Genomic DNA, 57,671 nt, shown 5'->3' on the forward strand with positions numbered 1-57,671 from the left:
GAATGATCAGAGTTCTTTTTTTTATTATTTATAATAAAAAAATCCTCTGCTGTATTTTCAATGTGGCAGAGGATTTTTTGCGTTATGTGTAGCGGCTTACCTTATTCAGTTGCTTCCCCCTGATCGATCAGAGTATAGAAAGTCAGAAGATAAAGCCCACATAAACCTACAAGCCCGTAGACGATTCGGGAGAGCCAGCTCATGCTTCCGAACAGGAACGCTATCAGATTGAAATTAAAGAAGCCGATCAGACCCCAGTTTATGGCGCCGACCACAGCAATGGTCAGAGCAAAATACTGCAGACATTTATTTGCCATAAGTCACCATCCTTTCGTTATACAGGAGATAGTTTTTCACGGAAACAGGGAAAATATACGTATGTGAAAAAAGAAAAAAACGGAAATTTCTTCCAGTCATGAAAAGATCATGAAGGAGAAATTTCCGTTTTTATTTTGGCAGGTATCTTACTGCAGTTTCAGAACCTGGGAAGTCGTCTGTCCGCCGCTTACATTCAGAGTTTCTTTTCCCTGAAGGGTTACATCACTGGTGGTATCTTTCAGAAGAAATACCTGGCATACTGTGACGGTCTTTCCGGGATCGATGGTGTTCATATAATTGTCTACAGCATCATCGTTGGCTTCCGGATAAGTTCCTTCCAGGGATTCTCCGTTCTGGGAAGCCTGGAGAGTGAAGTCCACAAATGCGCTGGACTGGGAATCACCGGAGTTTGTGTAATCGTAGTAGATCATCAGACATGGATTTCCGCCGTAATCGTTGGAGATTGCGAACTGTTTGAAACGGACAGAGAATTTGTCTGTTGTGATATCAATGGATGCACCTGTAGCCTGTGTAGAATCAGAACCTGTGGATTCGGCATCTGTGCTGGAACTGTCTGTGGTGGTATCGTCTGTAAGCTGAGATGAGATCTCATCTTTTACACTCTTGAAGTTCGCACACATAACTTTGACAGTAGTATCATCCAGAGAAACAATCTTCCAATCATTTCCGATTTTGATCAGCGGATAGGTGATATCGATTTCGCTGTATTTCTCATCCGCTGTGGAGGCGTTTTCCGCAAGAAGGGTAGCAAGCATCTCCTGAATATCATCCTGGGTCATTTCTTTTCCGGCATAGGCGGCAACCGCAACTTTACGGGTATATTCCTGAATGGTAGCTGCATAGATGTTGGTTCCGTCGATGTATTTCATGTGGACAGTTACTTTTGCGGTGCCATTCTGAATGTCGAATTTGTTTTTGGTGATCTTGTAAGTCATTTTTTTGTTGACAGTAGTGAAGAAATCTGTGTAGGCGGAATCACGGATATCCGCATCATCCAGAGCACTGAGATCATGACTCTGGAGAAGGTTTTCCATGGTGGTAAAATCCATATTCTGCATGCCTGTGAGAAATTCTTCTGTGGCTTCTACCGGTTTATGGCGCTGAACCATATACCAGGCAATTCCGCCGGCCACCGCAGCGATCAGAAGAATGATCAGACAGATCACAAGTGGTTTTTTGCTTTTTTTCTTTTTGCGAGGAGTATCCTCTTCGAAATCATTGGAGATCAATGACCTGGAGAGCTCGTCGTCGTAAAAATCGTTATTGTCTTCTGTATTCATTATTCCTCCTTACAATAAGTCATCTAGGTTTTCGGGTAAGATAAACCAGATACAGAGTTACCGGATATGGAGTGAATCGTAACACATCTGGTTTACCGTAACGATTATAACATAGGTTTACTGTTTGAGAAACCCCCTGTGTTATGATATACTGTGAGAAACAAAAAAGCAGCAGAAAAGACGAGGTGAAAATATGATACGAACAATTCAGTACTCATTCCCTTCAAAAGCAGACGGACTGGAAATTTCCTGTCTGGCAGTGGTGCCGGAACTGGGACGTGACGAGAAGTACCGTGGGATCATCCAGATTGTTCACGGAATGAGTGAATATAAGGAACGTTATCTTCCTTTTATGGAATATATGGCAGAACGGAAATATGTAAGTGTGATCCATGATCACCGTGGCCACGGAAAGAGTGTGAGGAGCAAAGAAGACCTGGGATATATGTACGGCGGTGGAGCAGATGCCATGCTGCAGGATATCCATACAGTCAACTGCCTGATCAAGGATCATTTTCCGGAACTTTCGCTGATTCTTTTTGGACACAGTATGGGATCCCTGGCTGTTCGTGCTTATGCAGCCCATCATGATGACTGTATGGATATGCTGATCGTCTGCGGATCACCTAGTTACAATGCGCTTCGTCCGGTTGGAGTAGCCCTGGCAAAGGCGGAAAAAGCTGTTTTCGGGCCAAGACACAGCGCAGGTCTGATCGAGATGATGTCTTTTGGAAGTTACGCCATGCGGTTTAAAAAAGAGAAAAACCGTTTTTCCTGGATCTGTTCCGACCCGCAGGTTGTTAAAGATTATTCCGATTCCGAGTATTGCGGATTTACCTTTACGGATGATGCGTATTTGGCACTTTTTGACCTGATGAAAAGAGCGTACGATGTGAAACACTGGAAGTGTACGAAACCGGAGATGCCGGTGCTGTTTATCAGTGGGGCGGAAGACCCCTGTATGGGAAATGTCCGCCAGTTTGCCAAGGCTGTCCGTGCCATGCGGCAGGCAGGATACCGGGATGTCCGGGGAAAATTATATCCGGGAATGCGCCATGAGATCCTCAATGAGAAAGACAGGGAGAAGGTTTATCATGATATATTGATATATATCCACAAAAAATGCCTTTGAACGCTCTGGGATGGGGTGATATAATAAAAACCAGAGTGCTCCTGCAGACATCTGTGAGCGGGCGCAACTACTGAGAAAACAGGGGGATTCATAAATGATGAGAGCAAGTGGAATTTTGCTTCCGGTATCCAGCCTTCCATCGAAATATGGAATAGGATGTTTTTCCGCAGAGGCGTATGAGTTTGTAGACCAGCTGGTAAGGGCTGGGCAGAAATATTGGCAGATCCTTCCTCTTGGACCTACCGGATATGGAGATTCACCGTATCAGTCTTTTTCCACTTTTGCGGGAAATCCGTATTTTATTGATCTGGAAGCCTTTGTAAAAGCTGGTTATCTGGAAGAAAGTGACTGTGAGAACTGCGACTGGGGTGGAAGTGAGAGTTACGTGGATTATGAGAAGATTTATAATTCCAGATTCCGTCTCTTAAGAAAAGCCTTTGAAAATTATGACTGTGAGGGAGATCCAGAGTATCAGAAGTTTGTAGAAGAAAATGCCGCCTGGCTGGAAGATTACAGCCTGTATATGGCCATTAAGGACAGTCTGAACGGGATCAGCTGGATCGAATGGCCAAAAGAGCTTAAAAACAGAGAAAAAGACGCACTGGCTGAGGCAGGAGAAAAACTTGCGAAAGAAGTGGGATTTTACTGTTTCCAGCAGTACTGTTTTTTCAAACAGTGGACAGAGCTGAAAACTTATGCAAATGAGAAAGGCGTGGAGATCATCGGAGATGTACCGATCTACGTTGCGTTTGACAGTGCGGACGCATGGGCACAGCCGGAACTGTTCCAGTTTGATGAGAATAATCTTCCGGTTGGTGTTGCCGGATGCCCGCCAGATGCCTTTTCCGCTACCGGGCAGCTCTGGGGAAATCCTCTTTATGACTGGGAATATCATAAAAAGACAGGCTATGCATGGTGGACACGCCGGATGGCCAACTGTATGAAACTTTATGATGTGGTAAGAATTGATCATTTCAGAGGGTTTGACGAGTATTATTCCATTCCATACGGAGATAAGACTGCGGAATTCGGCCACTGGGAAAAGGGACCGGGAATGGATCTGTTCCGTACTCTCGAAAAAAATCTTGGAAAACTGGATGTGATCGCGGAGGACCTTGGTCTTCTTACAGACAGTGTTATTGAGATGGTGGAAGAATCCGGATTTCCGGGAATGAAGGTTCTTCAGTTTGCGTTTGATGAGAATGAAGACAGTCCGTATCTGACACACAGATATGAAAGAAACTGTATCGTGTATACAGGCACTCATGATAATGAAACCACAAGAGGCTGGTTCCGCAATTTAAGCCAGCATGACCGGAATTTTGCAAAGGCTTATATCGGCTGTGAGGGCAAGCATGAGACTGCAGCCGTATGGAGTCTGATCCGCGCAGCCATGTCCAGTGTGGCGGATCGCTGTGTGATCCCGGTACAGGATTATCTTTGCCTTGGAAATGAGGCAAGGATTAATGAACCGTCAACCCTTGGTGATAACTGGAAGTGGCGTATGAAAAAAGGTCAGCTCAATGAAAAAATCATTGAGAAGATTTATAAAATGACAAAACTTTATGGAAGACTTGTAAAAGAAGAGCAAGAAAAAACAGAGGCTGACGTGGAAATGATATCTGACAAATAAAAAAATGTCAGGATATCAGAAAGGATAAAAGATACATCATGGAAGAACAGAAAACAGAAAATAAGGAAGAGCTGCAGCAGGAGACCACGGAAGAAAAGAATTCCAGCCAGGGAAATTCTTCCACAAGAAGCAGTCTTCTGTGGATTTTTGCAGGTGGTTATCTTGTGTATACAGGATATCGTCTCTGTGCCAATGTGATAAGCGGGGCAGAAGATTCCAGTGTGGGATTTTTGGTAGCGGGAGGTATTTTTGTTGTGATTGGAGCGGTGCTTCTGATCATGGCAGTCCGTAACCTTGCAAAAGCAGGTGCACAGAAACACGATATGGAAGAAGCAGCAGCGAAAAAAGCAGCGGAGGAAGCTGCCAAAGATCAGGAGAATGCGGCAGCTGGAAAGAAACGGATGTCTATTGCGGAACGGGCACATCTGGCAGAGAATCTGGATGATGCACCGGAGGAAGAAGCAAAATAAAATATCAGATGCAGGATAACGCCTGCCAGAATATGATACATATAAACATAAAAAACGGAACATCAGGAGGAAAAAAAATATTTCTTCCGGGGATGTTCCGTTTTTGATTGAGTAAGTTGTGTGGCATATATCGGGTGCAGGACTGCCAAAGGAAAGTAGATATTTTGCCTCACTTGACTTATCTGTGTCTTTGATTTTTTCGACGTTTTTTTCGTGATTTTTTCCTGCCTGGGGTATGTAAGGTAGACCAGCAGAATGCCTGTACCAGTAAAATTCCGATCAGCGCTCCACAGCTGTCAATTCCCACATCCCTTACAGAAGGCCCGCGGGCGTCCACAAAAGACTGATGATATTCGTCCAGGCCGGCAAAACCCACACATACAAATCCTGCAAGAAGCATCAGCCAGATTCCCCGGACTCCGTAAACATAAAGCGGGAAGGAAATGGAGATGGACAACAGACAGTATTCGGTCATATGGGCAGCCTTCCGTACATAAAACTCGATATGGGATGCCTCCTGGGAAAGCTGATCCGGGCTTTTTCCTGTGGCAAGTATTTCATTTTTTGTTTCTACGATCTGATAGCTGACTTTATAACTCAGGGCACCGGAAACTTCTCCGGTCTGTGCGGAAAAAGAGTAGATCACGCACATCATCAGGATCGCAGGTGCAAAAGAAAATGGTTTTAATAATGTAATCAGTATTTTCATGGCTTCAATATAGCACTGTTGTCTGGAAAAGTCCAGAAAAATATAGAAAAAGAACAGAGGGAGAAGAAAAAGGGACGGAGGAGATGAAAGGGGGAAGTGGACAGTAAAGACTAAAATGTGTTAGAATATAAAATAAATTTCAGGGGTATTTTTAAGAAAAAAGAATATTTCCGGGAGCGAACAGAAGAAAATCACAGGGAGGAATCAGATAATGAGTCTTGCAGACAATATATTCATTGACATGTGCAAAGATGTCATAGAAAACGGAACCAGCACAGAGGGAGAGAAGGTACGTCCGGTGTGGGAGGATGGAACTCCGGCTTATACCATCAAGAGATTTGGTGTTGTGAACCGTTATGATCTCCGCAGGGAATTTCCGGCGCTGACTTTGAGAAGAACTGCATTAAAGAGTGCCATGGATGAGATTTTGTGGATCTGGCAGCAGAAATCCAACAATATCCATGATCTTCACAGCCATATCTGGGACAGCTGGGCAGATGAGAACGGCTCCATCGGAAAAGCCTACGGCTATCAGTTGGGTGTGAAACATCAGTATAAAGAGGGAATGATGGATCAGGTGGACAGGGTTCTTTTTGATCTTAAGAACAATCCTTACAGCAGAAGGATCATGACCAATATTTATGTACATCAGGATCTTCATGAGATGAATCTTTACCCATGTGCCTATTCTATGACATTTAATGTGACCAAAGAGCCGGGAAAAGATAAACTGGTCCTCAATGCTGTTCTGAATCAGAGATCTCAGGATATCCTGGCAGCAAATAACTGGAATGTGTGTCAGTATTCCCTTCTTCTGATGATGATCGCACAGTCCTGCGATATGGAAGCAGGAGAGCTGGTTCATGTAATTGCGGACTGTCATATTTATGACCGCCATATTCCGGTGATCAAAGAGCTGATCTCCAGAAAACCGTATCCTGCACCAACGGTAAAACTGAATCCGGAGATCAAAGATTTTTATAAATTTACAACCGATGATCTGATCGTGGAGAATTATGAGACATGGCCGCAGATCAAAAATATCCCGATTGCGGTATAATTGCATATAAAGAAAGGAAATCAGGATGAATATTATTGTTGCAGCAGATAAAAACTGGGGAATTGGAAGAAACAATGAACTTCTGGTAAGCATTCCGGCAGATATGAAGATGTTCCGTCAGGAAACTACAGGAAAAGTGGTTGTTATGGGAAGAAAAACGCTGGAGTCTTTTCCAAACGGACTTCCTCTTAAGAACAGAACCAACATTGTGATCACCGGAAATAAGGATTATCAGGTAAAAGGTGCGGTGGTCGTTCACAGCATCGAAGAGGCGTTAAAAGAAGTGGAAAAATATCCGGCACAGGATGTGTACTGCATCGGCGGAGACAGTATTTACAGACAGATGCTTCCTTACTGCGATGTGGCCCATGTGACCAAGATCGATTTTGCATATGAAGCAGATGCACATTTCCCGAACCTGGATGAGGATTCGGACTGGGAAGTTACAGCGGAGAGTGAAGAGCAGACGTATTTTGATCTGGAGTATACGTTTATGAAATATGAGAGAAAAAATAAATAATGCTTGCTTTGTAATTACACAGAAAAACAATATAAAACAGGCCACCGGTAAAAATCCGGCGGCCTGTTTTTGGCTCTTAATATTATGTATAAATCCCAAAATCCGGTAATTGATTACTCGATTACATGGATCCATCCTTCCGGAGCTTCGATGCGTCCCATCTGGATACCTGTCAGTGTGTCGTACAGTTTCTGGATAACCGGGCCCATCTTCTCCATTCCGCTTGGGAAGCAGATTTCTTTGCCATGGTCGTTGATCTTTCCAACTGGAGAGATAACAGCAGCAGTACCGCAAAGACCACACTCTGCGAAATCTTTCACTTCGTCGAAGTAGATCTCACGCTCCTCAGCTTCCAGTCCCAGGTACTCTTTTGCAACGTAGATCAGGGAACGACGTGTGATGGATGGAAGGATACTGTCAGACTTCGGTGTTACAACCTTGCCGTCTTTTGTAACGAAGATGAAGTTAGCTCCGCCTGTCTCCTCAACTTTTGTACGAGTCTTAGGATCAAGGTACATGTTCTCATCAAATCCCTGTTTGTGAGCATCTACGATAGCGTGAAGGCTCATTGCGTAGTTCAGTCCGGCTTTGATGTTACCTGTTCCACAAGGTGCGGCACGGTCGAAGTCACTGACACGGATTGTGATCGGTTTAGCGCCGCCTTTGAAGTACGGTCCAACCGGTGTTGTAAGGATACGGAACTGATACTCGTCAGCTGGTTTAACACCGATTACGGCATTGGAACCGAACATGTACGGACGAAGATAGAGAGTTGCGCCTGAGCCGTATGGTGGAACCCATGCGGCATTTGCCTTAACAACCTGATTGACAGCGTCGATAAATCTCTCTTTCGGGAATACCGGCATTTCAAGTCTTGCAGCAGAAGCAGCGATACGCTCTGCGTTCAGGTCAGGACGGAAAGTAACGATATGTCCGTCTTCTGTTGTGTAAGCTTTCAGGCCTTCAAATACACTCTGAGAATACTGAAGTACACCGGCGCACTCATTAAGTACGATATTCGGGTCTGTGCTTAAAGTACCCTCATCCCATTTTCCATCTTTAAAATTAGACACGTATCTGTAGTCGGTTGGCATGTAGCCAAATCCGATGCTGGACCAGTCAATGTTCTTTTTTTCCATAACGATTCCTCCGTTTACGAATTTTTACTTTTTACCATTGTAAAACTTTTACGTGCTGACTTCAATAGTTTTTTGCGCCTTTTTTGTATTTGCTTGTAATTTTAACGGGATTTCGCTATAATAAAAGTTATCTATGGACTGGAGGAAAAAATGGACAATCACGAATTTGAAGACCTTGGAAAAAAGATTCAGGATATTGTAGATAATGCCGTGAATTCAAACAGCTACCATGAGCTGAGCCATACTATCAACCAGACGGTAAATAAGGCAATTGATTCCGGAAGTGAGGCTCTGAAAAATGCCATGAATTCCGTATTTGAACCGGGAAATGATCCCCAGTTTCGAAAGAGAAGCTATACCTATCAGAGCCCCTATTATGGAAAAAGTAAAAAAGCGAAAGAGCAGGCCGCGAAGAAACAGACGGAGCTTCTTTATGGAAAAACAACCGGCGAAAATCTGAAAGGCATGATGATGGCAGTTTCCGGCGGAATCCTTTTAAGCGGTATGGGCCTTGGAGCCATGGTGCTTCTGATCTGGATGGGCCTTGGTCATTGTGGTGCACTAGCGGCAGGGGTTCTTGGTGTGATGTGTGCAGGCGCGGCAGGTGGCGGTGCTCTTCTGGGGGCAGGAACCAGCCGTCTTGGTAGACTGGGGCGTTTTCAGAAATATATCCGTGCACTGGGAGACCATACTTACTGTAATTTCCAGAAACTTGCCCAGGCAGCAGGAAAGACAGAGAAATTTGTAAAAAAAGATATCAGCAGGATGATCGAGAAAGGCTGGTTCCTGGAAGGCCATGTAGATGCTGAAGGCACCTGTCTGATCACCAGCAATGAGACGTATCAGCAGTATCTGGAAACGCAGAAACAGCTGGAACTCCGCAAACAGGAGGCAGATCCGAAAGTTCAGCTTGAAGAGAATATGAGCCCGGAGGCCCAGGAAGTTCTGAGAAAAGGAAATGAATTTCTGGTAAAGATTCGAAAGAGCAATGATGCCATTCCCGGAGAGGAGATTTCCGCGAAGATTTCCAGAATGGAACTGATCGTTCAGAAGATTTTTGAGCGTGCCGGAGAACATCCGGAGGTAATCCCGGATCTTAAGAAGCTGATGGATTATTATCTTCCTATGACGGTGAAACTTCTGGATGCCTACGAAGATATGGACGGACAGCCTGTACAGGGCGAGAATATCACAGCTTCCAAGAAAGAGATTGAGGAAACCATTGATACACTGAATGTTGCTTTTGAAAAACTTCTGGATTCCATATTCCGGGATACCGCCTGGGATGTATCTACGGATATTTCTGTGTTACATACGGTTCTGGCACAGGAAGGTCTGACAGAAGATGATTTCGAAAAAATGAAACAGAATGCGGAAATGAAATAAGTACAACGAGCAGATGAGAAAACAAATCGCAGATGACTGCCGGAAGGTACAGCTGATTAAGGAGAAGATTATGGGAGAAGAATTTAAGGACTTTGAGGTGGAAGCCCCGGTGCTGACTCTGGAACCGGATCTTACAGAAGAAAAAGAAGAAATTGCGGCAAAAGAACCGGAGAAACCGCAGGAACCTGCAGTGGAGGAACCGGTGTTATCTCCTCAGGAACAGAAAATCGTAGAAGATTTTGCGGCAAAGATCGATATTGAAAATACGAACCAGATCCTCCAGTATGGAGCTGGTACGCAGAAAAAAATGGCAGATTTTTCTGATGCGGCACTGGTAAATGTGAAGACCCAGGATCTTGGAGAGGTGGGAGAGCTGCTTGCAAATGTGGTAGGAGAACTGAAAGATTTTGATGCCACAGAAGAAAAGGGACTCTTCGGTTTCTTCAAAAAACAGACAGCGAAGGTGGAAACCCTGAAAAACCGTTACACAAAAGCCGAGGGAAATGTGACGAAAATTACAGAAGCCCTGGAACAGCACCAGATGCGCCTGATGAAGGACTCCGCTGTGCTAGATAAGATGTATGAGCAGAATCTGGCATATTTTAAAGAACTTTCCATGTACATCCTTGCAGGCAAAAAGAAACTTCAGGAAGTCCGGGAAGGAAAACTTAGGGAACTTCATCAGAAAGCAGCGGCAAGCGGACTTCCGGAAGATGCACAGGCAGCCAATGATCTGGAAAACAAATGTGACCGTTTTGAGAAGAAGCTTCATGATCTGGAGCTGACCAGAACCATTTCCATGCAGACAGCACCACAGATCCGTATGATCCAGAACAATGACACCACCATGATCGAGAAGATCCAGACCACCATTGTAAATACCATTCCCCTCTGGAAAAGCCAGATGGTTCTGGCTCTCGGAATTGCACATTCCACAGAAGCCGCACAGGCACAGCGGCAGGTTACAGATCTTACCAATGAGCTTTTGAAGAAAAACGCGGAAACTCTCCACCTGGCATCTGTGGAAACCGCAAAGGAGTCCGAGAGAGGCATTGTAGATATTGAAACTCTGAAAAAGACCAATCAGGAGCTGATCCAGACACTGGATGATGTGATGAAGATTCAGCAGGAGGGCCGTGAGAAACGTCAGGCAGCAGAAGCAGATATGAGACGTATGGAAAATGAGCTGAAAACAAAACTGCTGGAGATCCGGCGTTAAGCGTAAGAGCGAAAAGATAGTTCAGAAAGGAAAGGCAGGGCGTTTGAAGACACCTGCCTTTCAGGATTCATAAAGGAGATTTTTATGTACAGAGATCATACAAAAGTAATAAAAATTGGAAACCGTGTTATCGGAGGAGGAAATCCGATCCTCATCCAGTCTATGACCAACACGAAAACTGAAGATGTGGAAGCAACTGTTGCACAGATCCTTTCCCTGGAAAAAGCAGGCTGCGATATTATCCGCTGTGCAGTTCCCACTATGGAAGCTGCGAAAGCTTTATCCCAGATCAAAAAACAGATCCACATTCCTCTGGTTGCGGACATTCATTTTGATTATCGTCTTGCTATTGCAGCCATGGAAAACGGCGCAGACAAGATCCGTATCAACCCGGGAAATATCGGTTCAAAAGAACGGATCCAGGCAGTTGTAGATACTGCAAAGGAACGGAATATCCCTATCCGCGTAGGGGTAAACAGCGGTTCCCTTGAAAAAGAACTGGTGGAAAAATATCACGGTGTCACAGCAGAGGGCCTTGTGGAGAGCGCCCTTGATAAAGTACGCATCATTGAAGAGATGGGTTACGATAATCTGGTGATCAGTATCAAATCTTCCGATGTCCTTATGTGTGCAAAAGCCCATGAGCTGATCGCAAAACAGACACAGTATCCGCTTCATGTGGGAATTACAGAAGCAGGAACTTTGTACTCCGGAAATATCAAATCAGCCATCGGACTTGGAATCATTCTGTATCAGGGAATCGGTGATACCATCCGTGTTTCCCTGACCGGTGCACCGCTGGAAGAAGTAAAATCAGCGAAGAGGATCCTGAAAACACTGGGACTTCGAAAAGGAGGAGTGGAAGTTGTTTCCTGCCCTACCTGTGGAAGAACCAAAATTGATCTGATCGGCCTTGCAAACCAGGTAGAAACCATGGTTCAGGATATTCCTCTTGATATCAAAGTTGCAGTTATGGGCTGCGTGGTAAATGGCCCGGGAGAGGCAAAGGAAGCAGATATCGGAATCGCGGGAGGCGATGGCGTTGGCCTTCTGATCAAACATGGAGAGGTTGTAAAGAAAGTACCGGAGACAGAACTTCTGGATACACTTCGCCAGGAACTTCTTACCTGGAATGAACAGGAGTCATAATGGAGAAAGATTTTTTTGACGTATTTCCTCATCTGAAAGTAAAAAAAGAGCTGGAAGAACTTCTGGACATGGTATTTGTGACAAAAGTTTCCATGAATCCGGGAAGAACGCATCTGAGGGTATATATCGAAAGCAGCCGCTGGATCCACAAGAAAAATATCTTTGCCCTGGAGGATGAGATTGAACGGCAGTGTTTTCCGGGAATTCCCATGACTGTTACCGTTGTGGAAAAATTTCATCTTTCCGAGCAGTACACACCGGAGAATTTCCTGGAAAGCTACCGTTCCAGTATGGAGTTGGAGCTGCGCAGCTACAATATGCTGGAGTACAATCTGTTCCGCAGAGCAAAGCTTACGTTTACCGGAAAGGATGCCATGCGTATGGAACTTCCGGATACGGTGATCTCCAGGCAGAAGAGCGAAATCCTCATCGAATACTTTCATAAAGTTTTCTGTGAACGATGTGGGATGGATCTGAAAGTAGACCTGGATTTTGTGGAGGCGAAAGAGAGTAAATACCGGAAAAATGCCGCACTTCAGATCAAACAGGAAGTGGAGAATGTTCTGAAACATGCCAAACTCGGCGGAGATCAGGAGAGTGAACCGAAGCAGGAGGAGGCATCCAAAGAGGAGACAAAGAAAGCTTCCGGAGAGAAAAAGGGCGAAAAGACAAACGAAAAGAAATCTTTTGACAAAAAGCAGCAGAAAGGCCAGAAAGGTGATTTCCGCAGCGGGTTCGGATTCCGTAGAGACAGCAATCCGGATGTGGTTTACGGCAGGGATTTTGACGGAGAGCCGATTCCACTGGAGGGTATCACCGGAGAGATGGGAGAAGTTATCATCCGCTGCCAGGTTATGGATGTGGAAGCCCGTGAGATCCGAAATGAAAAAACGATCCTGATCTTTCCGGTGACCGATTTTACGGACAGTATTGTTGTGAAGATGTTCCTGCGTAACGAGCAGGTTCCGGAAGTGACGGAAAGTGTAAAAAAAGGTGCGTTCCTGAAACTGAAAGGTGTTACCACCATTGACCGTTTTGACAGCGAGCTGACCATCGGAAATATTACAGGTATCAAGAAAATTGCCAATTTTACCAGTTCGAGAATGGATACCAGTCCTCAGAAACGTGTGGAACTTCACTGCCATACCAAGATGAGCGACATGGATGGTGTCACCGATGCCAAGGCGCTGGTAAAACGTGCCTATGAGTGGGGCCATAAGGCTATCGCTATCACCGATCATGGTGTGGTGCAGTCTTTCCCTGAGGCAAACCATTGCTTTGATGCCTGGGGAGGCTGTGTTCCCAAAGAGTCTGATTTCAAGGTGCTCTATGGCATGGAGGCTTATCTTGTGGATGACCTGAAAGGTATGGTCACCAATTCCAAAGGACAGCGGCTGGACGGTGATTTTGTTGTTTTTGATATTGAGACAACGGGATTCTCGGCACTGACCTGCAAGATTATTGAGATCGGTGCGGTAAAAGTGGAGAAGGGACAGATCACGGACCGTTTTTCCACCTTTGTAAATCCGGAAGTGCCCATTCCGTTCCGTATTGAACAGCTGACAAGCATCAATGATTCCATGGTTCTGGATGCGCCTACCATAGAGGAAGTGCTGCCGAAATTCCTGGAATTCTGTGAGGGCTGCGTGATGGTGGCCCATAATGCGGACTTTGATATGAGCTTTATCATTGAAAACTGCAAACGACAGGGAATCCCGGATGATTTTACCTATGTGGATACAGTAGGTATGGCCAGATTCCTTCTTCCTGCCCTGAACCGTTTTAAGCTGGATACCGTAGCCAAGGCAGTAGGTGTTTCCCTGGATCATCACCACAGAGCGGTGGATGATGCGGCATGTACCGCGGAGATTTTTGTGCGGTTTGTAAAGATGCTGGAAGAAAGAGATATTTTTGACGTGGATGAGATGAACAGCCAGGGTGCGGTTTCACCGGATACCATCCGGAAACTGCCTACCTATCATGCCATTGTTTTTGCAAGGAACGAAACAGGAAGGATCAATTTGTACAAACTGGTAAGCCAGTCCCATTTAAAGTACTATCACAGACGACCCAGAGTCCCAAAAAGCGTACTGAAAAAATACAGAGATGGCCTTCTGGTGGGAAGTGCCTGCGAGGCAGGAGAACTTTATCAGGCACTTCTTCGCAATGTACCGGATCAGGAGATCGCCAGACTTGTGAACTTCTATGATTATCTGGAGATCCAGCCACTGGGAAACAATGCGTTCATGCTTGCAGATGAGAAGCACGATATGATCAATTCCGAGGAAGATTTAAAAGAGATAAACCGGAAGATCGTAAAACTTGGCGAACAGTTCAAAAAGCCGGTAGTTGCCACCTGCGATGTGCATTTCATGGATCCTCAGGATGAGGTTTACCGCCGGATTATCATGGCAGGAAACGGATTTTCCGATGCAGATAACCAGGCACCGCTTTACCTTCGTACAACGGAGGAAATGCTGGAGGAATTTTCCTATCTGGGAAGTGAAAAAGCAGAAGAAGTGGTCATTACCAATACCAACAAGATCGCGGATATGATCGAGAAGATCTCGCCGATCCATCCGGATAAATTTCCGCCGGTCATTGAAAACTCCGAGCAGGATCTTAAGAATATCTGTTTCACAAAAGCCCACGAAATGTACGGAGATCCGCTTCCGAAGATCGTGGAGGACCGTCTGGACCGGGAGCTGAACTCCATTATCTCCAATGGTTATGCGGTGATGTATATCATTGCACAGAAACTGGTATGGAAATCCAATGAGGATGGTTATCTGGTAGGTTCCCGAGGTTCGGTAGGTTCTTCCCTGGCAGCGACTATGTCCGGTATCACGGAGGTAAATCCTCTGCCGCCGCATTATCTCTGTCCGAATCCGGACTGTAAATACAGCGATTTTGATTCTCCGGAGGTAAAAAAATACGCAGGTATGGCAGGGTGTGACATGCCGGATAAGATCTGCCCGAAATGTGGCACCAAGATGAACAAAGAAGGATTTGATATCCCGTTTGAGACATTCCTTGGTTTCAAAGGAGATAAGGAGCCGGATATCGACCTGAACTTTTCCGGAGAATACCAGGCCAATGCTCACCGGTATACGGAGGTTATCTTCGGAAAAGGCCAGACATTCAAGGCAGGAACCATTGGTACCCTTGCGGAAAAGACCGCATTTGGTTATGTGAAGAATTATTATGAAGAGCGGGGACAGCACAAGCGTTACTGTGAGATCAACCGTATTGTGCAGGGTTGCACCGGCGTCCGTCGTACTACGGGCCAGCATCCGGGAGGAATCATCGTACTGCCCATGGGTGAGGAGATCGAGAAATTTACGCCTGTGCAGCATCCGGCCAATGATGTAAACAGCGATATCATTACCACACATTTTGATTACCATTCTATTGACGGAAACCTTCTGAAGCTTGATATACTGGGACACGATGATCCGACCATGATTCGTATGCTGGAGGATCTTACTGGCATCAGTGCGAGAACGGTTCCACTGGATCAGAGAGATGTCATGTCCCTGTTTGCAGGAACTCAGGCCCTGGGGATCAGCCCGGAAGATATTGGCGGCTGTAAGCTTGGATGCCTGGGGATCCCGGAGTTTGGTACGGATTTTGCCATGCAGATGTTAATTGATACCAAGCCGAAATATTTTTCCGACCTGGTACGTATTGCGGGACTTTCTCATGGTACGGACGTATGGCTTGGAAATGCCCAGGTACTGATTCAGAACGGAACGGCGACCATTTCCACCGCGATCTGTACGCGAGATGATATTATGATCTACCTTATTGGAAAAGGGGTGGAAAGCGGTCTGGCATTTACCATCATGGAGAGTGTCCGTAAAGGAAAAGGTCTCCGTGACGAATGGATCCAGACTATGAAAGATCATGATGTTCCGGACTGGTATATCTGGTCCTGCAAGCTGATCAAGTATATGTTCCCGAAGGCCCATGCGGCGGCCTACGTTATGATGGCCTACCGTATCGCCTGGTATAAAGTGTTTCATCCGCTGGCATATTATGCGGCATTTTTCAGTATCCGTGCCACATCTTTTTCCTATGAACTGATGTGTATGGGAAAAGAACGCCTGGAATATTATATGGCAGAGATCCGCAAAAAAGGCGATGAGGCATCCAAGAAGGAGCAGGATACACTGAAGGATATGAGAATCGTACAGGAGATGTACGCCAGAGGTTTTGATTTTGTGCCCATTGACCTTTATAAAGCAAAGGCCCACCGGTTCCAGATCATTGGAAATAAACTGATGCCTGCGCTGGATACCATAGAGGGTCTTGGAGATAAGGCGGCAGAGGCTGTGGTAGATGCAGCCGCGAAGGGAAAATTTCTTTCCAAGGATGATTTCCGCGACCGCACCAAAGTCAGCAAGACCGTTATCGATCTGATGGATGATCTGGATCTGTTCGGAGACATTCCACAGTCCAATCAGATGTCACTGTTTGATTTTACGGGTTGATATATGACACCGGAAGGGCTTACAATAAATAAAAATGTTGCCATTTCTCTTAACGGGAGATATGGCAGCGAGAACTCCCAGGAGGATATCAAAATAATATGAAAAAAGAAGAATTAAGATACCTGCAGCGACTTGCGGAGCTGTATCCTACCATAGCAAAAGCTTCAACAGAGATCATCAATCTGCAGTCTATATTAAACCTCCCGAAAGGTACCGAACATTTCATGTCGGACATCCACGGAGAGTATGATGCATTTTCCCATGTTCTTCGAAATGGTTCCGGCGCTGTGCGGAAAAAGATTGATGATGTGTTCGGACATACCTTAAGTAACAGCGACAAACGTTCTCTTGCCACACTGATCTATTATCCCAAGGAAAAGATGGAAGTTGTGAAAAAGCATGAAGAAGATATGGAGAACTGGTACAAGATCACCCTTTATCGTCTGATCGAAGTGTGCAAGACAACGGCATCCAAATATACCCGATCCAAGGTGCGTAAAGCACTCCCGGCGGATTATGCCTATGTGATCGAGGAGCTGATCACAGAAAAAGCGGAAGTCCTGGACAAAGAGGCATATTACGATGCTATCGTCAACACCATCATTGAGATCGGCAGGGCAGAGAATTTTATCATTGCCCTGGCAGAACTGATCCAGCGTCTGGTTGTGGATCATCTTCATGTTTTGGGAGATATTTATGATCGAGGTCCGGGCCCGCATTTTATCATGGACCGTCTGATGAAATACCACTCTCTGGATATCCAGTGGGGAAATCACGATGTAGTCTGGATGGGTGCTGCCACAGGCCAGAAAGCCTGCATTGCAACCGTGATCCGAAACAGTATCCGCTACCGGAACATGGATATCTTGGAGGACGGATATGGAATCAATCTCATGCCGCTGGCAACCTTTGCAATGGAAGCTTATAAAGATGATCCCTGCACTGTTTTTGAGATGAAGGGAGATGCCAATAATTACAGCATTCTGGAAGAAGAGCTTGGTAGGAAGATGCACAAAGCTATCGCTATTATCCAGTTTAAACTGGAAGGCCAGCTGATCCGCCGGCACAAAGAGTTCCATATGGAAAACCGGTGCCTGCTTCAGAGGATCGATCCGAAAAAGGGAACGATCACACTTCCGGACGGAAAAGAATATCCGTTGACCGATACATATTTTCCTACGATCGACTGGAAAAAGCCATATGAACTTACCCCAGAGGAAAAAGATGTGATGGAACGCCTGGATTCCGCGTTCCGTAACTGCGAGAAACTGCAGAACCATGTGCGTCTTCTTCTGGATAAGGGAGGCCTTTACAAGACTTACAACGGAAATCTTCTGTTTCACGGAAGCATTCCTCTCAATGAAGACGGAAGCCTGAAGGAAGTCCAGATCTATGGAAAAACCTACAAGGGAAAAGAGCTCTACGATGTGCTGGAGACCTATGTGCGCCGGGCATTTTTCTCTGTCAATGAAGACGAAAAGCGTAAAGGCAGGGATATCATGTGGTATATCTGGGCCGCCCCAAATTCTCCTTTATTTGGGAAAGACAAGATGACCACTTTTGAGCGTTATTTTATTAAAGATAAGGAAACGCATAAAGAAACAAAAAATGCTTACTATCATCTTCTGGAAAACGAGGAAGTTGTAGACAATCTGCTCCGTGAATTCGGACTGGATCCGGAAAAAGGCCATATCATCAACGGCCATGTGCCGGTTCACCAGAGCGAAGGAGAGAGCCCTGTAAAATGCAATGGAAAAGTTCTTGTCATTGACGGCGGTTTTTCCAGACCATATCAGAAAGTTACGGGAATTGCCGGTTATACACTGGTCTATAACTCCTATGGACTGATCCTGTCTGCTCATGAGCCTTTTACTTCCGCAGAAGAGGCAGTAGCCAAGGAACAGGATATTGTTTCCAACCGGGTGGCAGTTCATTACAATAACAAACGTACACTGGTAGGAGATACGGATACAGGAGCTGCTCTGAAGGAGAGGATCGGGGAGTTGATCCAGCTTTTGGAAGCTTACAGAAAAGGTATCATCAAAGAGAAAAAATAAGTGAAAATGCGAAGTACACAGACAGTTTATCCTATGCTATAGTAAACAGAGGTGATGCAGATGAGAAGAAACAAAAGAAGAAAACAGCGGCTGAAGTCAGCGCTAGTCCTGCTGATCGTTCTGTTTATCCTGGCGGGACTTGGTGGTATGCTGTTTATCTCACACAAGAATAAAGTAGAAAAACAACAGAGGAAAGAGGCGGCACTGGCAGCTCTGGAGAGTATTCCGGAAGTGACAGCCACCCCTGTAGCGACGGCGACACCGGTTCCAACAGCGACACCGACACCATCAGTAACTCCGATTCCTACCATACTGCCGGCTTTTGAACCGGAAAATTATCAGGGAATCTGGTACAGCGAAGATGGACTGACAACGATTAATATTTACGATATCAGTCTGAAGTCCGTTTCGTTTACCTATAAGCGTATAAATGGAAGAAATCATTCCCTGAGTGCGGAGGCAGATGTAACTGCGGAAGTGGCAGGAAATGCCACACAGTTTCGGTTTAAGGATTCGGAAGGGAACAAGGCAAAAGGAGAGTTTGTTTTTGATAAAAGCGGAGAGCTTTATGTAAAAGTCAAAACTTATAAAAGGGCAGACGGATCAAAGACCTATCCAAAAACAGAATCTATTATGAGAAGAGAAGCTCCGGTAGAGGAGGACTCATCACAGGAACAGACGGCTGATAATAATGCAGCAGAAGGATCTTCGGAAACATCGGAGGAAGGAACAGTGTCCTATGATGAAAATACTTACAGTGAAGATACCTATTATAATGGAAGTAATGATACGTCATCTCAGGAAGATGCCGATATTTATCAGATTCCATATGGTGAGGAAGAAACTTATTACACGGAGTAGGAAGCGGGATAGCACAGCTGCCGGTCTGACATAAAAAATAAAGAATCCCCGGATTTGTGGCATTTGGAAATTTTCTGTACAGAAAGTTTCCTAGCTGCTTCAAATTCCGGGGATTTCTTTATTTGATCATTTTTTTTCGGTCTGTACGGCCGACGAGATAGTCAATGCTGGTGTCGTAATAATTTGCCAGCCGGATAAGCATTTCGATAGGAATATTACGGGATCCCGTCTCATAATGGGAATAAGAACGCTGACTGATATGAAGAATCTCACTTAATTCTTTCTGGGACAGATCTGCGTCTGTACGTAAATCCTGAATACGCTGAAATTTCATTGTGCTCACCTCTTCTTTCTATAGGAAGTATAAAACAGAACGAATTGCACTCTTGCAAAAGAGAGCAAAATGGACTATACTAAATTCATTATCTTCTTTTATTCAGAAAATGTCTATCTGAAATTTCCCATTTATAAATGAAAAAGACGAAAAAACTGAAGATCGGGTTCGGATTTTATCGCAGAAAGGAAAAGATTTGTTTGCAAGTGTTTTATCGGCGGCGATTTTTGGCATGGAAGTGCGGGAAATCCAGGTTGAAGCAGATGTCAGTGACGGACTTCCTTCTTTTACTATGGTTGGTTTTCCATCTGCACAGGTGAGAGAAGCACAGGAGCGAGTGCGGACAGCATTCAAAAATAACCGGCTCAGTCTGCCACCCAAAAGAGTGACCGTGAATTTTGCGCCGGCAGATATGAAGAAGGAAGGTGCAGGCTTTGACCTGCCGGTAGCTGCGGCAGTGATGGCAGCAGCCGGAATACTGGAACCGGAGCTTCTAAAAGAGGTTCTGGTTGTAGGCGAAATCAGTCTGAATGGAGAAATTCATGGAGTTTCCGGGGTTCTGCCGCGGGTGATCCGGGCAAGAGAACTTGGACTTCGATTTTGTATTATTCCTCAGGAAAACCTGAGAGAGGGAAGGCTGGTACGGGATATGCAGGTGGTTGGTGTGAAGACACTGACAGATATGATTTGCTGCCTGAAGGAACCACAGATGTATACATATCCGGAACCGGAAGTAGAAAAAAGAGAAAGCCAGGAAGAAAAAGGTGTCGATTTTGCGGATATCTGTGGTCAGGAAGCGGCAAGACGAGCAGCGGAAATCGCAGTCAGCGGGTTTCACAATATCCTTTTTATTGGCCCACCGGGTTCCGGGAAAACCATGCTTGCAAGGCGTCTGCCGACAGTTATGCCGAAACTTACTTTTGAGGAGAGTCTGGAGATAACAAAAGTATACAGTGTGGCAGGACTTCTCACAGAAAAAGATCCACTGATCAGGGAAAGGCCATTTCGCAGTCCCCATCATACCAGTTCTCCACAGGCATTGGCAGGAGGAGGCAGGATTCCAGGCCCGGGGGAAATTACTCTGGCACACAGGGGCGTACTTTTTCTGGATGAAATGCCGGAATTTTCCAGGAAAAGTCTGGAGATTCTTCGACAGCCTCTGGAAGATAAAGAAATTCATCTGTCCAGGGCAGCAGGAACTTATACATTTCCTGCGAGTTTTATGCTGGCAGCGGCGATGAACCCCTGCCCGTGTGGATTTTATCCGGATATGAACCGCTGTCGTTGCACACCTGGAGAAATTACACATTATCTGGGCAAAATCAGCCAGCCTCTTCTGGAGCGGATTGATATCTGCACAGAAGTTCCGGCCGTGAGTTTTTCAAAAATGAAAAAAAGAATACAGGGGGAATCTTCGGCGAAAATCAGAGAAAGAGTAGAGGCGGTACAGGAGATTCAGAGAAAGCGTTATCAGAAAGAAGAAATCTGTTTTAACGGAGAGCTTGACGGAAGAATGCTGGAGAAGTACTGTGTGTTGACGAGGGCAGCAGAAGAAATACTGGAACAGGCATACGGGCAGTTCCAGTTCAGCACCAGGGCATATCACAAGATACTGAAAGTAGCCAGAACCATTGCGGATATGGAAAAATCAGAAAAGATTCAATCGGAACATATCTGTGAGGCACTGACATACCGGGCATATGATAAAAAATATTGGTCATAAAACAGCAGAAAGGAAGGTACTTTATAATGGAAGAAATACAGAAAAAGATTCGCTGTGCGGAAAAAAACAGTCGTATTTATCCGGCAAAACTCCGGGAAATTTCCGGTATGCCGGAGAGACTGTATTATATTGGAAGGTTTCCTGAAAATGACCGTCCTTCCGCTGCGATTGTGGGAGCCAGACTGTGCAGTACCTACGGTCGGATACAGGCTTTTCGTTATGGGAAGTTTTTGAGTGAGCATGGTGTACAGGTGATCAGCGGTATGGCAGCCGGGATTGATGCAGAAAGCCATAAAGGAGCACTGGAAGGAGGAACGCCGACGTTTGCAGTGCTTGGAAACGGCGTCGATATCTGTTATCCGTCATCCAGCAGAAGTATTTACCGGAGGATTCCTCAGGAAAATGGTGGAATTATCAGCGAATATGAACCAGGAACCAGAGGCAGGGCCTATCATTTTCCGGCCAGGAACCGGATCATCAGCGGACTTGCGGATCTGGTACTTGTGGTGGAAGCAAAAGAAAAGAGTGGATCGCTGATTACTGCAGCCTGTGCACTGGAGCAGGGAAAAATGGTATATGCCATTCCAGGAGCGGTAAATGATGCGTTAAGCCGTGGATGCCACAAACTGATTTACGATGGAGCGGGGATTGCCTATTCCCCGGAAATTCTTCTGGATGAGTGGGGTTTGTCTGTGAAAAAAAAGACAAATTTGTCGGGAAAAACCAAGATAGGACTTGCAACGGATTTGGATTTGGTGTATAGTTGTCTCGATTTACGACCAAAAAATCTGGATCAGATTATCAGAAAAACCGGTTTTTCACCGGGAAAAACAGCCGGTATACTGGGACAGCTCATGCTGATGGGACTGGTGAAGGAAACCGGAAGACAGAATTATATCAGACTTGAATAACCGCCTTTTTGCCGGCAGCAGTGAGATTTTTTACACCGGACAGAAGGCAGAATAAGATTAGGAGAGGTAAAATGGCCAAAAATCTGGTGATAGTAGAGTCACCTGCTAAAATGAAAACAGTAAAAAAGTTTCTGGGGGCAAATTATACAGTAGAGGCATCCAATGGCCACGTAAGGGATTTTCCAAAGAGCCAGTTTGGTATTGATGTAGACAATGATTTTGAACCCAAGTATATTACGATAAGAGGAAAGGGAGAGCTTCTTGCAAAACTCCGTAAAGAAGCAAAAAAAGCAGATAAGATCTATCTCGCAACGGACCCTGACCGTGAAGGAGAGGCAATCTCCTGGCATCTGATGCAGGCACTGAAAACAGATACTTCAAAGATGCACAGAATTACATTTAATGAAGTAACAAAAACAGCAGTCAAGGCGTCCATCAAACAGGCCAGAGAGCTGGATATGAATCTTGTGGATGCACAGCAGGCCAGACGTATGCTGGACCGTATGGTAGGTTATACCATCAGCCCACTTCTCTGGGCCAAAGTAAAAAGAGGATTAAGTGCAGGCCGTGTGCAGTCTGTAGCACTGCGTATCATCTGTGACCGAGAAGATGAGATCAACGCATTCATTCCGGAAGAGTACTGGAGCCTGGAAGGTGAATTTCAGGTAAAAGGTGAAAAGAAGCCGTTAACGGCCAAGTTCTATGGAACTGATAAAAAACTTCCGATCAAAAACCGCCAGGAAATGGATGAAATCCTGAAAAATCTGGAAAACTGTAAATATGAGATCACAGAAGTAAAAAAAGGCGAGAGGATCAAAAATGCTCCGCTCCCGTTTACAACCAGTACACTGCAGCAGGAAGCGGCCAAGACTCTGAATTTTTCCACACAGAAAACCATGCGTCTGGCACAGCAGTTATATGAGGGTGTTGATGTCAAGGGAAGCGGCACAGTAGGTCTGATCTCTTATCTGCGTACAGATTCCACCCGAATTTCCGAGGAAGCAGATGCAGCAGCAAGAACCTACATTTCTGAACAGTACGGACAGAATTATGTTTCTCAGACAGAAAAGACAGTCAAAAACGGACAGAAGATCCAGGATGCCCATGAGGCAATCCGCCCTACAGACATTACAAGGACACCGGTTCTTGTGAAAGAATCTCTCACCAGAGATCAGTTTCGTCTGTATCAGCTGATCTGGAGACGCTTTGCGGCCAGCAGAATGGCACCGGCACGTTATGAGACTACATCTGTCAAGATCGGAGCCGGCGAGTATGTATTTACGGTTGCGGCATCCAAGGTTGCGTTTGATGGTTTTATGTCTGTGTATACAGAAGAGGGCGATGACAAAAAAGGCAATATTTTAAGTCAGAGCCTGGAAAAAGGCATGGAGCTGAAACTGAAAGAACTGAAACCGGAACAGCATTTTACACAGCCACCGGCACATTATACAGAGGCATCACTTGTAAAAACCATGGAAGAACTGGGAATTGGACGCCCGAGTACCTATGCGCCGACGATCACAACGATCATCAGCCGACGCTACGTATCAAAGGAACAGAAAAATCTTTACGTTACAGAGCTTGGTGAAGTTGTTAACAATATTATGAAACAGGCATTCCCGAGTATTGTGGATGTAAACTTTACAGCTACCATGGAGGGACTTCTGGACTGCGTGGAGGCAGGCACTGTGCAGTGGAAGACTGTTGTACGTAATTTCTATCCGGATCTGAAACATGATGTGGATGAGGCGGAGAAAGAACTGGAGAAAGTTGATATCCAGGATGAGGTTACAGATGTAGTCTGCGACAACTGTGGCCGTAACATGGTAATTAAGTATGGTCCACACGGAAGATTTCTTGCATGCCCGGGATTCCCGGACTGCCGTAATACGAAACCATATTATGAAAAGATTGGTGTTGCATGTCCGAAATGTGGCGGTGAAATTGTCATGAAAAAAACGAAAAAGGGCAGAAAATATTACGGATGTGAGAATAATCCGGAATGTGATTTTATGTCCTGGCAGAAACCATCCGCAAAGAAATGTCCGAAATGTGGCAATTATATGCTCGAAAAGGGAAATAAGCTGGTTTGCAGCCAGGAAACCTGCGGATATGTGGAACAGAAACCAAAAGATGAAGATTGATGGAATAAATGCTTTTCTACCAATTTTCAGAAAATCCCGTTAAAAATAAAAAAAATATAAAAATGTCTTGTAAATTTCCAGAATAACGTGTAATATTAGACTAGAAAAACGATTTCTTTCAAGGTACGAAAGTGAAAGGAGGAAAAAATGAGCGTTCAGTTGCTAGATAAAACTAGAAAAATCAATAAGCTTCTGCATAACAGCAGCTCAAGCAAGGTAGTGTTTAACGACATTTGCCAGGTGCTCATGGAAACCTTAAGTTCCAACATCCTGGTACTCAGTAAGAAAGGTAAGGTTCTGGGAGTCAGTATCTGTCCGGGCGTAGATGAGATCACAGAGCTGATCGATGATAAGATCGGCGGACATATTGATCCGTTATTGAACGAGAGATTTCTTGGCGTTCTTTCTACCAAGGAGAATGTCAATCTCCAGACACTTGGCTTTGAGCATGTACCAGGGAATTATCAGGGAATCGTAAACCCTATCGATATTGCAGGTGAGAGACTGGGAACATTATTTATGTATCGTAACGATCATCCGTATGATATTGAAGATATTATTGTCAGTGAGTACGGTACAACTGTTGTAGGTCTGGAAATGATGCGTGCGGTTCATGATGAGAATGCGGAGGAAGACAGAAAGCAGCAGATCGTGAAATCTGCGTTCAGTACCCTGTCCTTCTCAGAGCTTGAGGCGATCATCCATATCTTTGATGAACTGGATGGAGACGAAGGCATCCTTGTTGCCAGCAAGATTGCTGACCGCGTAGGTATCACCAGATCTGTGATCGTAAATGCACTGCGTAAATTTGAGAGTGCAGGTGTGATCGAGTCCCGTTCTTCCGGTATGAAGGGAACTTACATTAAGGTTCTTAATGAAGTAATCTTCGACGAGCTTGAGGAGATCAAGGCACAGAGAAACAAAAAGGCATAATGCGATCTGCATTATCTGCCGACTGATAATATAAGATAAAGAACGTGACGAAAGAGACTACCCGTTATTGTGGGCAGTCTCTTTTTTACTGAAATTCTTTTGCAGGATCGCATAAAAGGAAAGTGTATCTTTTTAGAAAAAATCAAAATAAATAATGAAATTAAGAAAATAAGAGAAAACAAGAGTATAAAAGAGATATAAAGAGAATAAACTAGAAATAGTATATCTTAAAAGAGTTGCGAAAAAACGTGAAATTCACTAATATAGCCATAGTGATTAGCACTCGTAGAAAGCGAGTGCTAGCAAACGAAAATGGAACTGATAAGGAGGAACATAGATCATGAAGTTAGTACCTTTAGGCGACAGAGTAGTATTAAAACAGGTTGAGGCAGAAGAGACAACAGCATCCGGAATCGTACTTCCGGGACAGGCACAGGAGAAACCACAGCAGGCAGAAGTTATCGCAGTTGGTCCTGGCGGAGTTGTAAATGGCAAAGAAGTAAAGATGGAAGTAGAAGTCGGAAACACTGTTATTTACTCCAAATATGCAGGAACAGAAGTTAAGATGGATGGTACGGATTACATCATTGTAAAACAGGAAGATATCCTGGCAGTTATTAAATAATATAAACATCTTATCGTATATCAATATAAATAGGAGGTCATTTTATCATGGCAAAAGAAATTAAATATGGCGCAGAAGCAAGAGCAGCACTTGAAGCTGGTGTAAATAAACTTGCAGATACAGTAAGAGTAACACTTGGACCGAAAGGAAGAAACGTAGTACTTGACAAATCTTTCGGTGCTCCGCTTATCACAAACGATGGTGTTTCCATCGCAAAAGAGATCGAGCTTGAGGACGGATTCGAGAACATGGGTGCTCAGATCATCAAGGAAGTTGCATCCAAGACAAACGATGTAGCAGGTGATGGTACTACAACAGCGACTGTACTTGCTCAGGCAATGGTTCATGAGGGAATGAAGAACCTGGCAGCAGGTGCCAACCCGATCATCCTCAGAAAAGGTATGAAAAAAGCAACAGATGTTGCAGTAGAAGCGATCAAGAACATGAGCCAGGCAATCAACGGCAAAGAGCAGATCGCTAACGTAGCAGCAATCTCTGCAAGTGATGAGCAGGTTGGACAGCTTGTTGCTGATGCTATGGAGAAAGTTTCCAAAGACGGTGTTATCACTGTTGAGGAGTCCAAGACCATGCATACAGAGCTTGACCTTGTAGAAGGTATGCAGTTTGACCGTGGATATATTTCCGCATACATGTCCACAGATATGGAGAAAATGGAGGCAACTCTTGATGATCCGTACATCCTGATCACAGACAAGAAGATCAGCAATATCCAGGAGATCCTTCCACTTCTTGAGCAGGTTGTTCAGGCCGGTGCGAAACTTCTCATCATCGCTGAGGATGTTGAGGGTGAGGCCCTTACAACTCTGATCGTCAACAAACTGAGAGGAACCTTCCAGGTAGTAGCTGTAAAAGCTCCTGGCTATGGTGACAGAAGAAAAGAGATGCTTCAGGATATCGCGATCCTGACAGGCGGACAGGTGATCTCCGATGAGCTTGGTCTTGACCTGAAAGAAGCTAAGATGGAGCAGCTTGGACGTGCAAAATCTGTTAAAGTTGCAAAAGAGAACACAGTTATCGTTGATGGTCTCGGTGACAAAGATGCCATTGCAAAACGTGTTGCACAGATCCGTGCTCAGATCGAGGAGACAAAATCCGAGTTCGATAAAGAGAAACTTCAGGAGAGACTTGCAAAACTGGCTGGCGGCGTAGCTGTTATCCGTGTAGGTGCTGCTACTGAGACAGAGATGAAAGAAGCAAAACTTCGTCTTGAGGATGCTCTTGCAGCAACAAGAGCAGCTGTTGAGGAAGGTATTATTGCAGGTGGCGGATCTGCTTACATCCACGCTTCAAAAGAAGTTGCAAAACTTGCAACAACACTTGAGGGAGATGAGAAGACAGGAGCTTATGTAATCCTGAAAGCTCTTGAGGCACCACTGTTCCACATCGCTGCAAACGCAGGACTGGAAGGCGCTGTTATCATCAACAAAGTAAGAGAGTCTGAGGTTGGTACAGGATTCGATGCTCTCAATGAGAAATATGTAAACATGGTTGAGAACGGAATTCTTGACCCGGCCAAGGTTACAAGAAGTGCTCTTCAGAATGCTACAAGCGTTGCATCTACACTCCTTACAACAGAGGCTGTAGTTTCCACAATCAAAGAAGATACTCCTGCTCCGGCAGCAAACCCGGGAATGGGAATGATGTAATAATCAGCTAAGCAGGTGAAATTGTTCACAAAATAAGAGGGCCTGCGTCATGGACGCGGCCCTCTTTTTGTGTTATAATCAAAAAAATCAGTAAATTACGAAAGGAAGAAGCAAATGAGTGACTTATATTCAGAACTTCTGGTAAAGAAGAAACAGACAGCAAAGGATATGGTTGTGAAATACGGTCTTATTGTACTGACAGTGATCATGGCTATAGGAGGCCTTTTAGTGAACGGTCTTTTACTGGTGCCGGCTGTTGCGCTCGGTGTTGCCTGTTATTTTGTAATACCGAAAACAGATCTGGAATACGAGTATCTGTTTGTAAATGGTGAGCTGGATATTGATATGATTATGTCCAAGTCCAAGAGAAAAAGAGTAAAATCCATCCAGCTTGCGGAAGCAGATCTTGTAGCACCTCTGAAATCCCACAGAATGGACTATTACAACGGAAATCAGAAAATGAAAGTGATGGATTTTTCCTCCGGTATTGAGGATCATAAACGTTATGCCATGATCACAAGAGACGGTGGTGAAACATGCAAAGTGATTCTCGAATTAGATGACGCCCTGGCAAACACCATGAAAAATTCTGCACCAAGTAAAGTTTTTTTGGATTGACATGAAACTTGTTTTTTGTTACACTAGTTCACAAATTTAAAATATCTTACACAAGGGAGGAAATGCAATGGGTACTATTATTGGTGAAGGCATTACGTTTGATGACGTTCTTCTGGTTCCAGCTTATTCTAAAGTAATTCCGAATCAGGTAGATGTTTCAACGTATTTAACCAAGAAAGTAAAGCTGAATATCCCCATGATGAGTGCGGGAATGGACACAGTTACAGAGCACAGAATGGCAATTGCCATGGCCAGACAGGGTGGTATCGGTATCATCCACAAGAATATGTCCATTGAAGCACAGGCAGAAGAGGTTGATAAGGTTAAACGTTCTGAGAACGGTGTTATTACAGATCCATTTTATCTTTCACCGGAGCATACACTGAAAGATGCCAATGATCTGATGGCGAAATACCGTATTTCCGGTGTTCCGATTACAGAAGGCAGAAAACTTGTAGGTATTATCACAAACCGTGATCTTAAATTTGAGACAGATTTCAGCAGAAAGATCAAGGAGTGCATGACTTCTGAAGGACTGATCACAGCCAAGGAAGGAATCACACTTGAGGATGCCAAGAAGATCCTTGCGAAATCCCGTAAGGAGAAATTACCCATTGTAGATGACGACTTTAATTTAAAAGGACTCATTACCATCAAGGATATCGAGAAACAGATTAAATATCCGCTTGCAGCCAAGGATGCACAGGGACGTCTTCTCTGCGGTGCGGCAGTTGGTATCACAGCTAATGTACTTGCTCGTGTGGATGCACTTGTTAAGGCTAACGTAGATGTTATCGTTATCGATTCCGCACATGGTCATTCCGAGAATATCTTAAAAGCAGTTCGTGAGATCAAGGCTGCATATCCGGAACTTCAGGTTATCGCAGGTAACGTTGCAACAGGTGCTGCTACCAAGGCTCTGATCGAGGCTGGTGTAGATGCAGTTAAGGTTGGTATCGGACCTGGATCTATCTGTACCACACGTGTTGTTGCAGGTATCGGTGTTCCGCAGGTTACAGCAGTTATGGATTGCTATGAAGTAGCCAACAGCTATGGAATCCCGATCATTGCAGATGGTGGAATCAAGTATTCCGGAGACATCACCAAGGCTATCGCAGCCGGAGCCAATGTCTGCATGATGGGAAGCATGTTCGCAGGATGTGATGAGAGCCCGGGAACATTCGAGCTTTATCAGGGAAGAAAATATAAAGTATACCGTGGAATGGGATCTATTGCAGCTATGGAGAATGGCAGCAAGGATCGTTATTTCCAGGAGAATGCGAAGAAGCTTGTACCGGAAGGTGTTGAAGGACGTGTTGCATATAAGGGACATGTTGAAGATACCGTATTCCAGTTAATTGGTGGTTTAAGATCCGGGATGGGTTACTGTGGAGCAGAGAACATTGAGAAGCTGAAAACAACAGGCAGATTTATTAAAATCTCCGCTGCATCTCTTAAGGAGTCACATCCGCATGATATCCATATCACAAAAGAGGCTCCAAACTACAGTGTAGATGAGTAATACAGGAAAAAAAGGTAAGACAGGTAAGAAGTCACCCAGGCCGTCCCATAGCGGGCGGCCTGTTTCCGTAAAAAAAACTTCTTCAGAACCTGCCGCAAATTCCGTAAAAAAGAAGAAAAGGAAAACCTCCCGCAAAAATAAACCGCTGAAATTTCTTCGAAAAACAGTGATGATTCTGATTTTTGTAATTGTTATATCTGCGGTATGTGCATTAGGATATGGATTTTTTGAGATGCGTATGGAAGAGGACAGAATTTATTCTGATGAGACAGGTTCCGTTCAGGAAAACGATGGCAACAGTGGGCCAGAACAGTGGCAGGAAGAGGGTGCCCCCTATATTGACGTGGAACTTCTGACGCCGAATTCGTATTCTAGGCCTCAGATTCCCATTGAACAGGTGAATTATATTGCCATTCACTATACTGCCAATCCAGGATCTACAGCAATGTCCAACCGGAATTATTTCGAAAATCTTGCAACAACACAGGAAAACAAAGTCAGCAGTCATTTTGTAATAGGTCTGGATGGCGAAGTGGTACAGTGCATTCCTACCTCAGAAATGTCCTATGCTACGAATTCCAGAAATGTGGACACCTTATCTATTGAATGTTGTCACTTGGATGATACAGGACAGTTTAATGAGGCAACATATAGTTCGGCAGTGAAGCTGACAGCCTGGCTCTGTACACGGTTTGGACTGACGGCGGATCAGGTGATCCGGCATTATGATGTTACAGGAAAAGACTGTCCGAAATATTATGTGGAAAATCCGGATGCATGGATTCAGATGAAATCAGATATTGCCGCACAGATTCAGGCAGATTATGAACTGCAGGGAAAATAGACAGTATGAAAAAATAATTTCTGAAAATTGGGACTTGAAAATTCAGAAGAAGTATTGTAGTATAACAACAGAAGCTGCATGACTGGCGGAAAGTAGGATTACCTACAGGGAGTGCAGTGAAATGAGAAGCCGACCGCCTGGGCAGCCTGATAAAGGGGTGTCCAGGCGGTTTTTTGTTACCTGCTGATACCTGGAATGATCCCCGGGCCTTACATTAGACAAGGAGGACTGTGAAAAATGACTACATTTTCACTTGAAAAAGAACTGAAAGAGAATTCCTACCCAGGAAGAGGAATTGTGATTGGACGTTCCGCTGACGGAAAGCACGCTGTTACCGCATATTTTATCATGGGAAGAAGTGAGAACAGCAGAAACCGTATTTTTGTTGAGGATGGTGAGGGAATCCGCACACAGGCATTTGACCCGTCCAAACTTACAGACCCGAGCCTGATTATTTATGCACCGGTACGTGTCCTTGGAAACAAGACGATCGTAACAAATGGGGATCAGACAGATACCATCTATGAAGGCATGGACAGACAGCTTACTTTTGAGCAGTCACTCCGCAGCAGAGAATTTGAGCCAGATGCACCGAATTACACACCTCGTATTTCCGGTGTTCTTCATGTGGAAAACGGAAAATTCAGCTATGCAATGTCTATCTTAAAGAGCAATAATGGAAATCCAGATTCCTGCCTCCGTTATACATTTGCTTATGAGAATGCGGCAGCAGGACAGGGACGCTTCATTCATACTTATAAATGCGACGGAAACCCGCTTCCAAGTTTTGAGGGAGAGCCGAAGCCGGTAGAGATTCCGGATGATATTGATGATTTTACCAACCTTCTCTGGGAGAGCCTGAACAAGGACAATAAAGTTTCTCTGTTTGTCCGTTTCATTGACATTGAAACAGGTAAATATGAATCCAGAATTGTAAACAAGAATAAATAATCGATATCGTAGAGAACGGAGGATTTTTCCATGAAAGAATTACAGTTAAAATACGGATGCAACCCAAACCAGAAACCATCCAAGATTTATATGGCAGACGGAAGTGAACTTCCGATCCAGGTACTTTCCGGAAGACCGGGATATATCAACTTCCTGGATGCATTTAACGGCTGGCAGCTGGTACGTGACCTTAAGAAAGCAACCGGACTTCCGGCAGCAACTTCTTTTAAACATGTATCTCCGGCAGGTGCTTCCATCGGACTTCCACTGAATGAGACCCTGGCCAAGATCTACTGGGTAGATGATATGGACTGGAAGAATTTTTCCCCGCTTGCATGTGCGTATGCAAGAGCAAGAGGTGCAGACCGTATGTCATCTTTCGGTGATTTCATTTCTCTTTCTGATGTCTGCGACAAAGATACCGCAATGCTGATCAAAAGAGAGGTTTCGGATGGTGTGATCGCACCGGGATATACAGAGGAAGCGCTGGAAATCCTGAAACAGAAGAAAAAAGGCAACTACAATGTAATCCAGATCGATGAAAATTATGTTCCGGAGCCGCTGGAACACAAGCAGGTATTTGGTGTTACTTTTGAGCAGGGACGTCAGGAACTTGCAATTGATGATGAACTGATCTCTAATATTGTAACAGAAAATAAAGAGCTTACAGAGGAAGCAAAGAGGGATCTGAAGGTTTCTCTGATCGTTTTGAAATATACGCAGTCCAATTCCGTATGCTTCGTAAAAGACGGACAGGCGATCGGTGTTGGTGCTGGTCAGCAGTCACGTGTTCACTGTACACGTCTTGCAGGCCAGAAGGCAGATAACTGGTATCTCCGTCAGTGCCCGAAGGTGCTGAATCTTCCATTTAAAGATACCATTACACGTGCAGAGAGAGACAATGCCATTGATGTTTATATTGGTGAGGAGTATATGGATGTTCTTGCAGATGGCGCATGGGAGAAAACATTTACCGAGAAGCCGGAAGTGTTCACAAGAGAAGAGAAGCGTGCATGGCTGGATGGTCTTACAGATGTGACTCTTGGTTCAGATGCATTCTTCCCGTTCAGTGATAATATTGAGCGCGCACATAAGAGTGGCGTGAAATATATTGCAGAGCCGGGCGGATCTGTCCGCGATGACGCAGTTATCGATACCTGCAATAAGTATGGAATGGTAATGGCATTTACAGGAATCAGACTTTTCCATCACTAAAATATCATGAACATATAATGGGGCAGAATATGAATGTCTGTCTTACATAAAAGATCCCGGATCTGGATTTCTATCAGGAAATTCCGGATCCGGGATTTTTTGCGCCATTTTGTGCTTGTTTTTTGTGAAATAAAAAAAGAACTCTGAATCATTCAGAGTTCCGAAGAGCGATAGACGGGGCTCGAACCCGCGGTCTCGACCTTGGCAAGGTCGCGCGTTACCAACTACGCCACTATCGCATTTGTCTTATCTTATGAGGTGTTTCCCTCATCGACAAGACATATATTAGCACAGATTTTAAAGCATGTCAAATCTTTTTTTGCATTTTTTTGAAAAATTGAAAAAAAGAAGACATTTCCGGATCAAGACGTTTCAGATTCACTGCTTATGTGATAATAGCGAAGTACATGGTCCGGGTAATACTGGTCACCGTAATCCCATGGACCTGCCGGATCGTGAAGGGGATCGTCTTCATCACGCTGCTTGCCACCACTTGCCATCTGGGCAAATGCCTGGGCGCTTTCGGTTGTCCAGGAGGTTTCTCCGTTTTTGGCAAGATAAGAGAAATAAGAGTCTGTACCAAAATTATAGGCCTGCAGGGCAAGACGGATATGGGGCAGATCAGCGGGTCCTGTGCATCCGGATTTATCCAGGGCATATTTCAGCTCCTGGATTCCACAGGAGATAGAATAGGAAGGATCTGTGATTCCGTTAGGCTGCTGGGGATACTGCGTATTATAAGCGCCTTCGGATGACTGCATGGGATCGGTTCCCTGGCCGGAGCTTTCCTGCATCATAACCGCCAGGATCAGATCTACATAGTCAGACATGCCATATTGGGCGGCTTCCGTGGTAACTTCATCTCGGTAGGCTTCACAGGATGCATTGATCTGATACGTATTTGTCTGCTTTCCGGAAAATCTGGATAAACGCAGAAAAATGCATCCGAGGACCAGTAAAAAGATCAAGCCCAGAAAGAACTTCTGTCTGCGAACCTGGCGTACGCGGAGACGCTGGCGTTGTTTTTTTGTAAGTTTAGGGGTTTTTCGTTTTGTATTCATAAGCTTATTTTACCCGTCGGATGGTGATTTGACCAGTTAAGAAATGTGATCTTTTTGTTAAAATTTTCTGAAGACTGACCTACAAAATTGCAAAATACGATCTGATATGCTATGATAGTCGGGACAAACCGCAGAATGCCGGAAAAAAGGAGGCAAGATTTCATGCGTAAAAGGCTTCTTGCAGTTATTTTGTGTGCTTCCATGATATTCCCTGTATCAGCATCTGCAGAGGTACTTGGATATGAAGCAACACTGAATACATATACACAGGAGAAAAAATCCCCTCAGCAGTTTCAGATTGATGATGGGGAAGGAAATACAGTAAATGCACTGGCGAAGACGGACACCCTTTATGTCACTGCGAAGAATACCGCAATTCGGTCCAATCCCGGAGAGAGTGGATCAGAACTTCGATCCGTTCTTCTGGGAACGAAACTTGAGAGAGTTGCCGTATGTGACAACGGATGGAGTAAAGTTACGTTTCAGAAAGACGGAGAGGACAAGATTATCGGTTATGTTCAGGATAGCGTGCTCAGTGATACGGAAACCGTGAATAAATTTACGGATACAGTCACGGCAGCCAAAGACAGCGATATTCTTGATTATCCGGGAAAAAAAGACGGAGAAGTAGTAGGAGAAGTTCTTCAGGATGATGAGCTGAAGAGAACTGGTACTGTAGATGATATCTGGAGCCGGATCGTTTACACCGATGACAGCGGTGCACAGCAGACTGGATATATTCCTACCAGCTGTCTGGAAGGATATCAGGAGAACGAAGTAGCCAAAGCAGAGCAGGAAAAGAAAACAAAAGCAGGTTCCCTTACCAAGAGTTCCGGAGAAGGTATTTTTGCAGACGCTGTGGACGGCGTAACGTCTACGGGTGGTTCCGGAACATCTGCCAATGGTGTAAAAGTCGGAACTCCGGTATCAGTTTCTTCCGATGCCACACTGAAATCTTTGGGAACTTTCCGTATTACCCATTACTGCCCATGCAGTATCTGCTGTGGTCCATGGTCAAATGGAATCACATCTACAGGTGTAACGGCAACAACCAATCACACCATAGCAGTAGACCCCAGCCAGATTCCATATGGTTCCAAGGTGGTGATCAATGGACAGGTTTACGTGGCGGAGGATTGCGGAGGTGCGATCCGTACCAACTGTATTGATGTTTATGTTGCCACACATTCAGAGGCAGAGGAGAAAGGTGTATTTTATACAGAAGTTTATCTGCTTCAGTAAAAACGCCGTATAACAAAAAATACTGCATCAGACTTAATGTATAAATCGGAATATAAATATCCGCTTTATCAGAAAATGTCGAATGCAGTATTTTTTATTTATAAAAAGAAAAACTCTGTTCAACAGGAAACAGGAACTGTGAACAGAGCAAAAAAATAATGCCCAGAGCCGGAATCGAACCAGCGACACGAGGATTTTCAGTCCTCTGCTCTACCAACTGAGCTATCTGGGCATGTCTCTTTCGAGCACTTTGTTACTTTAACACATTTATGTAGAGAATGCAAGGGGAAAATGAAAAAAAGCAGATGTTTTTCTGAAAAATCCGATTTTCAAAAAAACATCTGCAATATTATATGCGGCAAATTCAGCGGGCAGCCAGATAAATTTTTTCCATATCTTTCATATTTAACTGTTTGAAGACACCGATGGTACGGGTATCTTCATAACTGCACTTAAATGCCAGATCGTGGATATCTTTTTCTGTAAGATCAAGACCAAGCTCATGAAGGCTGGTAGGCATCTGAATGGAACGGAAATAATCTTCCATGGCTTCAATACCGGCAAGTGCGGTTTTGTTGAAATCGATGCTGCATGGGATTTCAAATACGTTGGTAGCAAACTGGGCAAAACGTTCTGGATTTGCGTCATAGACATAACGGGCCCAGCTTCCCCACAGTGCGGCCAGACCGGCACCGTGAGCTACATCGTAAGTTCCGCCAAGTTCATGTTCCAGCTGGTGACATGCCCAGTCACCGCCGCCGGTTCCACAGCCGGTGAGGCCGTTGTGGGAGAGACTTCCTGCCCACATGATTTCTGCCCTGGCAGTGTAATTATCCGGCTCTTTCAGCAAGATACGGGAATTGTAGATTACCGTCTGCATCAGAGATTCGCTGATGCTGTCTGTAATTTCCATAGTTTCGATATTTACAAAATACCGTTCCATGGTATGCATCAGGATATCCACACAGCCGCTTTCTGTCTGATACTGAGGTAAGGTGTATGTAAGCCGTGGATTTAAAATGGCAAAACGTGGCCTGCACAGGTCATTTCGGGCAGTACTGCGCTTCAGCCAGCCCTCTTCATTTGTGATGACACAGGAATTGCTCATTTCACTTCCGGAAGCTGCGATGGTAAGGATTACACCAACTGGAAGACATGCTTTTGGAGTTTCTGTGCGGAGGAAAAAGTTCCATACGTCTGTTTCCGGATTTGCAAGACCGTAACCGATGGCCTTACAGGAATCAATAACACTTCCGCCTCCTACGGCAAGAAGAAAATCCACATTTTCTCTGCGACAGAGTTCGATTCCTTCCCGGACTTTGGAAAGATGCGGATTGGGAACGACGCCGCCAAGAGTTACATAGGCAATCCCTGCCTCGTCAAGTACGGATCTGATCTCATTAATAAGACCGGATTTGACGGCACTGTGTCCACCATAGTGGATCAGAACTTTTTTACAGTTCTGTTCTTTCAGAAGTGTGGCAATTTTAAGATGTGTATCTTTTCCAAAAACCACCCGTGTGGGGGTAAAATATTCAAAACTTCTCATAATAAACAACTCTCCCTTATTTCATAATTGATCTATTCGAAATCACGAAAATTAATTAAAAGCAAAAATGGATGATTTGCATTAGCAAACCGTTATAATAATAGCATAGAAGAGGGCCGGGTGCAAGATTTCGGAAAACGTTTGCGACAGGAAAAACAGGGAAGATAAAGGTGATAAAGGGGATGTAATTCCAAAAGGATGTGGTATAATAGTTTTTGTGAGAAAGTAAAAGTGACTTAATCACAGAAACAGACCGATGCAGAGCGTATATTATAAAACAGATTTCAAAGAAGCAGAAGAAAGCAGGTGTCTGAAATGGAAAATATCATTATCGTAGGAGCAGGCCCGGCAGGAATTTCCGCAGCTCTTTATGCAGCGAGAGGAAATATGGACCCGCTGATCATCAATACAGGAATTGGTTCACTGGAAAAAGCAGAGAAGATCGAGAATTATTACGGACTTGAGAGACCTCTTTCCGGAAAAGAACTTTTTGAAAGAGGACTTGAGCAGGCCAGGGCACTTGGCGTCAGGATTCTGGATGCACAGGTTGTGGGAATGGGAGGCTTTGATACCTTTGAGGTAAAAACAACCGAAGGCGATTTTGAAGCCCGCAGTGTGATCCTGGCAACCGGAAGCAAAAGAGCCTCCGCGAAAATTCCGGGAGTGAAGGAATTTGAAGGAAAAGGAGTCAGCTACTGTGCAGTATGCGATGCATTTTTCTACCGTGGAAAAGATGTAGCAGTTCTTGGAAACAGTGATTTTGCTCTTCATGAAGCTGAGGAACTTTCTCATACAGCTTCCCATGTGACGATTTTTACAGATGGAAAGAAACCGGAATTTTCAAAAGAGAATGCAATTGACGTGAATACCATGAAAATTCAGGCAATTGAGGGAGATGAGCGTGTTCAGGGACTTCGCCTGAAAGGAGATGTATCCTTACAGGAAGCAGGCGAACCGCAAACGTCATTTGCACCTGCAGAAGGTGTTTTTGTGGCATTGGGTACAGCCGGAAGTTCAGAGATGGCCCGTCAGATTGGTGCGGAACTGAATGAAAAAGGAAATATCAGGGTGAATGAAGAGATGGAGACAACGGTTCCCGGACTGTACGCGGCAGGGGATTGTACCGGAGGTCTTCTTCAGGTGGCAAAGGCCGTACATGATGGAGCACAGGCAGGACTTTCTGCCTGTCAGTATGTGCGGAAACTTCTGAAAGGGCAGGCATAGAGTGAAGACAGCATAAATTCAGAAGAACGGCAGACACTGATAACGATCAGGATTATGATCGGATTTTCATAACATATAAATTTAAGGAGGAATTTTATCATGGCAAAAGTTTTTACAACAGACAATTTTGAAACTGAGGTATTAAATGCAGAGAAACCGGTACTGGTAGATTTCTGGGCAACCTGGTGCGGACCGTGCAGACGTCAGGCTCCGGTTGTGGAAGAGCTGGCAGAAGCAGAATACGAAGTAGGGAAAGTAGACGTAGATAAAGAACCGTCTCTTGCACAGCAGTATAAGATTATGAGTATTCCTACACTGCTTGTGTTTAAGGGTGGAAAAGAGACAGCACGTTTTGTGGGACTGACATCAAAAGCGGAGCTTGAGGCAGCACTTCAGTAAGATCAGAAAGTATTCATCATTTCATAAAGACGGCTTTTATCCAGAATGCGGATCGATCCCCGTGAAATCTGGATAGAGCCGTCTTTATTCATTTTTTTGAGGCTGCGGCTGACTGCCTCCCTGGCGCTTCCGATGGAGCGGGCGATGGCTTCTTGGGTGAGCGTGAGTTCATCGGAACCGGTATCTGCAGCTTCGTCCAGAAGGAAGGCTGCAATCCTCTGAGGTAACGTCATAAAAAATGTCCGTTCGATTCCTGCGATCACATCCGAGAAATGTTCGGTTGTCCGTTTATAAATGAAATTTTCCAGATAGATATTGTTTTTCATCAGCCGGGAAAAAGGAACTGCCGGAAGCAGAAGCAGATCACAGTCTGTTTCCGCATCGATCTGCACATCAAATGTGATGGCAGAAAGCATGCAGGAAGCGGAAAGGGTGCAGATATCACTGTCCCTTAAACGGTACAGTGTGGCTTCTTTTCCCTGAGAGGACAGAAGGTACACGCGGAGAACGCCCTTCAGAAGAAAAAGAGTTCCTAGGCACTGGCGTTCTTCTGACTGTATGGCAGCACCTGCCGGGTAATGGAGTTCGCGGATATTATCAAGAAGAAAATCCTGGTCTTCTTCGGTCATATGTTCCCAGAAGGGAAAAGCCTGAAAATAGTTCAGGCAGCTGTTTCGGTCCATAAAAAGGTACTCCTTTATAAAAGATGTAGTATCCATTTTAACGCTGTTTGAATGGAAATACAACAGAAACGGAATCTTTATGCATACCGGGAATCCCTGTTTTTCTATTTACATCCGGGGGCTGGAACGTTATAATCATAAAGCGAAAAGAATCAGACAGAGAAAGAATGAAAACTGCCGGATGTAGAAGTCTGTCACCCGGCAGAAGTTAGGAGAATAGTAATTTTGAAGATCTTACTTGCAGCGTGCAACGCAAAATATATCCATTCCAATCTTGCAGTATACAACCTGAAATCCTGCTCCGGAAAGTACAGTCCCAATGTAGTGATCAAAGAGTATACGATCAACCAGATCCGGGATGACATTTTAAAGGACATTTATCTGGAACAGCCGGATGTGATCTGTTTTTCCTGCTATATCTGGAATATTTCCTTTGTAAAAGAACTGGTACCGGATCTTAAGAAAATCCTTCCACATGTGGATTTCTGGGCAGGCGGTCCGGAAGTATCTTACGATGCGGTGGAATTTCTGAAAAAGAATCCCGCGTTTTTTGGTGTGATGGTAGGAGAGGGAGAGGAAACTTTCCATGAACTGGCAGGATATTATATAGAAAGAAAGCCGGAAAACCTGAAAGAAATCCGAGGTGTGGCTTTTCATGACGAAACCAAAGTCCCGGATATTGTACACACAGGCTGGCGGGAACTGATGGATTTAAGTAAAGTTCCGTTTGCATACAGCAATCTTACAGAGTTTAAAAACCGTATCATCTATTATGAGAGCAGCAGAGGGTGCCCGTTTTCCTGCAGCTACTGTCTTTCTTCCATAGACAAGAAGCTTCGGTTCCGTGATATCGAACTTGTAAAAAACGAATTGCAGTTTTTTATTGACAATAAGGTTCCACAGGTCAAATTTGTAGACCGTACCTTTAACTGCAAACATGATCACGCCATGGCAATCTGGCGGTATATTACAGAGCATGACAACGGGATCACGAACTTCCATTTTGAAATTTCCGCGGACCTTCTCCGTGAGGAGGAACTGGCTCTGATGAAAACCATGCGCCCGGGCCTGATCCAGCTGGAGATCGGGGTACAGTCCACCAATCCGCAGACCATCAAAGCTATTCGGAGAACCATGGATTTTGAAAAACTGAAAGGAATCGTAGAGCAGATCCACGGCTTTGGAAATATCCACCAGCATCTGGATCTGATCGCAGGACTTCCATATGAGGGATATGACAGCTTCCATAAGTCGTTCTGCGACGTCTATGCACTGCGTCCGGAGCAGTTTCAGCTTGGTTTTCTGAAGGTGCTGAAGGGTTCCCATATGATGGAGATGACCGGAGAATATCAGATCCTTTACAAAGACCGGGAACCTTATGAGGTGCTTTCCACAGCCTGGCTGACCTACGGGGAGATTTTGAGGCTGAAAATGGTGGAAAGTATGGTGGAAGTGTATTATAATAGTGGTCAGTTCAAACACACCCTTGTATTTCTGGAACAGTATTTTGAAGATCCTTTCCGGATGTATGAGGCACTTGGCAGATTTTATGAGAAAAAAGGATACTCGGAGATTTCTCATTCCAGGATGAGACGCTATGAGATCCTGATGGAATTTGCCGGAGAACAGAAAGAGATCCCGTTGGAAGCCCTTTCCGATGTGATGCTTCTGGATCTTTATCTTCGTGAGAATTTAAAGAGCAGGCCATCCTTTGCATCCGATCAGAAGCCCTATGAGAGGATGATCTGGGATTACCGGAAAGCGGAAAAAATCCCGAAGACCGCCCATATCGAGGTATTCCGAGATGGAAAGAAGATTCTTTTTGATTATACAGACAGGGATCCTTTGACCAACAATGCGCGATTAACGGATATTACAGATGAGGTGAATAAAAATTATGGGAATGTTTGATCCGAAAAAAAGAAAAGTGATCACAGCGATCATCGCAGTTATTCTGGTTCTTGCAATGGTAGTTCCGACTGTACTTTCGCTGATCATTTATTAAGGCGGCAGTTATGAAACTTGGGAAAAAAGCACTGGAGGCACTTCAGGCGGAAATAGATGGACAGCTGAAACCCGGAGATGAACTAATCGTGGCAGGCCCTGTGGCAGCAGAAGGTACGGCATGGATTGCAGAGAACTACCATGACAGACTGCGGGAAGTTTTTTCGGAACGGTTTCTTGAAGATGCCGGAAAACTTCCGGAAGTTTACGGAACAGGAATGAAAAAAGAGAACAATAAGGTCTGGAAGATGGCGGAAGCGTCCGGAGCCAGTGCCAGGTATCTGATGGGGGAAGGCGGCTTTCTGTCTGCGCTCTGGAAAATGGCGGAAGCATCCGGAGTGGGACTTAGCGCAGACCTTCGAAGCGTACCCATCCGACAGGAAACCATAGAGATCTGTGAGATCTTTGATGTGAATCCCTATAAACTCCTTTCCGGTGGAAGCATTCTTCTGGGAATCCAGGGTGGCGATGCGTTTGTGCAGGAGTTACGAAGAGAAGGGATCATGGCAGCAGTGATCGGGCAGACCAATTCCGGAAATGACAGGCTTCTTTACAGCGGCGGAAATGCCAGATATCTGGAGCGTCCGGCGGAAGACGAGATTAAAATAATGAAAAGAGGATAAATAATGGGAGTTTTAAACATTGTACTCCATGAGCCGGAAATTCCGGCAAATACAGGTAATATCGGCAGAACCTGTGTGGCAACAGGAACCAGATTACATCTGATCGAGCCGCTTGGTTTCCGTCTCAATGAGAAGGCGATCAAGCGTGCAGGCATGGATTACTGGGAACATCTGGATGTGACCAGATATCTGGACTATGAGGATTTTCTCAAGAAGAATCCGGGAGCGAAGATCTATTACGCAACCACCAAGGCGCCTCAGACTTATACAGATGTAAAGTATGAGGATGACTGTTTTATTATGTTTGGCAAGGAAAGTGCGGGAATTCCGGAGGATATCCTGGTGAAAAATCAGGAAACCTGCGTGAGAATCCCCATGATCGGGGACATCCGTTCCCTGAATCTGAGCAATTCTGTTGCCATTGTTCTTTATGAGGCACTGCGCCAGCATAATTTTGCACATATGAATCTGGAAGGGCACCTGAGAAATTACGACTGGAAATAAGATTGTGAACGGATTGAAAGATTGAAAGTGCATGTCTGCTTTACATACTGAATAGCAAGACGAAGAAGATTTATAGAGTAAATAAAAGAACCTCTGATCTGGAAAGATTGTAGGAAATATTAAGGAATATTTCTTTTACAGCTTTTCGGATCAAAGGTTTTTTATGTTTTATTTTGCTTTTTCCAGGGTAAAAATAAATTCTGTTCCCACGCCAACAGTGCTGATCACATTGATATTCTGTTTGTGGGCGTTGATGATCTCTTTCACAATAGCGAGTCCAAGGCCGGTTCCCTTACGGTCTTTTCCACGGGAGACATCGATCTTGTAGAAACGGTCCCAGATTTTGGAAAGACTTTCTTTTGGAATTCCGGTTCCCCGGTCTTTGACAGAGACAAAAACTTTGCCATGGTTGACGGTTGTTTCCAGTGTAATGGAAGAATTGTCACTGCTGAATTTTACTGCATTATCCAATAAATTGTACAGTACCTGCTGGATCTGCTCCATATCCGCGCGGACGAACAGCTCTTTGCCTGCCAGAAGGAGTTCCAGCCGGATGTTCCGTTCCGAACAGGTTCCCTCGAAAGAGGCTGCTGTAGTACGGATGGTTTCGTTGATATCAAAACGCCGCATATGCATCATCCGCTTTTTGACATCCAGTTCGTTTAAAGTAAGGAGGCTTCGGGTAAGTTTCTCCAGACGGGTGGATTCAAAAGCAATGACTTTCAGATAGCGTTCCTGCATTTCCGGTGGGATGGTACCGTCCAGCATGGCTTCCACATATCCTTTGATGGAGGTCAGAGGTGAGCGGAAATCATGGGATACGTTGGAGATAAACTGCCGCTGATATTCTCCGTTTTTGTTCAGCTTGTCTGCCATATAATTCAGGGAATGGGAAAGATATCCCATCTCATCTTCAGAATCTACCGGGATCGTATAGGAAAGATTTCCGTTTGCAAATTCCAGGGCACCTTTCAGGATCTCTTTTAACGGTTTGTGCACCCGGTAGAAATAAATCAGCAGGAAACTGAAAAACAAAGCGTAAATAATAATAAAGATTAGGATCATGACCTCTACGATATTGCTGCGGCTTTCGTAGAGGTTTTTCATAGGGTAGTGGACTGCCAGATAACCGATCACCTGGTCTGTATCTTTTATGGGAACGACGGTGCTTAACTGCGTGGTTTTGAATGTCCCATAAAACGTACCGGAAGAATAACAGATATTTTCGTAATCTGCAGGCCGGAAATTTTTGACAGTGATCTCACCGGAGCCGGAAGACTGTTCATCTGTGTTTATCAGAACGGTTCCGTCCGTGTCCATGACCCAGAAGTCTGCATTCTGAAAAGCCGCTGCAGAGGAAAGAGCCAGGGAAAGGGAGTCGTTTTCCGGGTCTTTTACAGCCTGACGGAGTTCATTTCCGGAAACCATCTGGCTGGCTGTGCGGTAAAGGTACTCTCCGGTGGAGCGTTCAAGCCTTTTTTCTACCAGGTAGGAGCCGCCGGAGGAAAGCAGCAGAAAGCAGATTCCCCCCAACACAAAATACAGGATCAGCAGTTTGGTATAAAGATGCTGCTTCATGAATCTTTTACCTCAAATTTGTAACCGATGCCCCAGACTGTGGAAAGAGCCCAGTTTGGATTATCCTTGATCTTCTCACGGAGACGCTTGATGTGAACGTCTACAGTCCTGGTATCCCCGATATATTCATAGCCCCAGATATGGTCCAGAAGCTGCTCCCTTGTGAAAACCTGATTGGGAGAAGCTGCCAGGAAATAGAGAAGCTCCAGTTCCTTTGGCGGCATGTCGATCTGGTGTCCCATATACGTCACAGAATAGTTAGTCAGGTTGATCACCAGATCCGGATAGGATACACATTTTTCCTTTGGTGCGGCAGAGGGTGATTTTACATGGAATCTGCGGAGCACTGCACGGACACGGGCAACCAGTTCTTTGGAGTCGAAAGGTTTGATGATGTAATCGTCTGCTCCAAGTTCCAGCCCCAGGACTTTGTCAAAGGTTTCTCCTTTGGCGGAAAGCATGATGATCGGTACATCGGAAGTATGACGGATCTCACGACATACCTGGTATCCGTCAATACCCGGAAGCATCAGATCCAGAAGGATCAGATCCGGGTGAAAAATATGGAACTGCTTCAGGGCTTCCTCGCCGTCATTTACGATCTTGGTCTCAAAGCATTCTTTTGTGAGGTAGAGAGCTACCAGCTCTGCAATGTTGTTGTCATCGTCAACAATGAGGATTTTCTGTTTTGTAGCCATGGTTTCCGCTCCTTTTTTTATTTCTTGAATTCTACGATGGTTACGCCGGCATCGCCTTCTCCGAATTCTCCGAGACGGAAGGAAGCTACATGTTTCTGGCGTTTCAGGTAATTGTGGACACCTTTTCTGAGGGCGCCGGTACCTTTTCCGTGAACAATGCGGACGGATTTCATGTGTGCGATGTAGGCGTCATCCAGATATTTGTCCAGCTCTGCAACTGCTTCGTCCACGGTTTTTCCCAGAAGATTGATCTCTGTGGAAATGCTGGCCGCTTTTGCCATGCGGATCTTTCCGGCACCGGTACGCTGCATGGATGGGGTGGTGATCACCGGCTCGTCCACAAGCTCCAGATCGGAGATATGTACTTTGGAACGGATGATTCCCATCTGCACAAAGAGATATCCCTTGGAATCCGGATGGCTGGAAACGGTTCCTTTCAGATTCAGGCTGAGAACTTTTACAGTATCGCCAAGAGAAAGATCGGATGGTTTCAGCTGCTTCTTTGGTTTTTGCTTCTGCTGTTTGGAAGACATGCCTTTTTCAGCCTTTGACATACGTTTCTTCAGGTTCTGGCGCTCTTTTTCCACAGAAGCGGTATCTACGTGATCCTTCTGGAATTTATGAAAAAGTTTCATGGTCTGGTCTGCGTATTCCTTGGTATCACGGAGAATCGCATGTGCCTGTTCATTGGCTTCTCTGAGAATACGTTCTTTTCGTTCATCCAGTTTTTCCTCTTTTTCCTGGAGGGATTTTTTCAGCTCTTCTACCTGTTCTTTGTAACGGGCAATTTCTGCACGTTCGTTTTCGATGGTGACACGGCTCTGCTCCAGGGATGTCAGAACATCTTCAAAAGATTCATCCTGCTCACTGATCTGTTCTTTTGCCTTGTCGATGATGAAATCCGGAAGTCCCAGTTTGGAGGAAATGGCAAATGCGTTACTTTTTCCGGGAACTCCGATCAGGAGACGGTAGGTGGGGCGTAAAGTTTCCACATCAAATTCACAGCAGGCATTTTCCACACCCGGGGTAGAGAGGGCATAGATCTTCAGCTCGCTGTAATGGGTGGTCGCCATGGTGCGGATGCCCTGTTCGTGAAGATGGGACAGGATAGCAATGGCAAGAGCGGCACCCTCGGTTGGGTCGGTACCTGCACCAAGCTCATCGAAGAGGACCAGGGAGTCCTGATCTGCGGATTTCAGGAAGGAAACCACGTTTGTCATATGAGAGGAGAAGGTACTTAAGGACTGCTCAATGCTCTGCTCATCTCCGATATCCGCATAGACCTCGCGGAAAAGTGCAAGTTCGGAACGGTCCAGTGCCGGGATATGAAGGCCTGCCTGGCCCATAAGAGTGAGAAGTCCTACGGTTTTCAGGGAGACGGTTTTACCACCGGTGTTTGGTCCTGTGACAACCAGGAGGTCAAAATCATCTCCAAGGCGGATGTCAATAGGAACGGCTTTTTTCCTGTCGATCAGCGGGTGACGGGCCTGGCGCAGGCGGATCCGTCCTTCGGTATTGAAGATAGGTTCGCTGGCATTCATGTCCATGGCAAGAGCGGCACGGGCAAAGATAAAGTCCAGCTGTACCATGATGGAAAGATCTGCGTGGATGGATTCCAGCTCTGCGGCTACCTGCTGGCTTAAAGACGCAAGGATTACTTCGATCTCTTTCTGTTCTTTCAGCTCCAGCTCGCGGATGTCGTTGTTCAGTTTGACAACAGCCATAGGCTCAATGAAAAGAGTGGAACCTGTGGCGGACTGGTCGTGGATCATACCGGCAACCTGGCCTTTGTACTCGGCTTTTACCGGGATACAGTAGCGGCCGTCACGCATGGTGATGACAGAATCCTGAAGATAATTCCGGGCGCTTCCTGCAACCAGAGAAGAAAGCTGAGTGTGGATCCGGTCGTTGGTGGCCTTGATGCTGCGGCGGATCTGACGAAGGGTGCTGCTGGCATCGTCACTGATCTCATCCTCGGAAAGGATACAGCGGCGGATCTCTGTGCTCAGTGGTGTCAGAGGTTCCAGTGCCGCAAACATTCCGTCAAGGGAATCGGTCATTCCGTCGTCACGGTCACTTCTGGAATAGGCTTTGACACGGCCGGTATTTTCCAGAAGACTGCAGACGGAAAGCAGCTCCGGTGCGTTCAGAGCGCTGCCTACAGTAAGACGTTTCAGTGTGCCACGGATATCCTTGACACTTCCAAAGGAAATGCCGCCTTTTTTGAACAGGCGTGCAAGGGCATCGTGGGTCTGCAGCTGCATGGATCGGATTTCCTCGATATCTGTGGAAGGGGTAAGCTTCCGGCAGAGATCTTTTCCCATGGGGGAGGATGCCTTGTCTGTGAGCAGATCTATGATTTTATAGTATTCAAGTGCTTTGTATGCTTTTTTGTTCATTGTTGCTATAGTTACTCCTTTTTGTTACTTCTGTTGATTCTGTGCTTTTCTGCGTAACACAGGATATGCAAAAAAACACTTCGTTTCCTATTTTACATGATTTCCATAGCAAAGGAAAGTAAAATGTGTTATGATACTGAATAAAGCCCGGAAGTAAGAGGAAACTGTGCGAAAATGCAGGGAAGACCGGACCGGGATGTGGCCAGAGATCGTAAAGAAAGGCTGGCTGTGAATGTAAAGTGTGAAGTGGATAGGTACATGAGTATTTCCGCTTTGAAAGTAAAAAAGAACAGAAAGGCAAGAATTTTATGCGTTTTTTAAATGAATTACATGAGGGAGACAGAGTAAACGGGATCTATCTCTGCAAACAGAAACAGGCAGCTACAACAAAGAACGGAAAGCCCTATGAAAATCTGATCCTTCAGGATAAAACAGGTGTGATCGATGGCAAGATTTGGGACCCAAATTCTCTGGGAATCGATGATTTTGATGCACTGGATTACATTGAGATCATGGGAGATGTGACAAGTTTTGCAGGTGCCATGCAGCTGAATATCAAGAGAGCACGCAAGGCAGGAGAAGGGGAGTATGATCCGGCAGATTATCTTCCTACCAGTGAGAACAGTGTGGATGATATGCAGAGCCAGCTGCGCGACCTGATCAACAGTGTGAAAAATCCTTATCTTTCTCAGCTCCTGAAGAAGCTTTTTGTGGAAGATCAGGAATTTATGAAAGTGTTTGAAGGACATTCCGCAGCCAAGACCGTACATCATGGATTTATCGGCGGACTGATGGAGCACACCCTTGGAGTGACACGTCTCTGTGATTACATGGCAAATGCGTATCCGCTTTTGAACCGTGATCTTCTGATCACAACCGCTCTTCTTCATGATGTGGGCAAGACCAAGGAGCTTTCTGCTTTTCCTATGAATGATTATACAGATGAGGGACAGCTTCTGGGACACATTGTGATTGGTGCACAGATGGTACACGATCTGGTAAAAGAAATTCCGGATTTTCCGGAGAAGCTTGAGAACCAGGTGATCCACTGCATTCTTGCCCATCACGGTGAGCTGGAGTACGGTTCTCCCAAGAAACCGGCACTTGCAGAGGCTGTAGCTCTGAATCTGGCAGACAATACCGATGCAAGAATGGAGACATTGACAGAGATTTTCCACGCAGACAAGGGCAAAAAAGAATGGCTCGGTTACAACCGTCTTTTTGAGTCCAATTTAAGAAGAACAGGAGATATTTAATAGATGGAATTCCGTAAAAACGATATACTGACTTTGGATATAGAGGATTGCGGAGTTGACGGTGAAGGTATCGGGAAAGCCGATGGCTTCACCGTTTTTGTGAAAGACGCCGTGATCGGAGACAGGATCAGCGCCAAGATCATCAAGGCAAAAAAGAACTACGGCTATGGCCGCCTGATGGAGGTGATCACACCGTCTCCATACCGTGTGAAACCTGCCTGCTCCATTGCCCGCCAGTGCGGAGGATGCCAGCTTCAGGCATTATCCTACGAGCAGCAGCTGAAATTTAAAGAGAAAAAGGTTCGTGGACATCTGGAAAGAATCGGAGGTTTTCAGAATCTTGATATGGAACCGATCATGGGGATGGAAGACCCCTATCATTATCGAAACAAGGCACAGTTTCCGGTAGGAAAAAATAAAGACGGAAAGATCATCACAGGCTTTTATGCAGGAAGAACCCACTCCATCATTGATAACCGAGAATGTATTCTGGGAGTGAAACAGAATAAAGAGGTTTTGGATCGTGTGATCGGACACATGGAAAAATATCATGTACAGCCCTACGATGAGGCCACGGGAAAAGGTCTTGTACGTCATATTATGATTCGTTATGGCTTCCATACAGATGAGATGATGGTCTGTCTGATCTTAAATGGAGATAAGATCCCTGCAGAAAAGGCTCTTGTGGAATCACTCTGTGAAATTCCGGAAATGACCAGCATCACCATCAATGTCAATAAAAAACGAAACAATGTGATCCTGGGCGATCAGCTTCGCCTCCTCTGGGGACAGTCCTATATAACGGACAGTATCGGAAATATCTCCTATCAGATCTCACCACTGTCCTTTTTCCAGGTCAATCCCATCCAGACCGAAAAACTGTATGGAAAGGCTCTGGAATATGCCGGCCTTACGGGAAATGAAACTGTATGGGATCTGTACTGCGGGATCGGAACTATCTCCCTGTTCCTGGCCCAGAAAGCAAAATTCGTCCGCGGCGTGGAGATCGTACCACAGGCCATTGACAATGCAAGAGAGAATGCGAAGTTCAATGGTATTGAGAACGTGGAGTTTTTTGTTGGAAAAGCAGAGGAAGTACTGCCGAGGGAGTATGAGAAGAATGGTGTTTATGCAGATGTCATCGTTGTGGACCCGCCAAGAAAGGGTTGTGATGAGGTACTTCTGAATACGATCCTTAAGATGAAACCGGAGAGGATTGTTTATGTGAGTTGTGATAGTGCTACGTTGGCCAGGGATCTGAAGGTGCTTTGTGCGGAGGATTATGAGTTGATGCGGGTTTCTACTACGGATATGTTTCCGCAGAGTACGCACGTCGAGACGATAGCGTTGATTTCGAGAAAAGATAAATATGGAGCGGAGAGATAATAATATATTTGGTTATGAGCAAGTAGCGAAGCGGATTGCGAATATCCGCTTGACACACAAGCATGAGTTCAGAAAATTAAGAAGTGTCTTGTGGAAATAAAATGAAAGTGCTATACTTAAACAAATAAGGCCATGTGGATAAGAATATTAGAAATTCACATGGCTTCTTTTAAAACAATAAGTTAGCTATAACTAACACATGACAAAAAGGAGGAACGCTAAAATGAACATAAATGTATTCTATGGAATTCTGATCCCGTTTTTGGGTACTTCTGTGGGAGCGGCCTGTGTGATTTTTATGAAAAAAAATTTAAATGCACACGTGCAGAGGGCACTGACTGGCTTTGCGTCAGGAGTTATGGTGGCTGCTTCTGTTTGGAGCCTTTTGCTTCCGTCAATTGAACAGTCGGGGAAACTGGGAAAATTTTCTTTTGTACCGGCAGTGGCAGGCTTTTGGGCAGGAGTGTTGTTTTTGCTTTTGCTGGATCATGTGATTCCACATATTCACCAGTACAGTGACAGCGCCGAAGGTCCGAAGAGTAAGTTTCAGAAAACGACAATGATGGTCCTGGCAGTAACGTTACATAATATTCCGGAAGGAATGGCGGTTGGCGTGGTTTGCGCGGGATATCTCATAGGAAATACTCATATCACATTTAAGGGAATGGTGGCACTTTCTATAGGAATTGCAATTCAGAATTTTCCGGAGGGTGCGATCATTTCCATGCCCCTTCGCTCTGAAGGCATGGGAAAAGGAAAGGCATTTATAAGTGGTGTGCTGTCAGGAATTGTAGAACCTTTTGGAGCAATACTCACAATTCTGGCAGCGGATCTTATTATTCCGGTTTTGCCGTATTTACTCAGTCTTGCTGCCGGTGCTATGATCTATGTAGTGGTTGAGGAGCTGATCCCGGAAATGTCAACAGGGGAGCATTCGAATATTGGAACCATATTTTTTGCAACAGGTTTTTCCTTTATGATGATATTAGATGTGGCGTTGGGATGATTGGTCTGTTTATTTCGCACGTATGAAAAAATAGGTAAAAATTTGAATAGAGTAGCAATACACCCTACATATATGATATGCTCTACCTATCAACCACAAGAAAAGGAGGAACAAAAAATGAATAATAAAGGCATCGGCGCAGTTTTCTGTCTGATATCGGCAATCCTGATCTCTGCAAAATACATCTCAGCTGCGATATTTATGAGCGGTGTGAATACCTGGGATGCCACATTATTTGCTGCCGGACTGGGGTATGTGGGGCCTTTCCTGTCAATCGCTTCTGCTGTTGCACTGATCGTCGGAATTTTGTTTCTCGGATATGGGGTATATGAGGAGATAAGAAAAAACAAGAAATAAACAGGTTGCAGACAAGGGGGAATGTAGCAAATGTTTTTTACACTGGAAAAACTGGAAAGAAACACAAAACAGTTAAAAGATCTCCGTTACAGAGAACGGATGGAGATCCCGTCATTTGACGCGAGCACGCAGGAGGAGGAGCCGGTGGGAAAACGGCCGGAAAGCGTGGTCTACACGGGAACTCTGAAAAAAGGTGATTTCTGGATCGGAAGAGGTACTTATCTGTGGATCCGACAGTCCGTAGAGATCCCGGCGGAATGGGCGGGGAAAAAGATCGCCGGGCTTTTTAATATGGGAAAAACCGGCGAGGGCCTGAATTCCGGGTTCGAGGGACTTATCTACGTCAATGGTTCGCCATACTGCGAAACCGGCTCCTATCATGAAGAAGTGATCTTTCCTTCAGAGCTTGCCGGTACGAAAGTGGAGCTGGCTATCCGCCTCTGGGCAGGACTGGAAGGCGGCGGAGTACCAACACAACAGACTCATCAGTTCAAACAGGCAGAGCTTGCCGTTCTGGATGAGGTTGCGGATGATTTTTATTACAGCAGCAGAGCGGCTGTTGAGACTGTGCGTATGCTGGATGAGAACGATTCCATAAGAACAGATCTTCTGACTGCTATGGATCGTGCACATCTGGCTATAGATTGGAGAAGGCCTGGTTCTGATGCCTTTTATGGATCTCTGAAAAAAGCTCTGGAAGTCTGGAAGAAGGAGGTTTCCAGAATCTCGTGGACCAGCCCGGTAACAGTCCATACTGTGGGCCATTCTCATATCGATGTGGCCTGGCTCTGGCAGCTGAAACACACCAGGGAAAAAGCAGCCCGCACTTTTTCAACGATGTGCACTTTGATGGAGCAGTATCCGGAGTTTACCTTTGTCCAGTCCCAGCCACAGCTTTATGATTATATTAAGACGGATTATCCGGATATTTATAAACGGATACAGAAAGCCGTAAAAACCGGAAACTGGGAACCAAACGGAGCGATGTGGGTAGAAGCTGACTGTAACATTTCTTCCGGTGAGGCTCTGGTACGTCAGATCCTGAACGGACAGCGCTTTTTCAAAAAAGAGTTCGGCGTAACGGCCAATGTTCTTTGGCTTCCCGATGTATTTGGTTACAGCTGGGCACTGCCTCAGATCCTGAAGCGTTCCGGAATTGACAATTTTATGACCATTAAGATTAGCTGGAACCAGTACAACCATATGCCTCACGATACTTTCCGCTGGATCGGTGTGGATGGTTCCGAAGTACTGACGCACTTTATGAGCACTCCGACTTTTGGCGATGATGGTGGTTATACATATAATGGGCTTATCGATCCGGCATCTGTAAAAGGGGTATGGGATCTTTACCATGATAAAGAGATCAATAAGGATCTGCTTCTGGCTTACGGAAACGGAGACGGAGGCGGCGGAGTGAACCGTGATATGCTGGAGATGGGACGCCATCTGAAGGCTATGCCAGGACTTCCGGAAGTAATTCCTGGAACGGCCTATGATTATTTCGAAAATCTTCAGAAGACCATTGCGTCTACAGACCGTCATGTACCAACCTGGGATGGCGAGCTGTATCTGGAATATCACAGAGGAACCTACACTTCTCAGGCACGGAATAAGAAAAACAACCGGAAGACAGAACTGAAACTGCGGGAGGCAGAGTGGCTGGTAAGTGAGGCCGCTGTAAAGACCGGCGATTTTTCTTCCTATCCGGAAAAAGAGCTCCAGGAAGCCTGGAAGATCGCACTCAGAAACCAGTTCCATGATATCATTCCTGGTTCATCCATCCATGAGGTATACGAGGATTCCGCAGCAGAGTATGCAAAAGCCAATGAAATCCTGGATACGATCGAGAAAAATGCCCTGAAGGTTCTGGTAAGAGAATCAGATTCCATTGTAACTGTAGTAAATAACAGCAGTTTTGCAGGTGAAGGAATTGTAACAGTAAAAGTAAAAACTTACGAGGGCAGAAAGGGAAGCTGGTTTTCCGCAGATGGAAAAGAGCTGCCTGCTGTATATACGGAAGATGGCTGGCTTGTAAAAGTTTCTGGCATAGAGCCTGCCGGATTTACAACTCTGACTCTTATAATTGGAACCAGGGCGGAATGTTTTTGCACAGAAGAGTGGACCGGGGAACTGGACACGCCATTTTATCATATTGTCTGGGATGAAAAAGGCCGTATGACTTCCATTTTTGATAAGGAAAATGACCGTGAGATCCTGAAGGCAGGCGAATTAGGAAACCACCTGGTGGTTTATGAGGACCGTCCAATGAAGTACGATGCCTGGGATATTGATATCTATTACCAGGAAAAAGGATACGAGGTAGAGGATCTGAAAACGGTTTCTGTGGAAAAATCTTCTTTGATGACAAAAGTAAAAATGGATTGGAATTATCAGGATTCCACGATCTCACAGGAAATCCGCTTTTACAATGATAACCGCAGAATTGATTTTGTCACTCATGCAGACTGGCATGAGCATCAGCAGCTTTTGAGAGTTCTTTTTCCTTTGGATATCCGCACCAGCGAGGCAACTTTTGATATCCAGTACGGAAATGTGAAACGTCCCACCTACGAGAATACCAGCTGGGATATAGCAAAATTTGAAACCGTTGCCCATCAGTGGGCGGATTATTCCGAAACCGGATACGGAGTCAGCCTAATGAACGACTGCAAATATGGCTACAGTGCCAGGGGCCATGTTCTTGGCATGTCGCTGATCAAATGTGGAATCCATCCGGATTATGCGGCAGATCAGGGAATCCATGATTTTACCTATGCACTTTATCCACACAGTGGCAGCTGGCAGGAATCCGGTGTGCAGAAAGAAGCCTGGAGACTGAACAATCCGCTCTGGACTGTGGAAGGTGCAGTGGATGCAGAGGTACGTCCTGCTTTTTGCAAGGCAGATACAGACCATGTAGCCATCGACTGTATAAAGAAGGCAGAAGATTCTGAAAGTCTGATCATCCGTTTCCACGAGTATGCAGGCATGCGCGGTCCGGTAACGCTAAATTTTGGTTTTTCGGTAGACTCCTGGCAGGAGACGGATCTGATGGAAAATCCGGCAGGAGAAGAAATGACCGGAGAACTTAAGGTAACGGTACGCCCTTATGAAATCCGAACTTTCCGCGTGACTCCAACTCTGAGTAATAAATAATAACTGAAATATGGCGCCGGTTTATCTTTGGATATGTACCAGAAATTCTGGGTATATCTTCAGGATTACCGGCGTTTTTATTACAGGAACCTGAAAATATTTATTTTTTTGCATCCATCCCCACTCCTCCCACGTCTAATAAACAGAAGCACAGAAACAAATGCTTTCAAAAAACATTTCCTGAGGACCGGTCCGTGCAGGAGAATGGAGATTACCAATGAATGAGATTTTGATACGAAAGGCGAAAAAAGGGGACAAAGATGCTTTCTGCCGGCTTATGGATGAGCAGATGCAGAGTATGTACAAGATTGCCATCTCCTATGTGAAAAATGACGAAGATGCTGCGGATGCCATCCAGGATACCATCCTTTCCTGCTATGAAAATCTGAAAAGCCTGAAATATAACAGGTATTTCAAAACATGGATGATACGGATCCTGATCAACAAATGCAAGGACATCCTGCAGAGAAAAAATCGAATGATCTGTACAGACGAGATGCCGGAGATGCCTTTCCATGAGGCGGAATATGCCTCGGCAGAATGGGCGCAGATGCTGGAACCGCTGGACGAGAAATACCGGATGATCGTTCTTCTGTACTACATGGAAGGATTTAATACCCGGGAGATCAGTGAGATCCTGGATATGAAGGAAAGCACAGTGAAATCTCGTCTTCAACGCGGAAGAAAACAGATTGCGAAGATGTACGAGTACAAGGTCAGGGAGGGACGTGTTTGATGATGACATTAAATGATAATGAAAAAAATTTTCAGAAAAAACTTCAGAAAGATACAGAGATACCGGTGATTGTGCGGGAACGGGCAAACCAGGCATATCATCACATTGAGAACAATACTGCCGTACAAAAGAGAGAAACGAATGATAAAAATGCCCTCCGCTGGATGAAAACAGGCGGGAAGGTCGTGGCGGGAACAGCAGCAGTACTGGCAGCAGGTATTCTGTTCTGTGCGGCAAATCCGGTCATGGCAAAGAATATCCCGGTGGTGGGAGGTCTTTTTGAAACATTACAGGATAAAGTAAGCTTCTTTGGAGATTTTGCAGATCATGCGACGACACTGGAAGATACAGAAAAATCTGCCGGAGCGAAAACAGCAGATGGAAACTCTGATCAAACAACGGATCATACAGCATCAGATAATGCAAACGCAGACACCACCTACACAAAAACATCCGGCGGCCTCACCATCACCTGCTCCGAGATTTTTGCAAACAGCCAGGCTGTCTATGTGACCATGCAGTTTCAAAGTGAGGAACCATTTCCTGATACGTTAAAAGGACTGGATGGGAAGCCTGCTATGGAAATGTATTCAACAAGACTTCTGGATTTTAATCCGGTGGACGATGGGGTGATGCTCAGCAATCTGGAAGGAGAATTTCTGGATGAGAATACATATGCCTGCATCCTTCGGGTAGATCTTGCAGAGGCGACAAAAGACTACAGTGAATACAATAAAAAATACGAGGAAATGTGCCAGCAGGTACGGGATGAAATGGGCATCACCCTGGATGACATAAATGATGAGACAGAAGAAGGCAGTGCACTTCTTGGAGAATATATAGAAAAAATATCTGTCAGAGGAGGCGCACTTCAGTCTTATATCAAAGAGATCGATATTCCGGAAAAGTTTAACATGCATCTGGGTATCAGTGAGATCCGTGGAATGCGGCCGGATGAAGCTTCAGATCCGAATGATCCGGATGCGGGATATTATAAATTCGAAGGAGACTGGAGTTTTGACATTCCGGTAACAGTCGATGATTCAGAAACGGAAGTTCAGGAGATCAATGAGACAAATGAGGCAGGAATCGGTCTTAAGTCCGTGATCCGGACTCCATATGAGCTGACGGTAAATGAACTTTATGAGGAAGGTTCCAACAGCGACTGTTTCATGGTTGCGCTGGATGCCAATGGAAACAGGCTGCCATATAATGAGTCCAATGGAAACTGCAATAATTTTGCCATTCAGGACAGAGATATTTCCACCGTTGATATTTATATCCTGGATTACGTGCAGTATATGGATGAGCTGAAAGGAGAAGAAAATTACAACAATAACGAGAAGAAACCGGAAGGTGAAAAATGGAGTGATCTTCTGGATCAGCATGCGAAATATCACAAAACACTGCACTTTAACCAAATCAAGTAAGTCCCCTGCGGGGTTGCGAAAGGCAATAAGCAGTGGGTGGGGACTTGCTTGTATCAGGAGGAGTGCAAGCTCCTCCTGATAAACTGCGGAGCAGTTATTTGGTGTAGAGCTACGTAGCGAAGCGGATTGCGAATATCCGCTTGACCTGATAATGCCTGAAAGGCATGGAAAGCTATATAAACTGGGTATTTTACATAATTCAAAGAATCCTTTACAATAAAAGTACAACATATGGAGCGCACACAATGATACAGGGAGGGATTCATTATGGAATATGCAAAACTTGGGAACACCGATATCGAAGTATCAAAATTATGCGTAGGATGCATGAGCTTTGGAAAGGCCGGCACTATGCATAAATGGACATTGGATGAAGAACAGAGCGGAGAAGTAATCCGCCATGCGCTGGATCTGGGAATTAATTTTTTTGATACAGCCAACGGATATTCCGAGGGAACCAGTGAAGAATATCTGGGACGGGCTCTGAAAGAAAGCGTAGCCAGAGATAAAGTGGTGATCGCGTCCAAGGTTTATTTTAACCCGGGCCGTCTTTCCAGAGAGGCCATTATGCGAGAGATCGACGGAAGTCTGAAACGTCTGGGAACAGATTATCTGGATCTGTATATCATCCACAGATTTGATTACGAGACACCTGTCGAGGAAACAATGGAAGCACTCCATGACCTGGTAAAAGCAGGTAAAGTACGCGCACTGGGCGCTTCCGCCATGTACGGATATCAGTTCTACAACATGCAGCTTGCAGCCAGGGACAATAACTGGACACCATTTTCCGTAATGGAAAACCATTACAATCTTCTTTACAGGGAAGATGAAAGAGAACTGATCCCGATCTGCAACCAGATGAATGTTTCACGGATGCCATACAGTCCTCTTGCAGCCGGGCATCTGGCAAGGCCGCAGTGGAAGTCTGATTCTCTCAGAGGAAAAACAGACCGCGTTGCAGTGGGAAAATACGACCGTATGGAACAGCAGGATATCAAGATCGTAAAACGGGTTCAGGAACTTGCTGAGAAACATAACTGCAAAATGTCCCAGATCGCCATTGCATGGCAGTGGGCAAAGGGAGTAACATCACCGATCATCGGAGCCACGAAAACAGAATATCTGGATGATGCGGCAGATGCACTGAACGTAAAACTTTCTCCGGAAGACATTGCATATCTGGAAGAGATGTACGTTCCCCATCCCATCGTAGGTGCAATTGACAAAAATCCGGCAGAGGGTGTGATCCTTCTGGACGAGAAGAAATAAGAGGCGCCGAAATGTTTTCCAATAAACAGTTAAAAGATATGATACTTCCGCTCCTGATGGAGCAGTTTCTTCTGATGCTGGTAGGCCTGGCAGATACAATGGTTGTCAGCTATGCGGGAGAGGCGGCAGTTTCCGGAGTGTCCCTGGTAAATTCATTTAATACCATATTTA

48 protein-coding genes, 2 tRNA genes and 1 riboswitch (1 of these 51 running past the window's edge) are annotated in these 57,671 nt (G+C 45.1%); of the genes, 37 read left to right on the plus strand and 13 right to left on the minus strand.

Going from position 1 to position 57,671, the window contains the following annotated elements:
• Positions 1 to 101: 101 nt before the first annotated feature.
• Both GPK88_RS14550 and GPK88_RS14555 read right to left on the minus strand, forming a co-directional pair.
• The gene (locus tag GPK88_RS14550) at positions 102 to 317 is read right to left on the minus strand and encodes a DUF378 domain-containing protein (protein WP_148448156.1); all 216 of its coding nucleotides are present in this window, start codon (positions 315 to 317) and stop codon (positions 102 to 104) included.
• Between the two features lie 147 nt (positions 318 to 464).
• Entirely contained in the window at positions 465 to 1,619 is a 1,155-nt protein-coding gene (locus tag GPK88_RS14555; RefSeq protein ID WP_243279029.1) for a DUF5067 domain-containing protein, read from the minus strand.
• A 193-nt stretch (positions 1,620 to 1,812) separates the two neighbouring features.
• Between GPK88_RS14555 and GPK88_RS14560 the strand changes: the two genes are divergently transcribed.
• The 3 genes from GPK88_RS14560 (at position 1,813) to GPK88_RS14570 (ending at position 4,854) form a co-directional block, all read left to right on the plus strand.
• Positions 1,813 to 2,751 carry an alpha/beta fold hydrolase gene (locus tag GPK88_RS14560; RefSeq protein ID WP_173761888.1) on the plus strand — a complete coding sequence of 313 codons (939 nt, stop codon included), beginning with the start codon at positions 1,813 to 1,815 and terminating at the stop codon, positions 2,749 to 2,751.
• A 97-nt stretch (positions 2,752 to 2,848) separates the two neighbouring features.
• Positions 2,849 to 4,384 (plus strand): 4-alpha-glucanotransferase, encoded by a 1,536-nt coding sequence (gene malQ / locus GPK88_RS14565; protein WP_148448240.1) that lies wholly within the window; start codon positions 2,849 to 2,851, stop codon positions 4,382 to 4,384.
• A 38-nt stretch (positions 4,385 to 4,422) separates the two neighbouring features.
• Positions 4,423 to 4,854, plus strand: a complete 432-nt coding sequence (locus tag GPK88_RS14570; RefSeq protein WP_173761889.1) for a hypothetical protein — start codon at positions 4,423 to 4,425, stop codon at positions 4,852 to 4,854.
• A gap of 178 nt (positions 4,855 to 5,032) precedes the next feature.
• Here GPK88_RS14570 and GPK88_RS14575 read toward each other — a convergent pair whose 3' ends face one another.
• Positions 5,033 to 5,563, minus strand: a complete 531-nt coding sequence (locus GPK88_RS14575; RefSeq protein ID WP_148448162.1) for a VanZ family protein — start codon at positions 5,561 to 5,563, stop codon at positions 5,033 to 5,035.
• Between the two features lie 211 nt (positions 5,564 to 5,774).
• On the opposite strand from GPK88_RS14575, the gene thyA reads away from it, so the two are divergent.
• Both thyA and GPK88_RS14585 read left to right on the plus strand, forming a co-directional pair.
• Positions 5,775 to 6,623, plus strand: coding sequence for a thymidylate synthase (thyA, locus tag GPK88_RS14580; RefSeq protein WP_215707986.1), 849 nt, complete (start codon positions 5,775 to 5,777; stop codon positions 6,621 to 6,623).
• Positions 6,624 to 6,648: 25 nt separating this feature from the next.
• Complete coding sequence (locus GPK88_RS14585) at positions 6,649 to 7,143, plus strand: dihydrofolate reductase (protein ID WP_148448164.1); 495 nt, start codon at positions 6,649 to 6,651, stop codon at positions 7,141 to 7,143.
• A 113-nt stretch (positions 7,144 to 7,256) separates the two neighbouring features.
• On the opposite strand, the gene GPK88_RS14590 is transcribed toward GPK88_RS14585, so the two are convergent.
• Positions 7,257 to 8,282, minus strand: a complete 1,026-nt coding sequence (locus GPK88_RS14590) for a branched-chain amino acid aminotransferase (protein ID WP_148448166.1) — start codon at positions 8,280 to 8,282, stop codon at positions 7,257 to 7,259.
• A 150-nt stretch (positions 8,283 to 8,432) separates the two neighbouring features.
• Here GPK88_RS14590 and GPK88_RS14595 point away from each other — a divergent pair, with 150 nt between their 5' ends.
• The 6 genes from GPK88_RS14595 (at position 8,433) to GPK88_RS14620 (ending at position 19,447) form a co-directional block, all read left to right on the plus strand.
• Entirely contained in the window at positions 8,433 to 9,668 is a 1,236-nt protein-coding gene (locus GPK88_RS14595; protein ID WP_173761890.1) for a 5-bromo-4-chloroindolyl phosphate hydrolysis family protein, read from the plus strand.
• Between the two features lie 70 nt (positions 9,669 to 9,738).
• On the plus strand, positions 9,739 to 10,887 hold the full coding sequence (locus GPK88_RS14600; protein ID WP_148448242.1) for a toxic anion resistance protein: 1,149 nt from the start codon (positions 9,739 to 9,741) through the stop codon (positions 10,885 to 10,887).
• An 84-nt stretch (positions 10,888 to 10,971) separates the two neighbouring features.
• A complete protein-coding gene (ispG, locus tag GPK88_RS14605; RefSeq protein ID WP_148448171.1) occupies positions 10,972 to 12,036 on the plus strand; it encodes a flavodoxin-dependent (E)-4-hydroxy-3-methylbut-2-enyl-diphosphate synthase in 1,065 nt (354 codons plus the stop codon).
• On the plus strand, positions 12,036 to 16,529 hold the full coding sequence (locus GPK88_RS14610; protein WP_173761891.1) for a PolC-type DNA polymerase III: 4,494 nt from the start codon (positions 12,036 to 12,038) through the stop codon (positions 16,527 to 16,529). Before ispG ends, GPK88_RS14610 begins: the two co-directional genes overlap by 1 nt.
• Positions 16,530 to 16,627: 98 nt before the next feature.
• Positions 16,628 to 18,586, plus strand: a complete 1,959-nt coding sequence (locus GPK88_RS14615; protein ID WP_148448175.1) for a fructose-1,6-bisphosphatase — start codon at positions 16,628 to 16,630, stop codon at positions 18,584 to 18,586.
• A 60-nt stretch (positions 18,587 to 18,646) separates the two neighbouring features.
• Positions 18,647 to 19,447, plus strand: coding sequence for a hypothetical protein (locus GPK88_RS14620; RefSeq protein ID WP_173761892.1), 801 nt, complete (start codon positions 18,647 to 18,649; stop codon positions 19,445 to 19,447).
• Positions 19,448 to 19,565: 118 nt separating this feature from the next.
• Here the strand turns inward: GPK88_RS14620 and GPK88_RS14625 are convergent, their stop codons facing one another.
• Entirely contained in the window at positions 19,566 to 19,781 is a 216-nt protein-coding gene (locus GPK88_RS14625; RefSeq protein WP_148448181.1) for a helix-turn-helix domain-containing protein, read from the minus strand.
• A 196-nt stretch (positions 19,782 to 19,977) separates the two neighbouring features.
• Here GPK88_RS14625 and GPK88_RS14630 point away from each other — a divergent pair, with 196 nt between their 5' ends.
• The 11 genes from GPK88_RS14630 to GPK88_RS14680 all read left to right on the plus strand — a co-directional run bounded on the left by GPK88_RS14630 (position 19,978) and on the right by GPK88_RS14680 (position 32,934).
• The gene (locus GPK88_RS14630; protein ID WP_173761893.1) at positions 19,978 to 21,504 is read left to right on the plus strand and encodes a YifB family Mg chelatase-like AAA ATPase; all 1,527 of its coding nucleotides are present in this window, start codon (positions 19,978 to 19,980) and stop codon (positions 21,502 to 21,504) included.
• 26 nt (positions 21,505 to 21,530) lie between these two features.
• Entirely contained in the window at positions 21,531 to 22,415 is an 885-nt protein-coding gene (gene dprA, locus GPK88_RS14635; RefSeq protein ID WP_173761894.1) for a DNA-processing protein DprA, read from the plus strand.
• A 71-nt stretch (positions 22,416 to 22,486) separates the two neighbouring features.
• Entirely contained in the window at positions 22,487 to 24,559 is a 2,073-nt protein-coding gene (gene topA / locus GPK88_RS14640) for a type I DNA topoisomerase (RefSeq protein WP_118071680.1), read from the plus strand.
• A 147-nt stretch (positions 24,560 to 24,706) separates the two neighbouring features.
• A complete protein-coding gene (codY, locus tag GPK88_RS14645; RefSeq protein WP_021975897.1) occupies positions 24,707 to 25,492 on the plus strand; it encodes a GTP-sensing pleiotropic transcriptional regulator CodY in 786 nt (261 codons plus the stop codon).
• Positions 25,493 to 25,832: 340 nt separating this feature from the next.
• On the plus strand, positions 25,833 to 26,117 hold the full coding sequence (gene groES, locus GPK88_RS14650; protein WP_021651813.1) for a co-chaperone GroES: 285 nt from the start codon (positions 25,833 to 25,835) through the stop codon (positions 26,115 to 26,117).
• Between the two features lie 47 nt (positions 26,118 to 26,164).
• Entirely contained in the window at positions 26,165 to 27,784 is a 1,620-nt protein-coding gene (gene groL / locus GPK88_RS14655; RefSeq protein ID WP_148448189.1) for a chaperonin GroEL, read from the plus strand.
• 114 nt (positions 27,785 to 27,898) lie between these two features.
• Positions 27,899 to 28,402, plus strand: a complete 504-nt coding sequence (locus GPK88_RS14660) for a DUF6106 family protein (RefSeq protein ID WP_148448191.1) — start codon at positions 27,899 to 27,901, stop codon at positions 28,400 to 28,402.
• A 67-nt stretch (positions 28,403 to 28,469) separates the two neighbouring features.
• Positions 28,470 to 29,924 (plus strand): IMP dehydrogenase, encoded by a 1,455-nt coding sequence (guaB, locus tag GPK88_RS14665; protein ID WP_021975900.1) that lies wholly within the window; start codon positions 28,470 to 28,472, stop codon positions 29,922 to 29,924.
• Positions 29,925 to 30,093: 169 nt separating this feature from the next.
• Complete coding sequence (locus tag GPK88_RS14670; protein WP_148448193.1) at positions 30,094 to 30,768, plus strand: peptidoglycan recognition protein family protein; 675 nt, start codon at positions 30,094 to 30,096, stop codon at positions 30,766 to 30,768.
• A 68-nt stretch (positions 30,769 to 30,836) separates the two neighbouring features.
• Positions 30,837 to 30,918: riboswitch (ZMP/ZTP riboswitch) on the plus strand.
• 87 nt (positions 30,919 to 31,005) lie between these two features.
• Entirely contained in the window at positions 31,006 to 31,719 is a 714-nt protein-coding gene (locus tag GPK88_RS14675; RefSeq protein ID WP_148448195.1) for an IMP cyclohydrolase, read from the plus strand.
• A 30-nt stretch (positions 31,720 to 31,749) separates the two neighbouring features.
• Positions 31,750 to 32,934 carry a phosphoribosylaminoimidazolecarboxamide formyltransferase gene (locus GPK88_RS14680; RefSeq protein WP_148448197.1) on the plus strand — a complete coding sequence of 395 codons (1,185 nt, stop codon included), beginning with the start codon at positions 31,750 to 31,752 and terminating at the stop codon, positions 32,932 to 32,934.
• Between the two features lie 166 nt (positions 32,935 to 33,100).
• Here GPK88_RS14680 and GPK88_RS14685 read toward each other — a convergent pair.
• Positions 33,101 to 33,173 (minus strand) — tRNA-Gly (locus tag GPK88_RS14685).
• Positions 33,174 to 33,296: 123 nt separating this feature from the next.
• Complete coding sequence (locus GPK88_RS14690; protein ID WP_148448199.1) at positions 33,297 to 33,995, minus strand: lysozyme family protein; 699 nt, start codon at positions 33,993 to 33,995, stop codon at positions 33,297 to 33,299.
• A 162-nt stretch (positions 33,996 to 34,157) separates the two neighbouring features.
• Between GPK88_RS14690 and GPK88_RS14695 the strand changes: the two genes are divergently transcribed.
• Positions 34,158 to 35,237: a 3D domain-containing protein gene (locus tag GPK88_RS14695; protein ID WP_173761895.1), complete on the plus strand. Its 1,080-nt coding sequence runs from the start codon at positions 34,158 to 34,160 to the stop codon at positions 35,235 to 35,237.
• A gap of 159 nt (positions 35,238 to 35,396) precedes the next feature.
• Here the strand turns inward: GPK88_RS14695 and GPK88_RS14700 are convergent.
• Both GPK88_RS14700 and GPK88_RS14705 read right to left on the minus strand, forming a co-directional pair.
• Positions 35,397 to 35,469: transfer RNA gene (locus GPK88_RS14700), tRNA-Phe, on the minus strand.
• Positions 35,470 to 35,601: 132 nt separating this feature from the next.
• Complete coding sequence (locus GPK88_RS14705) at positions 35,602 to 36,786, minus strand: iron-containing alcohol dehydrogenase (protein ID WP_173761896.1); 1,185 nt, start codon at positions 36,784 to 36,786, stop codon at positions 35,602 to 35,604.
• Positions 36,787 to 37,101: 315 nt separating this feature from the next.
• Between GPK88_RS14705 and GPK88_RS14710 the strand changes: the two genes are divergently transcribed.
• Together GPK88_RS14710 and trxA are read left to right on the plus strand one after the other, a co-directional pair.
• Positions 37,102 to 38,010, plus strand: coding sequence for an NAD(P)/FAD-dependent oxidoreductase (locus tag GPK88_RS14710; RefSeq protein ID WP_173761897.1), 909 nt, complete (start codon positions 37,102 to 37,104; stop codon positions 38,008 to 38,010).
• A 99-nt stretch (positions 38,011 to 38,109) separates the two neighbouring features.
• Positions 38,110 to 38,409 (plus strand): thioredoxin, encoded by a 300-nt coding sequence (gene trxA, locus GPK88_RS14715; RefSeq protein ID WP_173761898.1) that lies wholly within the window; start codon positions 38,110 to 38,112, stop codon positions 38,407 to 38,409.
• A gap of 2 nt (positions 38,410 to 38,411) precedes the next feature.
• On the opposite strand, the gene GPK88_RS14720 is transcribed toward trxA, so the two are convergent.
• Entirely contained in the window at positions 38,412 to 39,092 is a 681-nt protein-coding gene (locus tag GPK88_RS14720) for a Crp/Fnr family transcriptional regulator (RefSeq protein WP_021975908.1), read from the minus strand.
• Between the two features lie 225 nt (positions 39,093 to 39,317).
• Here GPK88_RS14720 and GPK88_RS14725 point away from each other — a divergent pair, with 225 nt between their 5' ends.
• From GPK88_RS14725 to GPK88_RS14735, 3 genes are all read left to right on the plus strand, one after another.
• On the plus strand, positions 39,318 to 41,003 hold the full coding sequence (locus GPK88_RS14725) for a B12-binding domain-containing radical SAM protein (protein ID WP_173761899.1): 1,686 nt from the start codon (positions 39,318 to 39,320) through the stop codon (positions 41,001 to 41,003).
• A gap of 104 nt (positions 41,004 to 41,107) precedes the next feature.
• On the plus strand, positions 41,108 to 41,719 hold the full coding sequence (locus GPK88_RS14730) for an AIR synthase-related protein (RefSeq protein ID WP_173761900.1): 612 nt from the start codon (positions 41,108 to 41,110) through the stop codon (positions 41,717 to 41,719).
• Between the two features lie 3 nt (positions 41,720 to 41,722).
• Complete coding sequence (locus tag GPK88_RS14735; RefSeq protein ID WP_021975912.1) at positions 41,723 to 42,223, plus strand: tRNA (cytidine(34)-2'-O)-methyltransferase; 501 nt, start codon at positions 41,723 to 41,725, stop codon at positions 42,221 to 42,223.
• A 168-nt stretch (positions 42,224 to 42,391) separates the two neighbouring features.
• On the opposite strand, the gene GPK88_RS14740 is transcribed toward GPK88_RS14735, so the two are convergent.
• The 3 genes from GPK88_RS14740 to GPK88_RS14750 are packed head-to-tail and all read right to left on the minus strand — an operon-like array spanning position 42,392 to position 46,898.
• Positions 42,392 to 43,801: a sensor histidine kinase gene (locus tag GPK88_RS14740; RefSeq protein ID WP_173761901.1), complete on the minus strand. Its 1,410-nt coding sequence runs from the start codon at positions 43,799 to 43,801 to the stop codon at positions 42,392 to 42,394.
• The gene (locus tag GPK88_RS14745; protein ID WP_015524367.1) at positions 43,798 to 44,499 is read right to left on the minus strand and encodes a response regulator; all 702 of its coding nucleotides are present in this window, start codon (positions 44,497 to 44,499) and stop codon (positions 43,798 to 43,800) included. The genes GPK88_RS14740 and GPK88_RS14745 overlap by 4 nt, the downstream gene beginning before the upstream one ends.
• A 17-nt stretch (positions 44,500 to 44,516) precedes the next feature.
• Entirely contained in the window at positions 44,517 to 46,898 is a 2,382-nt protein-coding gene (locus GPK88_RS14750; protein WP_174087654.1) for an endonuclease MutS2, read from the minus strand.
• A gap of 308 nt (positions 46,899 to 47,206) precedes the next feature.
• Between GPK88_RS14750 and GPK88_RS14755 the strand changes: the two genes are divergently transcribed.
• From GPK88_RS14755 to GPK88_RS14795, 9 genes are all read left to right on the plus strand, one after another.
• On the plus strand, positions 47,207 to 48,154 hold the full coding sequence (locus tag GPK88_RS14755) for a 3'-5' exoribonuclease YhaM family protein (RefSeq protein ID WP_021975915.1): 948 nt from the start codon (positions 47,207 to 47,209) through the stop codon (positions 48,152 to 48,154).
• A 3-nt stretch (positions 48,155 to 48,157) separates the two neighbouring features.
• Positions 48,158 to 49,540 carry a 23S rRNA (uracil(1939)-C(5))-methyltransferase RlmD gene (gene rlmD, locus GPK88_RS14760; RefSeq protein WP_215707987.1) on the plus strand — a complete coding sequence of 461 codons (1,383 nt, stop codon included), beginning with the start codon at positions 48,158 to 48,160 and terminating at the stop codon, positions 49,538 to 49,540.
• A gap of 223 nt (positions 49,541 to 49,763) precedes the next feature.
• Positions 49,764 to 50,546, plus strand: coding sequence for a ZIP family metal transporter (locus GPK88_RS14765; protein ID WP_173761904.1), 783 nt, complete (start codon positions 49,764 to 49,766; stop codon positions 50,544 to 50,546).
• A gap of 117 nt (positions 50,547 to 50,663) precedes the next feature.
• Complete coding sequence (locus tag GPK88_RS14770) at positions 50,664 to 50,903, plus strand: hypothetical protein (protein ID WP_148446772.1); 240 nt, start codon at positions 50,664 to 50,666, stop codon at positions 50,901 to 50,903.
• A 30-nt stretch (positions 50,904 to 50,933) separates the two neighbouring features.
• On the plus strand, positions 50,934 to 54,062 hold the full coding sequence (locus tag GPK88_RS14775) for an alpha-mannosidase (RefSeq protein WP_173761905.1): 3,129 nt from the start codon (positions 50,934 to 50,936) through the stop codon (positions 54,060 to 54,062).
• 217 nt (positions 54,063 to 54,279) lie between these two features.
• On the plus strand, positions 54,280 to 54,798 hold the full coding sequence (locus GPK88_RS14780) for an RNA polymerase sigma factor (RefSeq protein ID WP_114001728.1): 519 nt from the start codon (positions 54,280 to 54,282) through the stop codon (positions 54,796 to 54,798).
• Positions 54,798 to 56,228, plus strand: a complete 1,431-nt coding sequence (locus tag GPK88_RS14785) for a DUF4179 domain-containing protein (protein WP_215708000.1) — start codon at positions 54,798 to 54,800, stop codon at positions 56,226 to 56,228. Before GPK88_RS14780 ends, GPK88_RS14785 begins: the two co-directional genes overlap by 1 nt.
• A 267-nt stretch (positions 56,229 to 56,495) precedes the next feature.
• Positions 56,496 to 57,500, plus strand: coding sequence for an aldo/keto reductase (locus GPK88_RS14790; protein WP_114001730.1), 1,005 nt, complete (start codon positions 56,496 to 56,498; stop codon positions 57,498 to 57,500).
• A gap of 11 nt (positions 57,501 to 57,511) precedes the next feature.
• A protein-coding gene (locus tag GPK88_RS14795) for an MATE family efflux transporter (protein WP_173761907.1) crosses the window boundary here: on the plus strand, positions 57,512 to 57,671 show its beginning. Its footprint extends 1,169 nt past the window's final position; only the first 160 of its 1,329 coding nucleotides appear in the window; its start codon is at positions 57,512 to 57,514; the stop codon falls past the right edge of the window.

Source organism: Blautia sp. MCC269 (genome assembly GCF_018785655.1).
In the GTDB taxonomy this organism is placed as follows: Bacteria; Bacillota; Clostridia; order Lachnospirales; family Lachnospiraceae; genus Blautia_A.

Excerpts from the sequence above, each read along its gene's own strand:
- groES (WP_021651813.1), top strand. The coding sequence starts at position 25,833 with ATGAAGTTAGTACCTTTAGGCGACAGAGTAGTATTAAAACAGGTTGAG.
- GPK88_RS14745 (WP_015524367.1), bottom strand. The coding sequence starts at position 44,499 with ATGGCTACAAAACAGAAAATCCTCATTGTTGACGATGACAACAACATT.
- GPK88_RS14730 (WP_173761900.1), top strand. The coding sequence starts at position 41,108 with ATGAAACTTGGGAAAAAAGCACTGGAGGCACTTCAGGCGGAAATAGAT.
- GPK88_RS14620 (WP_173761892.1), top strand. The coding sequence starts at position 18,647 with ATGAGAAGAAACAAAAGAAGAAAACAGCGGCTGAAGTCAGCGCTAGTC.
- GPK88_RS14680 (WP_148448197.1), top strand. The coding sequence starts at position 31,750 with ATGAAAGAATTACAGTTAAAATACGGATGCAACCCAAACCAGAAACCA.
- GPK88_RS14675 (WP_148448195.1), top strand. The coding sequence starts at position 31,006 with ATGACTACATTTTCACTTGAAAAAGAACTGAAAGAGAATTCCTACCCA.
- GPK88_RS14735 (WP_021975912.1), top strand. The coding sequence starts at position 41,723 with ATGGGAGTTTTAAACATTGTACTCCATGAGCCGGAAATTCCGGCAAAT.
- GPK88_RS14600 (WP_148448242.1), top strand. The coding sequence starts at position 9,739 with ATGGGAGAAGAATTTAAGGACTTTGAGGTGGAAGCCCCGGTGCTGACT.
- GPK88_RS14770 (WP_148446772.1), top strand. The coding sequence starts at position 50,664 with ATGAATAATAAAGGCATCGGCGCAGTTTTCTGTCTGATATCGGCAATC.
- GPK88_RS14720 (WP_021975908.1), bottom strand. The coding sequence starts at position 39,092 with ATGGACCGAAACAGCTGCCTGAACTATTTTCAGGCTTTTCCCTTCTGG.
- dprA (WP_173761894.1), top strand. The coding sequence starts at position 21,531 with ATGGAAGAAATACAGAAAAAGATTCGCTGTGCGGAAAAAAACAGTCGT.
- GPK88_RS14575 (WP_148448162.1), bottom strand. The coding sequence starts at position 5,563 with ATGAAAATACTGATTACATTATTAAAACCATTTTCTTTTGCACCTGCG.
- trxA (WP_173761898.1), top strand. The coding sequence starts at position 38,110 with ATGGCAAAAGTTTTTACAACAGACAATTTTGAAACTGAGGTATTAAAT.
- GPK88_RS14660 (WP_148448191.1), top strand. The coding sequence starts at position 27,899 with ATGAGTGACTTATATTCAGAACTTCTGGTAAAGAAGAAACAGACAGCA.
- GPK88_RS14755 (WP_021975915.1), top strand. The coding sequence starts at position 47,207 with ATGCGTTTTTTAAATGAATTACATGAGGGAGACAGAGTAAACGGGATC.
- GPK88_RS14775 (WP_173761905.1), top strand. The coding sequence starts at position 50,934 with ATGTTTTTTACACTGGAAAAACTGGAAAGAAACACAAAACAGTTAAAA.
- malQ (WP_148448240.1), top strand. The coding sequence starts at position 2,849 with ATGAGAGCAAGTGGAATTTTGCTTCCGGTATCCAGCCTTCCATCGAAA.
- topA (WP_118071680.1), top strand. The coding sequence starts at position 22,487 with ATGGCCAAAAATCTGGTGATAGTAGAGTCACCTGCTAAAATGAAAACA.
- GPK88_RS14750 (WP_174087654.1), bottom strand. The coding sequence starts at position 46,898 with ATGAACAAAAAAGCATACAAAGCACTTGAATACTATAAAATCATAGAT.
- GPK88_RS14625 (WP_148448181.1), bottom strand. The coding sequence starts at position 19,781 with ATGAAATTTCAGCGTATTCAGGATTTACGTACAGACGCAGATCTGTCC.
- GPK88_RS14595 (WP_173761890.1), top strand. The coding sequence starts at position 8,433 with ATGGACAATCACGAATTTGAAGACCTTGGAAAAAAGATTCAGGATATT.
- GPK88_RS14570 (WP_173761889.1), top strand. The coding sequence starts at position 4,423 with ATGGAAGAACAGAAAACAGAAAATAAGGAAGAGCTGCAGCAGGAGACC.
- GPK88_RS14705 (WP_173761896.1), bottom strand. The coding sequence starts at position 36,786 with ATGAGAAGTTTTGAATATTTTACCCCCACACGGGTGGTTTTTGGAAAA.
- GPK88_RS14560 (WP_173761888.1), top strand. The coding sequence starts at position 1,813 with ATGATACGAACAATTCAGTACTCATTCCCTTCAAAAGCAGACGGACTG.
- GPK88_RS14670 (WP_148448193.1), top strand. The coding sequence starts at position 30,094 with ATGATTCTGATTTTTGTAATTGTTATATCTGCGGTATGTGCATTAGGA.
- GPK88_RS14790 (WP_114001730.1), top strand. The coding sequence starts at position 56,496 with ATGGAATATGCAAAACTTGGGAACACCGATATCGAAGTATCAAAATTA.
- rlmD (WP_215707987.1), top strand. The coding sequence starts at position 48,158 with ATGGAATTCCGTAAAAACGATATACTGACTTTGGATATAGAGGATTGC.
- GPK88_RS14590 (WP_148448166.1), bottom strand. The coding sequence starts at position 8,282 with ATGGAAAAAAAGAACATTGACTGGTCCAGCATCGGATTTGGCTACATG.
- GPK88_RS14690 (WP_148448199.1), bottom strand. The coding sequence starts at position 33,995 with ATGAATACAAAACGAAAAACCCCTAAACTTACAAAAAAACAACGCCAG.
- thyA (WP_215707986.1), top strand. The coding sequence starts at position 5,775 with ATGAGTCTTGCAGACAATATATTCATTGACATGTGCAAAGATGTCATA.
- GPK88_RS14785 (WP_215708000.1), top strand. The coding sequence starts at position 54,798 with ATGATGACATTAAATGATAATGAAAAAAATTTTCAGAAAAAACTTCAG.
- GPK88_RS14585 (WP_148448164.1), top strand. The coding sequence starts at position 6,649 with ATGAATATTATTGTTGCAGCAGATAAAAACTGGGGAATTGGAAGAAAC.
- GPK88_RS14780 (WP_114001728.1), top strand. The coding sequence starts at position 54,280 with ATGAATGAGATTTTGATACGAAAGGCGAAAAAAGGGGACAAAGATGCT.
- GPK88_RS14710 (WP_173761897.1), top strand. The coding sequence starts at position 37,102 with ATGGAAAATATCATTATCGTAGGAGCAGGCCCGGCAGGAATTTCCGCA.
- codY (WP_021975897.1), top strand. The coding sequence starts at position 24,707 with ATGAGCGTTCAGTTGCTAGATAAAACTAGAAAAATCAATAAGCTTCTG.
- GPK88_RS14555 (WP_243279029.1), bottom strand. The coding sequence starts at position 1,619 with ATGAATACAGAAGACAATAACGATTTTTACGACGACGAGCTCTCCAGG.
- GPK88_RS14610 (WP_173761891.1), top strand. The coding sequence starts at position 12,036 with ATGGAGAAAGATTTTTTTGACGTATTTCCTCATCTGAAAGTAAAAAAA.
- GPK88_RS14615 (WP_148448175.1), top strand. The coding sequence starts at position 16,628 with ATGAAAAAAGAAGAATTAAGATACCTGCAGCGACTTGCGGAGCTGTAT.
- GPK88_RS14740 (WP_173761901.1), bottom strand. The coding sequence starts at position 43,801 with ATGAAGCAGCATCTTTATACCAAACTGCTGATCCTGTATTTTGTGTTG.
- groL (WP_148448189.1), top strand. The coding sequence starts at position 26,165 with ATGGCAAAAGAAATTAAATATGGCGCAGAAGCAAGAGCAGCACTTGAA.
- GPK88_RS14695 (WP_173761895.1), top strand. The coding sequence starts at position 34,158 with ATGCGTAAAAGGCTTCTTGCAGTTATTTTGTGTGCTTCCATGATATTC.
- ispG (WP_148448171.1), top strand. The coding sequence starts at position 10,972 with ATGTACAGAGATCATACAAAAGTAATAAAAATTGGAAACCGTGTTATC.
- guaB (WP_021975900.1), top strand. The coding sequence starts at position 28,470 with ATGGGTACTATTATTGGTGAAGGCATTACGTTTGATGACGTTCTTCTG.
- GPK88_RS14765 (WP_173761904.1), top strand. The coding sequence starts at position 49,764 with ATGAACATAAATGTATTCTATGGAATTCTGATCCCGTTTTTGGGTACT.
- GPK88_RS14550 (WP_148448156.1), bottom strand. The coding sequence starts at position 317 with ATGGCAAATAAATGTCTGCAGTATTTTGCTCTGACCATTGCTGTGGTC.